Consider the following 56,918-nt stretch of genomic DNA (forward strand, 5'->3'; position numbering starts at 1 on the left):
TGGTGGAGCTCCGACGCCGGCACGCCCGAGAGCTTGTCGAGCTCGGCGATCGCCTCGGCCGCGCTGCCCCCGGCGACCATGGCGTCGACCTTCTGGAGCCGGTCGTCCGGCGAGAGCGGCCCCGGCATCTCGGCGAGGAGCGCCGCGGCCTCGCGCCCGTCGGGCGACGACGGCGCGCTCTTCACGATCCACCGGAGGTCGGCGAGCGCGAGCGCCGCCGCCGCGGCCTTCGCGCCGCCCTTGTCCCCCGATCGCTCGGCGGCGTCGCGCACGCCGAGCTGGACCCGCGCCCGCGCGAGCCGCGCCGCCGCCTCGTCGCGCGACCGCCGCGCGCGCTGCGCCGCGACCACCGCCCGATCGGCGAGCGCGCGGGCCTTCTGGAGATCGCCGCCCTTCATCGAGGCGATCGCCGCGCGCGCGAGGCCGGGCGCGCTGCCGGTGGCCTCGAAGTACGCCGCCGCCGCGAGGAACGGCCCCACCTCGAACGCCGCCTCCGCGCGGTAGCGCGAGACCTCGCGGGCGAGCAGCGGCAGCTCCTGCTCCAGGCCGTGGAGCAGCTCCACGGCCTTGCCGTGATCGCCGAGCTCGAGCGCGACGCGCGCCCGCGCGTACTTCATCGCCGGCAGCGCCCGCTGCTCCATCGGCAGGGCGTCGAGCCGCTCCGCCGCCTCGGCCCAGCGCTCGAGCCGCACGGCCTCGACCCACGCGCCGAGGGCCAGGGGCGGCGCGAGCGGCGGGACGGCGGCGGCGGCCGCGGCCGCCGCGACCGCTGCGGCGATCGGCGCGTCCAAGGGCGCGGCGCGCGCGGTGCTCTGCGAGGGCGGCGGTCCGGACGCGTGGGGCTCGGCGCACGCGGCGAGCGAGGCGCCGAGGAGGCACGCGGCGGCCAGCGCGCGGCGCGCTCCTCGCGCAGACGGCTTCGGTGGCGACGGAGCCCGTTTCATAGCCGACCCGGCGCGGTGGACGACCCGAACGCAGCGCGCCGTGAGGACCGGGCCCCGCGGGCCGAGAGCCCCCGCGCGCAGGCCGCTCGAACCGCAGCGCTCGCGCTGCCGACCCCTTTAGCTAGCAAGCTTCCGCGCCAGGTCGCAAACAAAGTGTCGGGGCCGACGCGATCCACCGCTTTCCGATCTCGACGTCCTCCTCGAACAGGAAGGCCGCGACCTCGTCGAGCGAGCCGGCGCGGTTCGGCGGCGCACCGAGGCGGAGCGCCGCGGCCTTGCCGAACGCGGCGACCACCGGGTGCGGCGAGCTCGCGAGCCGCAGGAGCTCGGGCACGAGCTCCGTGGCCCCGAGCACGCCCGCGAGGATCGCCGCGAGCGGCCGCGGGTCGGCGGGGCAGTCGTAGCTCCACGACAGCGCCGAGCGCAGCACCGTGACCGTCTCGGGCGCGGCCGCGCGCGCCGCCGCGGTGCGGTAGCCGCCGCCCGGGAGCGCGAGCTGCGCGGCGCCCTGGCTGGTCGCGCACACGCCGTCCGCCGCCTGCAGCAGCGCCGCGGCGATCGGCTCGGTCACCCCGTCGCCGAGCACCGTCTGCCCCTCGATGTCGCCGGCGACGGGCCGCGCCGCCTCCTGCGCGTAGCCCTCGAGGTTGGCGAGGAGCCGCTCGAGGTCCACCGCGCCCGCGGCGCGGCCGGCGAGCACGTCGCGCGCGGTGTGCACCGTCACGAGGCTCGACACGACGGCCGGGGTCCCGCCGCGCATCGTGTGCGAGACGTCGACGCTCACCCGCTTCACGGCGGGCCACCGCAGCACGCGCGGCTCGGTGTCCGGGTCGACGAGGACGCCCCAGGGCACGACGGCCATCGCCACCTCGCGCGCGCCGCGCTGGGCGCGGAGGCGGTGCTCGGCGCGGGCCAGCGCGAGCACGCCGAGCGCGCTCCCCACCGCCATGAGCCCCAGCGAGAGCGCGTGGCTCCCGGCGCTCCACATCGCCGCGGAGGCCCCCGCGAGCCCCGCGGTCCCCGCCGCGGCGAGCGCGCCGGTCGAGCCGGGCTCCGGGTGGAGCCACACGTAGCGGAAATCCGGCGGAGGCAGCTTGCGCAGCACGATACGACCCCGGACAACGACTCTAGGCCGCCGCGCCACCGCGCGCCACCGGATGCGCGGGCGCCGCCGCGCGCATCCGGCGGCGCGGAGGCGCCGGCGCGCGCGGGCTCGCTGGAGGAGTGAAGGAATCCACGCGCGGCGCATGCCACGGCGCGTCGAAGGCGCGCGTCGTGCCGATCGCAGCCGTGCGCCGAACTCCGCGCCCCCGCCTCCGCGCGCCGACCTCCGCGCCGCCCGCGCCGCCGTGCGTCCGGCGGACGGCGGACGGCCGGCGCGTGCGGCGCAGGTGGGCGCTGCGGCGTTCCGCGCGCGCGGCGCGGTGGTAGCTTCGCGGGCGGTGCTGCTCTCCCGCGTCCGCCTCGCCCACGTCGGTCCGTTCGATGATCTCTCGCTCTCCTTCGAGGACGCCGACGGCGCGCCGCGCCGGCTCGTGGTCCTCTTCGGCGGCGACGGCGTGGGCAAGACCTCGATCCTGTCGGCGATCGCGTCGACGCGGCCCGGGTACGCGGTCGCACAGCTGAAATCGCGCGGCGACGACGGCTCGCCCCCGCTCGTGGTCACCGACTGGATGCTCGGCACGGACGATCCGGCGCGCGCGCACCCGCTGCGCGTCGCGAGCCCGAACGCGCGCCTCGACGAGCCCGAGGACGCGGCGCTCCTGCGGCGGCGGGAGCAGGCGCTCTTCGAGCGGCGCGCGGCCGAGGGGGGCTTCGTCCTCGTGGCGCTCTCGGGCGCGCGCTGGTTCTCCCGCACCGCGATCGTGCTGACGACGCCCGAGCGCAGCATCCTCCGCTACGACGTGCGCGCCGCCGCGAGCTTCGACGACGCGACGCGCACCGACCTCGCCCGCGAGACGAAGCAGGTGCTCTCGTTCGTGCCGGTCGCGGCCGCGATCGCGCGCGACCGCGCGAAGAACAAGCCCGAGGCGCGGCCGGACGCGCGCGCGGACGCGCAGGCAGCGCGGCTCGGCGCGCTCGAGCGCGCGCTCAGGGAGGTGCTCGAGGCGCTGCTCGAGGGCCACGACGCGACGTACGTGGGCGTCGATCCGCTGCGGCTCGAGCCGATCTTCGAGCGCGCGGACGGCCAGCGCGTCGACTTCGACGATCTCGGGCGGAGCGCGCGGCACACCATCGCGTTCGGCGCGCTGGCGCTCCGCGCGCTCGCGTCCGCCCACCCGACCGGCGATCCGCGGCTCGCCGAGGGCGTGGTCCTGATCGACGACATCGAGGCGCAGCAGCCGGCGCACCGGCAGCGCTCGCTCGCCGCCCGCCTGCGGGCGGCGCTCCCCAACGTGCAGTGGATCGTCACGACGTCGTCGCCCGCGTTCGCGCTCGGCTGCGACCTCTCCGACGTGATCGCCCTCCGCCGCGAGCCCTCGTCGGGGCGCGTCGAGCCGCACGAGGGCCCGGACGCCGTGCTGCACTGAGCGGCCGCGGCGCGCCGCGCGGCCCCCGGCGCGCGCGCCGCGCGTCAGGCGAGCGGCACGGCGAGGAGCACGACCTCCTTGCCGCGCACCTCGATCTTGTAGCGCATCGGCTTGCCGTGCTTCCGCCCGAGCTCCTGCTCGCTCGCCTTGAGGCGGGCGACGAACGCGTCGCGGGTGATGTGATCCACCGGGTCGCCGAGCGACCTCTTCGCCGCGATGTACTCGGCGAAGATGCGCGCGTAGTAGGCGTCCTCCGGCTCCTCGAGCAGCGCCTTGGCGTCGGCCGGGATCTCGCCGGGGGACAGCGCGGCCATCCGCTCGTCGACCTCGAGGGCGTCCCGGAACGACGCCGACGTGGGCGCGCGCGACGGGCGCCCCTCGGCGTCGGTCTCGTCCTCCTGCACGCCGAGCAGCTGGTTCAGGAGCGAGTTCAGCCGGAACACGAGCCCGCCGAGCTCGGCGTGCTCGATCCCGAACCGGAGGTCGGTCCGGCCGTTCATGATCGCGAGCAGGCCGTCCTCGATCTCGGACACCGGCTGCGAGATGTACGCGTCCAGGAAGTAGGCGGCGATCACGACGAGCACGAGCCCGAGCGCGGTGACGCCGAGCAGCGGCCAGACCAGCGAGCTCGCGAGCCCCGGCGTCCGGATCTGCGCGATGCTGAGCAGCACCGCCCGCCGCCCGTCGCCGTAGCCTTCGAGCGCGTGCCCGACGGCGCCGTACTCGCCGGACAGCCCGCCGATGTCGACCGCCCGCCCGGAGCTCAGCGCCTGGAGGGCGCTGTCCTTCGCCGGCGACGCGGTGAGCGCCGCGACCAGCTGCGGGGGGGTGTCGCGCGACTTCGCGACGACGTCGAGCCCGTCGCCCGACTGCATCGCGACCACGAGGAGCCGCCCGCTCGTGCGCTCGCTCGCGTTGGTCAGCCGCTCGTCGTTCAGCGCGGTGCCCACCGCGACGGCGCCGATGATCTGCCCGGCGTCGCTGCGGATCGGCGCGTAGGACGCGAGCAGCTGCTCGTTGCGCGCCCGGCTCACCCACACGTCCGAGCCGGTCACCCCCTGCTCGACGGCGCGCTTCAGCGACGGGTAGACGGCGCCGAGGTTGTCCCCGCGCATGAGCGCGGAGCCGTTCCGTCCGAGCACCACGCCCTTCGTGTCCACCAGGACGACGAGGGAGGGCGGGGTCCTGCCGAGCTCTGGCGAGGCGGCGACCGCCTCCCGGATGGCGTTGGCGGCGCTCGTGGCCGCCTCGGCGCGGGCCGGGGCGGTGCCGGCGTTGAACGGCTCGCGCAGCTTCGGGTCGCTCGCGTGGGAGGCGAGCCACCGCTCCAGCACGAGGCCGTCCACCTGGAGCTGCGCCATGGCGGCCGCGAGCGCGCGCGACGCCTCGCCCGGCCGCCCCATCTCCGCGAGGGAGGCGCGCGTGAGGGCGTACGAGAGCCCTCCGACCATGAGGACAATCACGGCGAAGACTGCGATGATCTTTCCGCGCATCCTGCGTCTCCACTCCTTCTTTCGGGGGCTCAGGGCAAGCTACCATCCGCTGCGGCGCTGCTACAACTCTCCACCCAGCTCATGGTGCACTTGAATCACCCGCACTCCGAAGCCCCGCGCCTCTACGTCGTCGACGACGCGCTGTTCGAGCAACACCGCGCGCGCGGCGCGCACCCCGAGCGCCCGGAGCGGCTCGAGGCCGCCCGCCGCGCGATCGAGCGCTGCGCCGCGGCGGGCCTCTCGATCGAGCGCGTCGCGACGCGCGACGCCACCGAGGACGAGCTCGCCCGGGTCCACGCGCCCAGCTACCTCGAGTCGCTCGGTCGGGTCAGCGGGCACTACGCCGCGCTCGATCCCGACACGTACGTCGTCCCGCGCTCGGTCGACGCGGCGAGGCGGGGCGCCGGCGCCGCGGTGGCGCTCGTCGAGGCGGTGCTCGCCGGCCCCGGTCGGCTCGGCGTCGCGCTGCTGCGCCCGCCCGGCCACCACGCGACGCGCGAGGCGGGCATGGGCTTCTGCCTCCTGAACAACGTCGCCGTGGCGGCGAGGGCCGCGCTGAGCAGCGGGTTGTCGCGGGTGGCGGTGATCGATTTCGACGTGCACCACGGCAACGGCACGCAGGACATCTTCTGGGACGACCCGCGGGTGCTGTTCTGCTCGCTGCACCAGTGGCCGTTCTACCCGGGCACCGGCTCCGCCGAGGAGGTGGGCGGCGGCGAGGGCGCCGGCTACACGGTGAACGTGCCGCTGTCCGACGGGGCGACGGACGCGGTCTACGAGGCGGCGTTCGACGAGCTCGTCCTGCCGGTGCTCGACGAGTACGCGCCCGAGCTCATCCTGGTCTCGGCGGGGTTCGACGCGCACGAGCGCGATCCGCTCGCGGCGATGAAGCTGTCGCGCTCGGCCTACGCGGCGATGGGCCGCCGGCTCGCAGCGATGGCGGCCGCGAAGGCGGGGGGGCGGCTCGCCGTCTTCCTGGAGGGCGGCTACGACCTGGCCGCGATCGAGGGCTCGCTCGCCGCCGCGCTGATCGCCGCCTCCGGCCGCGAGGCGGACGAGCCGGTGGGCGCATCCGGGCCGCCGCCCGCGCAGCGCGCGCCGATCTCGACGCGCCACCGCGCGGACCTCGACCGCGCCCGCCGGGTCGCGCTGCGCCGGTGGGCGACGCTCTGAGGGAGGCGGGGGAGCCGGGAGGGGGGGCAGGGGGGTGGGGGGAGCAGCGCGGTGGGGGCCAGCGCGGGGAGCAACGCGGGGCCCGGGGGGAGCCGGAAGTGAGCCCGGACCAAAAAGAGCGACGCGCCGTGCGTTTACCCGATTGCACTCTGCGCGGAGCTGAGTATTCTGCCAGGCCTTCGCAGCCCCCGGGCCGCGAAGAACGGTGGGTATAGCTCAGTTGGTAGAGCACTGGATTGTGGCTCCAGTTGTCGCGGGTTCGAATCCCGTTACTCACCCCAGGTAGGACACAAGCCCGAGGCCGCCCAGCAAGCGACGGGTGCCCCGGAGGCTGATCGCATCACGACGGATCAGCAGACCGCCGAGGCGGGCCTGCCGCGTTCCTCGCCCGAGCGCCGCGGTACAGGCTGCGGCGCCTCCCGAACGGGCGCGCCGTGCCCTGCGCATCGCAAGAGGCGGCGGCGCCCGGCGACGCAAGAGGCGGCGGCGCCCGGCGAGCGACCGCCTGACGAGCGCGGCGCCTCCAGCAAGGCCCGCGCAGCGGCTCGCCCGGCGACCCGCCGCCCTCCCGACGCGGCATGCCCGCGGGAGCGACGCGCGCGATCTCCGCGCTCTGCCTTCTTCCTTCCACCCGCGAGCCGCAGCCCCCCTCTCTCGGCCGCCCCCGCGCGAGCGCGATGCGCGCCCCGGTCCGAGCGCGCGACGCGCTCCACGCCGTCGCCCTCGATGAGCGCGTTCGCGCGTCGCCTCAGGAGCGCGCTCGCACGTCGTCTCATGGGCGCGTCGAGCGTCACCTCATGAGCGCGCTCGCACGTCACGTCCTGAGCGCGTCGCGCGGCATCTCACGAGCGCGTCGCGCGGCATCTCACGAGCGCGTCGCGCGGCATCTCACGAGCGCGTCGCGCGGCATCTCACGAGCGCGTCGCGCGGGGCTCCGTACATCGCTCGATTCAATAAGTGCTCTTCGCGAGCCCCGGAGACAGCGATTCATGGATATCCATCCATCGCGGTGAGCCTTTATCCCATCTCCCGGAGACAGCAAGTCTCGCCGCTGTAACCGGTTCGCCACAGTGCCCGCATAGGGTCCGCGCCCATGAAAACCACGCTCCCTCGGAGCCGCGCGCTGGCCGCGCGGCTCATCTCCGCCGTCTTCCTCGCGATCGGCGCTCCCGGGCTCGCGGCGTGCGCCGCCACGGCGGACGACGTCGCGGATCCTGCCGAGATGCCGGCCCCCGGCGCCGTCGATGTCGTCCAGCCGCTCAAGCTGTCCGAGCGCGCCCGCGTGCCCGAGAAGGAGCCGGGGTTCGTCGCCGCGGAGCTCGGGGAGCGCGAGCTCGTCATCACCCACGACGGCAGCCTGCCGCCGTTCGCCGCGGGCGACGTGCTCGGCGGCACGCAGGGAGGCGGCTACCTCGCCCGCGTCGTGCGCGTCCGCGCGCTCGACGCGGCGCGGGTCGCGCTCGAGACGACCCCCGCCGACCTCACGGAGTTCATCACCGAAGGGCACGTCCACGTCCACTACGACGCGCGCGAGTACGCGCAGGCCATCGACGAGCACCTCGCGCGCGCCCGCGAGCTCGGCCTGGAGGGCGACGAGCCGATCGCGAGCCAGGCGGAGGCCCTGAAGATCGCGTCCGGCGCCTCCTTGAAGCTCTTCGAGCTCTCCTCGGCCTCGCTCCCGGCCTCGTGCGGGGTCACCGCGCACGGGACGGCGGCGCTCGACGTCACGGCCGAGCTCTCTCCGGTGCTCGATTTCGAGGTCCACGTCGGCCCGCGCGGCGGGATCAACCCCGTCCCGGAGCTGAAGCAGCTCCGCTTCGTCGCCTCGGGCAGGCTCGACGTGAGCGCCACGCTCCAGGGCTCCGGCACGGTCACGGGGAGCTGCACGGTCGATCTCCTCGAGCTCGCCGGGGGCGTCCCGAGCGTGCCGCTGCCGACGCTGACGTTCTGGGTGGGGCCCGTGCCCATCGTCGTCACGACCAACGTCGTGCCGAGGGCGACGGCCGATGTGGGGCTGTCGTTCACGGCCGCCGAGGTGGCGGCCGAGGCGCAGACGACCGCCGAGATCGAGGCCGGGGTCGACTACAAGAACGGGACGTGGCGCACGATCTGGGATCCCTCGTGCTCGGCCTCGGGGACGGCCTCGATCGGGGCGCCCGGCGCGATCACGGCGTCCGGCAAGGTGAGCGCCGGCGCGGAGCTCCGGTCGCGCCTGTACGGCATCGTCGGTCCGAACGTCGGAGTCCAGGCGTACGCGCGCGTCAGCGCGGAGACCGCGCCGCCCTACTGCTCGTACGACGCGCGGGTCGACGGCGGCGTGCGCGCCTACGCCGAGGCGGAAGCCGGCGTGTCGGTCGGCCCGCTGAACCTGACGTTCAAGCGCCTCGATCTCGTCGATCTCGAGCTCCTGCGCTTCGACGCGCCGCTCGCCTCGGGCAAGCTCCGCGACGCGCCCGAGTGCGACGCGGAGCCGTGATCGCGCCGGCCGTCATCGCGCCGGCCTCCCCGCCGGGAGGCCCGGCGCGCCCCGCCGCCCGCGGCGCGCGCGCTCGCCGGGCTCAGGGGTCCGCGCACGCCACGTAATCGCACGACGCCTCGTTCACGCACTCCTCGGTTCGCTCCACGAGGCCTTCTCCCTCGAGGCCGAGGCACGCGGTCTCACAGCTGGTCTTGCTCGGCGGCGGGTCCCCTTGCTCTTCCGCGCAGAGGATGCGGTGCTTGCAGAGCTCACTGCACGCATGCAAGTTGTCCTCGTCCTTGCACCCCGCGGCAAAGAGGCCGAGAGCGGCGATGACGAGGGGGATCGATCGGAGTCCTGCGTTCTTCATGGGCAGCTCATCTCGGTTGTGGGGCTCTCCCCGGCGAGCGACCCGCTGCCGACCGGCAGACCGGGTCAGCGCACGAGAAGGCGAGCGCGCGATCCGGCAGGATCGCGGCGCGTTGCAAACGGCCTGCAGGCCTCACCATGAGGCCACGCCTCGGCGCCCAGCATAGACGAATCCCAGGCCGCCGCCCACGGCGCGGCCGCCCACGGCGCGGCCGCGCGCGGCGCGCCCCCGCGCGCCGGAGCCACGCCCGCGCCGCGCCGTCTCTTGCGCGCCGCGCGCCGAGCTCGCCGCGCATCGAGCCAGCGCGCCGGCCGAGCGCGCCGCCGCGCTGGCTCGATGCGCAGGGCGTGGTACATTGTGTCATGGGCGCTCCGACGCGCGCTCCACGATCCACGCCGAATGCCCTCCAAGGAACCCGATACCCTGCTCGGGGCCGATCCAGCCCAGCGGCCGGATCGCGAGAAGCCCGAGTCCACGCGGCTTCCTCTCGTGCTCGTGGTCGACGAGGACAGGGGCCTCTGGCAGCCGCTCGGCGCCCTCCTCTCGGAGCGATATCGCCTCGTCGTGTGCGCCTCGGCCCTGGACGGGGTCGCCGCGTTCACCGAGGACACCTGCGCCGTGATCATCGATGTGCGGATGTCGGGGCAGGACGGCTTCTGGGTCTGCGACCAGATCCGCAAGGTGCAGCCCGAAGTGCCCGTGATCTTCTATTCGGCGTATCAGGACGAGCAGGACTCGTTCGAGGTCATCAACGCGCACCGGCCGTTCGCGTCCGTCGACAAGCACGGCGACGCGCAGAGGCTCCTCGACGCCCTCGAGAAGGCGACGCGGATCTTCCAGAGCACGCTCCGCAGCAGGCGGATCATCGAGCGGCTCCAGCGCCGCCGGCAGGAGGCGGTCTGAGCCAGCAAACGAGCGAGGCGCGCCCGCGCGACGACCGGCGAGATCTGTGGCGCACGCTGGTGCAGCTGGTGCTCAGCCTGGCCGCGCTCTTCGGCCTCATCGCGCTGGCGGCGCACCTCGCGCGCGACCAGCTCGACGCGCTCGGCCGCGGGTTCGTGGAGCGCTTCGGCCTCGCCGGGATGTTTGTCGGGACCTACCTCGCCGACGCGTTCTCGTTCCCGATCCCGCCGCAGTTCTACATGCTGACGGCGATCACCTCGGGAGGCTCGCAGGTCGGGCCCATGATCGCGATCTCGGTGGCCTCGCTCCTCGCCGGCTGCACGGGATACCGGCTCGCCGCCCACCTCGCGCGCTTCCGCATCTTCGCGGCGCGCCTCGAGCGGACGCGGCCCAAGATCGATCGACTGTTCGACCGTTACGGGTACTGGGCCATCGCCGTCGGGAGCGTCTCGCCGGTCCCCTTCTCGATGCTCTGCTACCTGTCGGGGCTGTACCGGATCCCGCCGCGCTACTTCTTCACCATGGTGCTGTTCCGGGTGCCTCGCCTCCTCATCTTCTACGCGCTCATCCGGATGGGATGGAGCCAGTGAAGCCGGAGGCGTGAGCCCTTACCTGGGGCTGTCCGCCTCCTCGGACGGGTTCACCCGGACGCGCTCCAGGATCTGATCGACCATGCCGAGATCGATCCCGGAGCGCTCCACGACGTTCCTGGAGAACAGCCGAGTCGCCTCCTTCGCGAGCTCCTCGTCCGGGAGGAACGGCCGCGCGGGCGACCGCGGCGCCGGCAGGCCGATCTCCTTCTCGAGCTCGGAGATCGCCCGGATCATCTCCTGGTAGCAGGCGGAGGCGATCTGCACGGAGAACGGGAACACCTGGACATTGCCGCGGCCGGCGCGCACGGCGTGCAGCGTCGCGGCGGCCTGCTCGGCGAACTGCCGGCTCCCGAACGCGTTGGCCATCTGCGCGTACATCGCGATGGACTCCTGGTCCGCCGCGAGGTCCTCCTCCCGCGTGCGCGGCGCCCCGGACGCGGGCGCCGACGACCACCGGACGATCATCCGCGCGTAGTCGTCGAGCGCGCGCCGCTGGAGGGCCAGCCGCTCCAGGAGCGCCTCCCGCCGCTGTCGCTGGAGCTCCGCCCTCTCCTCGTGCTCGGCCCGGCGGTCCGCGCTGAGATCTGCCGATCTGCGCGCCACGTAAGCGCCGATAAAGAGGGCGACGCCGTTGCTAACAGCGATGAAGAGCATCTCCAAAATCTTGGGATCCATGCCGTTCTCAAGACTTCTATCACGTTCGCGATGAACGCAGAGATATGCCGCATGACGCGAAGAAAAGTTGGCCACCGCCCTCCCCCCGTGCAGGTGCGTGGCCATCCCACAGGCCGCCGCGCGCGCGGCGGCGGCGACGCCCGCCGGTGAGCTCGCCGCGCGGGCCGCGCCCCGCTCTGCCGCGGCGCGCTCCGTCGCGCGTCGCCGGCGCGGGTCCCACCGCGGCGCGCGTCCCGCGGCACGGCGATGCGCGCGGCCGGCGTGATACGATGTTCGCATGACCGGCTCACTCGACGCAGGCGCGGGCCCGCACCTCGCCGGGCTGGAGGGCCCGCTGCGCGAGGCGCTGGAGAGGAGCCTCGCCGACCGGCTCGCTCGCTGCCCCGGGGCGGAGCTCAACCTGGACAACGCGTTCTGGGGCGCCCCCGAGCCCCGCGACCTCGGCGAGGCGCTCACCCGGTTCGGGCCGTCGTGCGTCAACGTGGTGGTGCGCATCTTCGAGCGCATCCGCGATATCGACCCTACGCTCGGGCTATGGGCGCAGATCAGGTATCTGCGCAACGTGTGGGTCGGCGGGAGCGCGGGATTCAAAGCGGTCTACGCCGAGCCGGCGGCGATGCGCGAGCGCCTCGACGGCCAGCTCGCCGGGACGGGCGGTCGCCGCATGGCGCGCGACACGATCCTCGGCGGGATCGAGCACCAGCGAGGCCCGCTGCTCGGCGCCCTCACGGGGAGCATGGGCTCGCTGCTCCGGGGCGGCGAGCCGCTCGACGCGGACAGCTGGCGCGAGGTGCACCGGCCCGATGAGGAGGCGATGCACATCTGCGTGGGCAAGCGCGATCCGCGCCTGCCAGAGCTCGACGACATCCACCTCGACTGGAGGTCGCCGGTCGTGGGCGTCGACGAGGCGACCGGCCGCTGCCGGTACGGCCTCTTCATCAGCGTGGTCCACTGGGCGCAGGCGCGGTTCGGGCTCGGCAACCCGGTGTTCCCCTTCCAGCGCATCGACGATCGGGTCGCCGCCCTCTCCGGCCTGGGCGACGCGCCGGCGCGCTGGGCCGATTTCGTGGCGCGCTGGCGCGAGGCGCGGTGGGCGCTCGCGGTGCGCGGCAAGGGCGGCGCGGAGGAGGCGCTGCGGTGGCTCCGCGAATGCGGCGAGGCGGCCCCGGCGCCGGGAGGGGGCGGCTGAGGGCCCATGCCCTACCCCGCTCCCGACGGCACCGAGCTGGTCGAGCACCTCGGCGCGGGCGCCACCTTCGACGTGGCGCTGGTCCGGCTCGGAGGCCCGCCGCCCGGCCCCACGCTGGTTTGCAAGCGCCTCGCCCCCGGCGCCCTCCACGCGCACGCCGGGCGCGCCGCCATCGTCCGCGAGGCGAAGGCGCTCTCCCTCGCCCGGCACCCTGCCCTGCCCGCGCTCGCGCGCGTCGGCGTCGATCGCCACGGCCCCTTCCTCCTCGAGAGCCGGCGCGAGGGCGCCTCGCTCCGCGACGTGCTCGACGGATGGCGCGGCCGCGGCCGTCCGCCGCCCGCGTCGCTCGTCGCCCACGTCGTCCGGACCGCCATCGAGACCCTCGCCGAGCTCCAGGAGCTCGAGGACGCCGCGGGCCCGATCGGCTTCGTCCACGGCGATCTCGGCCCCGATCACGTGCTGCTCGGTCCGCTCGGCGACGTCGGCCTCGTCGACCTCGGCGCCGCGCGGTTCCGCGGCATGGATCCCGATCTCGAGACCGCCGACCGGGGCACCCTCCCGTTCGTCGCCCCCGAGATCGCCCGCGGCGAATCGCCGCCGACCGCGCGCGGCGACGTCTACGCCATGGCGGCGACCCTCGTCGCCTTCGCCACCGGCGCGCCGCTCACGCGCGCGCGCGAGCAGGCCGCGATGCTGGTCGAGATCGGCGAGTCGGGCCTCCGCCTCGACGCGCTCGCCGCCGCGGGCGCGCTCTCGCCGGGGCAGCGCCGCGCGCTCGCCCGCGCCCTCGACCGCGATCCGGAGCGGCGCGTCGAGAGCGCGCGGGCGCTGCTCGACGCCTTCGACGCGGCCTCTCCGCGCGCCAGCGACGCGGCCTCTCCGCGCGGCTAGCGCAGGCCCAGGAGCGCTGGCGGCGCGCGCGCGCCCGGCCCTCGCGGGCGCCAAAACCGTGGACGCACGCGGCCCGTGGGATAAGTCTCGACCGCATGAAGCCCCACCTAGGTCACGACAGGCTCGCCCTCGACACGCTCGCCATCCACGCCGGCCAGCCGCCGGATCCGACGAGCGGCGCGGTGATGACGCCGATCGTCCTCGCGAGCACCTTCGCCCAGGAGCGGCCGGGCCAGCACAAGGGGTTCGAGTACTCGCGCAGCGGCAACCCCACCCGCAAGGCGCTCGAGGCGTGCCTCGCCGCGATCGAGGGCGGTCGCCACGGCTTCGCCTTCGGCAGCGGCTCCGCGGCCACCGCCACGCTGCTCCACACGCTCCGGCCCGGAGATCACGTGCTCTCGGGCGACGACGTCTACGGCGGCACCTTCCGGCTCTTCGACAAGGTCATGCGGCCGATGGGGATCGCCTCGACCTCGGTCGACATGAGCGACCTCGACGTCGTCCGCAAGTCCCTCACCCCGGCCACGCGGATGATCTGGATCGAGACCCCGACGAACCCGATGCTCAAGATCTTCGACATCGCCGGGATCGCGGAGATCGCGCGGGCGCACGGGGCGCTGCTCGTCGTCGACAACACGTTCGCCACGCCGGTGCTCCAGCGGCCGCTCGACCTCGGCGCCCACGTCGTGGCGCACTCGACAACGAAGTACCTGAACGGGCACTCGGACGTCGTGGGCGGCGCGCTCATCACCTCGGAGGACGCGCTCGCCGAGCGGGTCGCGTTCCTGCAAAACGCCATCGGCGCCGTGCCGAGCCCGTTCGATTGCTACCTCGTGCTCCGCGGGATCAAGACGCTCGGCGTGCGCATGCGCCAGCAGTGCGCGTCGGCCGCGCTCATCGCCGGCAGGCTCGCCGAGCACCCCGCCGTCCAGGCCGTGAACTACCCCGGCCTGCCCACGCACGCCGGCCACGCGCTCGCCGCGCGGCAGATGCGCGCGCCCGGCGCGATGATCTCGTTCGTCGTGCGCGGCGGCCTCCCCGTCGCCTCGCGCTTCCTCGAGCGGCTCGCGATCTTCTCCTGCGCCGAGAGCCTCGGCGGCGTCGAGTCGCTCGCCGAGCACCCCGCCATCATGACCCACGCCTCCGTGCCCGCGGCGGCGCGGGAGGCGCTCGGCATCGCCGACGGCCTCCTCCGGCTCTCGGTCGGCCTGGAGGGCGGCGAGGACCTCTGGAACGACGTCGCGCAGGCGCTGGAGGACGCGCAGGCGCAGGCGCCCCGCGGGTGATCGCGCGCGCGGGGCGCGGGGGCGCGGCCGCTCGCGCTCGTCGCGCGGTCGCGCGGGGCGCGGCCGCCGTTTGATCGGGGGCCCTCGAGTACGATAGAAGCGAGGTGCGGCCTCGGGGCCGCCACCCACCACCGGAGCTTGCCATGAGTCTCGCCCGCCTCGGCTTCGTGCCCGTGCTCGGCCTTCTACCCCTGCTCGGCTTCGGCTGCAGCGACCCGGCGCCGCCCACCCCGCGCGCCGCCTACTCCCTGAACTTCGTCAAACCGGGCGCCAGCTGCAACGTGGGGAACCACCTGGAGGTCCTCGGCGAGGTGAGCGCGGCCCGGCGGCTCCGGATGGTCGCCGACGGCGAGGAGGGCGCCACGGTCGACTGCACCGTGACCGGCTCGGGCACCTTCGACGTCTCGGCGACGATGGCGCTCAGGAACAGCACCGCCGCCACGGACGTCCGCATCAAGATCGTGGACATCAGCCCCGCGGCGACGAAGGAGATGCCCGCCAGCGGCAGCATCATCTTCTCGTCGGCGAAGACGAGCGGCACCGCCTTCGTCTCCACGTCCGACGAACAGTGTCAGTTCTGGTTCGACGCGGACAGCGAGCAGGGGGTCGACGCGGGCAAGATCTGGGTCGTCTTCGAGTGCCCGTCCGTGACCGACGGCCAGTACACCTGCGAGATCACGCGGGGCGCCCTCGCCCTCGACAGCTGCGGGAGCTGAGCCGACGGGGGCGCGCGGCACTTAACCCGCGCCCCCGCGCGTCGGCGCTTCGCAGAGCGCGCGTCGGCGCTTCTCGGAGCGCGAGGCCGTGACGCGCGGGCGCAGGCCACGCCCCTCGCGCGTCAGCTCTTCTCGGAGCGCGAGGCCGACGCCGCCGGGACCGTCGACCGCTCGCCCATGTTGACCTGCTGCGAGTCGGCGGGCGGGCCGATCGTCGCGCTGTTCGGGAGCTCGGCCTCGTCCTGCTCGTCGATGCGGATCACGAGCGCCGTGATGTTGTCCTCGCCGCCGTTCTCGTTGGCCTTGGCGATGAGGCGGCGGCACATCTCCGGCACCTCCTCGGTCGAGCTCACGATCTGGAGGATCTGATCGTCCGAGAGCATCCCGCTCAGGCCGTCCGAGCAGAGCAGGTAGACGTCGCCGGGCTGCGGCTCGTCGCTGATCAGGTCCACGGCGACGCTGTCGTTCATCCCGAGCGCGCGGGTGATGACGTTGCGCGGGAGCTCGGCCCGCTGCTCCTCGGTGAGCTCGGGCATCGCCATGATGTAGTCGTTGAAGAGCGAGTGATCGCGCGTGAGCTGGCTGATCGAGCCCTTGCGGACGCGGTAGGCGCGGCTGTCGCCGACGTGGCCGACGTAGATGCGGTTCTTCTTCTTCGAGAAGAGCGCCCCCACGACCGTCGTGCCCATCCCGGCGCAGTCGCGCGACCGGATGCTGCGCTCGAAGATCTGGCGGTTGGCGACCCGGATGCCCGCCTGGAGCCGGTTCTCCTCCTCCGACAGGCTGGTGTCGAAGTGGAATGGCCAGGTGGCGTCCTCCCGCGACGTGGACCGGAAGAAGTCCGCGATGGACTCGGTCGCCAGCCTGCTCGCTACGTCCCCCGCGCGGTGGCCCCCCATGCCGTCCGCGACGATGAACAGGTCATACTCCGACAGGACGGCGTAGCTGTCCTCGTTGTGGTCGCGTTGGAGACCAACGTCCGTCATTCCTGAAGCGATCGCTCGCATAACCTCGGGAATCCTTGAGACGGCTCCGGGCCTTTGGCTTCGAGCACCAACCGTTTCATGCTACCGAAAACCTGTCAAGCAGGGCCTCTCGCACCGTAATGGGCGTCTTCAGACGTCCACTCGCCGACCTTCCTGATCCTACCGACTCGGACCGGGGGGACCGCAAGCCTCTTTTTCGTTGAACGCTTCATTGTCGGCCCGGGCGTCGGTCCGGCGCCGGCGCGGGCTCTGCCCCGGGCCCCGCGCCGGCAGGGCTGCGGGGCACCTCCAGGGCCGTCCTCGACGAGGCTCGCGCGGCGCCACCGCTCACGCCGGGCGGCGCCAGGCGGCCGCGGACCACGCGCCCCCTCGCGCCCCCTCGCCCCGAGGACCCGGACCCATCCCGCGATGACCAGGGACGCCGCATCGTGCGGCCCGGCCTTCGCGCTCGGCCGCCAGCGCCGCGGCGGCCCCGCTCACACGTCCAGGATGTCTTTTTCCTTGGTCGCGATCACCGTGTCGACCTGCCTCGTGCCCTCGGCCACCACGTCCTCGACCTTCTTCTTCGACCGGTCGGCCTCGTCGCCGCTGACCTCGCCGTCCTTCTCGAGGGTGTCGATCATCTCGTTGGCGTCTCGACGATGCTTCCGGATGGCAACTTTACAGTCCTCTCCGTTCTTCTTGGTGAGCTTCACCATCTCGCGGCGCCGCTCCTCGGTCAGCGGCGGGATCGGAAGCCGGATGAGATCCGCGTCCACCTGGGGGTTCAAGCCGAGATCGCTCTCCCGGATCGCCTTCTCGACCGCCTTCACCTGGTTCTTCTCCCAGGGCTTGATCGTGATGAGCCGGGGCTCCGGCACGGACACCGTGGCCATCTGCACGATCGGCGTCGGCACGCCGTAGTAATCGACGCGGATGCCGTCGAGCATGGCCGCGTTGGCGCGCCCGGTGCGCACCTTCGCCAGGTCTCGCCGGAGAGCTTCGATGGCCTTGTCGATCCCTTCGCGCAGCTCCTTGATGATGTCCTCGAGCATGATCCGGCTTCCTCCGTGTGGGGCTCGCCCAGCCCGCCCTCTTCGCGGGCGGGCGCGGAGCTTACCGCGTATTTCTGGGGCGGCGGAGAAATCGATCCGCCCCGGCGCCGCCGGCGTCGCGGCCGGACGAACGCTCGCCTCCGTCTGGGCGCGGGCGCCGCGGCGCGGACCGCAGGACGCCCCCTCTCGGGACGGCGGACGGCAGGACGCCGCCGGCGGACCGCGGAACGCCGCCGGCGGACCGCGGCAGTCCGCGAAAGTCCGCGCGGCAAGCGCCGCGCCGGCGGCCGGGCGGCGCCACCTCCGCTGTCACGGTCGCGCCGAGCTGTAGTAACTCTGGGAGGCAGGGCCACCCGATGCGCGATCTGGACTGGAACAGCTTCGACGTCCTCGTCGTCGACGACGAGCAGGACAACCTCGATGCGTTCCGGTTCGCCTTCAGGAAGTCGTTCAAGCTCCATTACGCGCTGGGCGGCGCCGAGGCCCTCTCGCTCCTCGAGCGGCTCGATCCCGCGGTGATCGTCGCGGACCAGCGGATGCCGGAGATGAGCGGTATCGAGTTCCTCAAGCAGGCGAAGGAGCGGCGGCCGGACGCCGCGGGCGTGCTGCTCACCGCCTACGCGGACATGACCGTGCTCATCGACGCGGTCAACTCGGGGGCGGTCGACCGCTACGTCCAGAAGCCCTGGAACTCGAAGGAGCTCGCCGTCGTCCTCCGGCAGGCGATCGCCGGCGTCGCGACCGTCCGGGAGAACCGGCGGCTGCGGGAGCAGCTCGCCCACTACGCCGGCTACCTCGAGCGCGAGCAGCGCGACCCGATCGATTTCGGGGAGATCGCCGGCGAGAGCGAGGCCATGCGCGAGGTCGCCGCCCGGATCGGCGAGGTGGCGAAGGCGGCGACGCACGTGCTGATCGAGGGCGAGGAGGGGGCGGAGAAGGAGGTCGTCGCCCGGGCGATCCACGTGGGCTCCCCGCGGGAGGAGCAGCCGTTCGTCAAGGTGACGTGCGCCGCGTTCCGGGGCGAGGCGCTCGAGCGCGAGCTGTTCGGCTGGCGGCGCGGCGCCTTCGACGGCGCGTTCACCGAGCGGGCCGGGCGGCTCGAGCTCGCCCACCGGGGGACGATCTACCTCGACGAGCCGGCGCCGCTCACGCCCTCGCTCCAGGCGCGGCTGCTCCGCGTGCTCGCCGAGGGCGAGGTCGAGCGGCTCGGGTCGACCGAGACCACCCGCGTCGACGTGCGCGTCGTCCTGTCGCTCACGCCCGGCATCGAGGAGGCGTGGGCGCGCGCGGGCGTCTTGCCCGAGCTCGTCTCCCGGCTCTCGGTGTTCCCGCTGCGGCTGCCGCCGCTCCGGGAGCGGCGCGAGGACATCCGCGCCCTCGCCGAGCACTTCCTGCGCAAGTACGCGCGCCGCAACGCGCGCGCGGCCACGTCGCTCTCGGACGAGGCGATCGCGAAGCTCACGGCCTACGCGTGGCCGGGGAACACGCGCGAGCTGGAGAACGTGGTCGAGCGCGCCGCCATCCTCTCCCGCGGCGACGTGATCCTGCCCGAGCACCTCGCGTTCACCGCGCGCCCCCAGCCGGCCGAGCCGCCCGCCCGGCCGCCGAAGGCCGCGGACCCGGAGGCGGACGCGGCCGGAAAGGCGCTCGCCGCGCCGGCCTCGTCGCGGCCGAAGCTCGACCTGAGCTCGCAGCTCGACGACATCGAGCGGCGGGAGCTCCTCGCCGCCCTCGAGCGCTGCGGCGGGAACAAGGCCGAGGTCGCGCGCCAGTTCGGCATGCAGCGCACGACCCTCTATTACAGGCTGAAGCGGCTCGGCATCGACACGTGACGTCCTCCGGACGATCGCGCGGATCGCGGCCGGCGGCGCCGGCGCGCGGCGCCCCCTCGCCTGTCGACGCGGGCGGCGACTTGCGGCAGATTGCGGCGGCATGCTGAAGGTCGGTGAGCTCGCGCCGGAGATCGACAAGCTGGCCACGGACGGCCAGCGCTTCGTGCTGTCCCGGCAGGGCGGGCTCTGCACGGTCGTGTTCTTCTTCCCGAAGGCGTTCACGCCCGGATGCACCGCGGAGACCCGGCAGTTCCGCGACAACCACGCCGAGCTCGCGCTCGCCGGGGCGAGCCTCGTCGGCATCAGCACCGATGATCACCGGACCCAGTGCCGGTTCGCCGAGTCGCACAAGGTCCCTTTCCCGATGATCGCCGACGACGACCGCAGCGTGAGCCGCGCCTACGGCGTCCTCTGGCCGCTCATCGGCGTCGCCCGGCGGGTCACCTACGTCATCGCGCCCGACCTGCGCGTCGCGGCGGTGTTCCATCACGAGCTCCAGGCCACGAAGCACCGCGACGACGTGCTCGCGTTCGTCGACGAGCGCTTCCGGGCGACGCGCCCGGGCCCCCCTTCCTGACGGCGCGCTCGTCCGCGCGCCGGATGTCCGCCGGAGAGCCGAGTGCCCACCACACGCCCCACGCCCGCCCCCCGCGACCGAGCCGCCGCGCTCCTCGAAGGAGCGTCGCCGCTGCCCCGCGACTTCTACGCGCGCCCCCCGCTCGTCGTCGCGCGGGCGTGCATCGGCAAGGTGCTCGTCCACAGGACGCCCGAGGGCGTCGCCGCCGGCCGGATCGTCGAGACCGAGGCCTACCGCGGCCCGCAAGATCTCGCCGCGCACAGCGCCGGAGGGCGGCGGACAGTGCGGACGGAGGTCATGTTCGGCCCGGCGGGCTACGCGTACCTGTTCATGCTCTACGGCATGCACTGGGCGTTCAACATCGTCGTGGCCTCGGAGGGGGAGCCGCACGTGGTGCTCGTCCGCGCCATCGAGCCCGTGCTCGGGCTCCCGCTCATGAGCCGCCGGCGGGGCGTCGCGCCCGGGCGGGTCGAGCTGACCAACGGCCCTGGGAAGCTCTGCAAGGCGCTGGGGCTCGATCGCGCCGCCTACGGGATGGATGTGTGCGGCGCCCAGCTCTCGCTGCTCCCCGGCGCGGCGGGGCCCATTGGTAGGTCACCTCGCATCAACGTGGACTACGCAGGTGCGTGGGCCAAGAAACCGTGGCGCTTCTACGAGCGCGGCAATCGCTATGTATCGGTTCCTCCTCGCCATTGAGCGGGCGTGAGGGCGCGAGCCGCTCGAAGCGCTCGCGCCCGGGCCCAGGATCGCGCGACAATGGCGGCATGGGATTCTGGCCTTTCGGGAGCCGCGAGCCTGCCAACGTCGAGAGCGCCTCGCAGGTCGTCACGGCGGCCACGCGCCGCGAGACCCTCCGGGGAAAGTTAACGCTCTATTTCAAGGACCCGCAGACGCAGAGCGCCGCGAGCAAGGCCGCGGAGCGGTGCGCGCAGATCGCCGGAGATCTGCTGCGGGAGACCGGCGAGCAGGAGCCGCTCCTCGGCAGGGAGGCCGAGCTCGCCGCGGCGATCGCCGCCCGCGCGCCGCGCGGCGTCCCGGCGCTGCGCGCGATCGAGCTCGCGTCGCTGCACGTCGTGACCGACCGCACCACGCAGTCGCGGCGCAACCGGCTGACCCCGGTGCCGCCGCTCGTCGCGGACCCGCTGCGGAGCGCCGGGACGCGCGCGCCGTCGAGCCGGCCGCCGCCGGGCGGCATGCCCACCAGCGCGCCGCCGCCGCCGAGCAGCCGCAACGTCGGGCAGCTGCCGAGCCCGCCGCCGGCGCTCGGCCACGGCTCGCCGTCGAGCATCCCCCCGTCCAGCGTGCGCTCGCCGCCGAGCTCGGGCGCTTACCGCCTCCGCGGCGCGGGGGCCGGCAACGGGCGCGGGTCGAGCCCGGGGCTCGTCGGCTCGCCCCCCACGGTCATCGCCGCCGCGCTCGCGCCGCTCCTGCGCGACGCGGCGACGCGGCTGCTCCTCGGGTGCCTGCGCGCGCACGACCTGATCATCGTGCGCCGCGTCGCGATCGACCCGGGCGCGGCGGAGCAGATGGCGGCGCTCGTGCCGGTCTCGGAGGCGCCGCCGGGCGAGCTCGAGGCGAGCCGGGCCGCCGAGCTCTCCCGGTGGCACGCGGTGCTCGGCTCGCCCGTGATCAGCCAGCTGCGCGCCGAGTCGTGCACGATCAGCGCGCAGAAGGCCCGGATGGCGCTGAGCACCGCGGCGATCCCGCCGGGCCTCGTGGGCGAGCTCGTCGACGCGCTCTGCCGCACCGCCTTCCCGGGCTTCGCGCTGTCGAGCGCCCACATCGATCGCTACGTGGAGCACGATCTGAATGAGCTGGCGGCCGAGAGCGTGGCGCGCATCCTCCGGCACCCGAACTCGAAGCAGCTGCGGCTCGCGCTCGGCCCGCTCCTCGACGCGGTGCAGGGCGACATGGACGCCATCTCCAGCCTCGCGAAGGCGTCGCTCGGCAGCGCGCCGTGAGGCCGGCGCTCCTCCCCCCGGCGCGCGCGCGTTCCCTTCGCCGCCAGCTTTCGCTAGTTTCTTCGCGGGCTTTCGCTAAAAACGCCGAGGTGCGACACCATGATCCGTCCGACGCTCCCTCCACCGCCCGGCGGCCGCTCCGCGGCGGCCTCTTGCTGCTCGTCGCGCTGCTCTGCGCGTGCGGGTCGGCCGAGCCAGCGGTCCCGCCGCCCGCGCAGCCCGGGGCGAAGGAGCCCGTCGTGAGCGCGGCCGACGCGCGGCCCGGCGACGCGGCGGCCGGCGCCGAGCAGGCGCTCGCGGCGCTGTCGGCGCGCGTGCTCGAGGAGTACCTGCGCGACGAGCCGGTCCGCGCCACCGAGGCGGGGGACCACCGGTACGACGGCGCGTGGCCCGACATCACCGAGCAGGGCGAGGCCGCGCGCCGGCGCACGATCGAGCGCGCGCTGTCGGAGCTCACCGCGCTGCCGCTCGATCGGCTCGGCCTCCAGAGCCGCGTCGACGCGGCGATGATCGACAACCAGCTGCGCTCCTGGCTGTTCGCGATCGACGAGCTGCGCGAGGCGACGTGGAACCCGATGATCGCCACCGGCCTCATCGGCGACGGGCTCGACCCGCTGATCACGCGGAGCTTCGCGCCGCTCGAGGAGCGCATGCGCAGCCTGAAGGGCCGCCTCTCGGGCATCCCCGCGCTCGTCCGGAGCGCGCAGCAGCGCCTCGCGGGGGCGCCGCCGCGCATCCACACCGAGACGGCGATCGCGCAGAACCAGGGGCTCATCGCGCTTTGCAAGGCCGAGCTCCCGGCGCTGTTCGCGTCCGTGCCCGCCCAGAAGGCCGAGCTCGAGGCGGCGGCGAAGGCCGCGGCGGCGGCGCTCGAGGGCTTCCAGGCGTTCCTCGAGAAGGACCTGCTCCCGCGGAGCAACGGCGACTTCCGGCTGGGCCGCGCGCGCTTCGAGAAGAAGCTCCGCTTCGCGCTGGACGACGCGTCCGTCGACATCGACGGCGTGGTGACGAGCGCCCGCGCGCTGCTCGCGGCGACGCACGCCGAGATGCTCGAGACCTCGCGGGAGCTCTGGCCGGAGCTCTTCGGGAAGCAGCCGTTCCCGAGGGTCGAGGCGCAGGACGAGAAGATGGCGGCGATCCGGAAGGTCCTCGACGCGATCGCGGCCGATCGCCCCACGAACGCCACCATCGTGAAGGCGTCGGAGCGGCTGCTCGCCGAGGCGACCGACTTCGTCCGCAAGCGCGACCTCGTGCGCGTCCCGGAGGAGCCCTGCCGGGTGATCGAGATGCCGGAGTACCGCCGCGGGGTCGCGATCGCCTACTGCGACGCGTCCGGGCCGCTCGAGGCGAAGCAGGAGACGGTCTTCGCGATCGCGCCGACGCCGAAGGACTGGCCGAAGGCGCGCGTCGACTCGTTCTACCGCGAGTACAACACGAGCATGCTCGCCGACCTCACCATCCACGAGGCGATGCCGGGCCACTTCCTGCAGCTCATGCACAACAACGCGTTCCCCTCGAAGTTCCGCGCGGTCTTCTCGAGCGGCCCGTTCGTCGAGGGGTGGGCGGTCTACACCGAGTGGCTGATGGCCCACCACGGCTTCGGCGGCCCGAAGGTGCGGATGCAGCGCCAGAAGATGGTGCTGCGCATGGCGGCGAACGCCATCATCGACCACGGCGTGCACGCGGGCGCGATGGACGAGAAGGAGGCGATCGCGCTCATGACGCGGGACGCGTTCCAGGAGGAGGGCGAGGCCGTCGGCAAGTGGCGGCGCGCCCGGCTCACGAGCGCGCAGCTCACGACGTACTTCCACGGCTTCACCGAGATGATGCGCCTGCGCGCCGAGCACCAGGGCAAGCCGGGCTTCACCGAGCGCGCCTACCACGACCGGCTGCTCAGCCACGGCTCGCCCTCGGTGCGGCACCTCCGGGCGCTGCTCTCGGAGTAACGGCGCCGCGGCGCAGAGCGGCGCGCGCCGCTCTGCGCCAAGGGGTTGATTACACGGGGTTGATCGAGCCGCCGAGCTCGACGAAGCGCGTCTTGGGGAACGCCTTCGCGCAGGCCTCGAGCTGCCAGTCGCCCTTGAAGAGCACGACCGCGTTGCCGTGCACGTCGAGGGCGCCGTAGCCGTAGAGGTTCGACTCGAGCTCGGCGAGGGGCACCGGCTCGCCCTCGACCCAGCGCGCCAGGCTGAACGAGAGCCGCTCGATCCGGGCGTCGACGCCGTACTCGGCCGAGAGCCGGTGCTTCACGACGTCGAACTGGAGCTCGCCCACGACCCCGAGGATCGCCTCGCCCTCGCGCCCCTCCGGCGGCCGGAAGAGCTGCACCGAGCCCTCCTGCGCGAGCTGCTCGAGCCCCTTCTTGAGCTGCTTGCGCTTCATCGGATCGATCATGACGACGCGGGCGAACTGCTCCGGCGGGAACTGCGGCAGCGCGGCGTACTTCACGGGCGAGCCGCTGCAGAGGGTGTCGCCGATGAGGAACAACCCCGGGTCGAAGACGCCGATGATGTCGCCCGCGAAGCCGTCCTCCACGAGCGTGCGCTCCTGGGCCATGAACTGCACCGGGTTGGTGAGCCGGATGTCGCGGTCGAGGCGCACGTGGTGCACCTTCATCCCGCGCTCGTAGCGGCCGGAGCAGACGCGGAGGAACGCGATCCGGTCGCGGTGGGCCCGGTCCATGTTCGCCTGGATCTTGAAGACGAAGGCGGTGAAGCGCTCGTCGTCCGGGGCGATGGGGCCCTTGTCGCTGCCGCGCGGCGCGGGCGGGGGCATGAGCTCGATGAAGGCGTCGAGGAACTGCGGCAGGCCGAAGTTGGTGATGGCGCTGCCGAAGAACATCGGCGTGACCTCGCCGCGGGCGAGCTTGTCGCGGTCGAGCGCGTCGCCGGCGGCGTCGATGAGCTCGATGTCCTCGCGCAGCTGGCGCGCGCCCTCCTCGTCGAGCGCCTCGATGAGCTCGGGCGCGTCGAGCGAGACGACCTCCATCGGGGCGATCTCGGCGCCGTGCGCGACGAGCTCGAAGAGGAACACCTGCTTGCGCTCGCGGTGGTAGACGCCGCGGAATTTGCCGCCGGCCGAGATCGGCCAGGTGACCGGGTAGACGCCGATGCCGAGGACCTCCTCGACCTCGCCGATGAGCTCGAACGGGTCGCGGCCGGGGCGGTCGAGCTTGTTGACGAAGGTGAAGATCGGCATCTGCCGGAGCTTGCAGACGCGGAAGAGCTTCTTCGTCTGCGCCTCGACGCCCTTGGCGCAGTCGAGGATCATGATGGCCGCGTCGGTCGCCATGAGGGCGCGGTAGGTGTCCTCGCTGAAGTCGGCGTGGCCGGGGGTGTCGACGAGGCTCAGGAGGCGGCCCTTGTACGGGAACTGGAGGACGCTGGTCGAGATGGAGATGCCGCGCTCGCGCTCCATCTCCATCCAGTCGCTGACCGCGTGGGCCCGCGCCTTCTTCGCCTTCACGGCGCCGGCGAGCTGGATCGCGCCTCCGTACAGCAGGAGCTTCTCGGTGAGCGTGGTCTTGCCAGCGTCGGGGTGGGAGATGATCGCGAACGTCTTTCGACGGGCGATCTCGCGGGTGAGCATTGGGTCGGGCACGGCGGCGCGGCAGGATAGGAGCGGCGGGGGCGGCGTCAACCCACGGCGCCACGGAGCCGGTACAGGCAGGGGTGGCTCGCGAGCGGGCGGGCGGGGGTCCCCCCACGAACTCGGGCCTTTTGGGAGGCTATGGCCGGATGGACGGGGGACGCGGTCCGGGAGGTGGACGCTGCGATGCAGGCCGGCCCTCGGATTCGTGGGGCCCACCCCCGCCCGCCCGCTCGCGAGCCACCCCTGCCCGCACCGGCTCTTCCAAGGGGGTGGGGGTCGTTATTTTTTTATTTCGGGGCGCGGAGGGAGAGGGTGACGGTGACGCCCACCGGGTCGGCGCTGGGAGTGCCGATGGCGCGGTTCTTGAGGAACTGACGGATGCAGCGCTGAGCATCGGGGGTCACGCCGCGAGCGTCGAGGATCTCCACACCCTCGGCACGGCCACGCACGCGGACCAGGAACTGGAGCTTGATGGTGCCCGTCGCGCCAGAGAGACCGCCGTTGTCGGCAACACACTTCGCGAGGTCGGAGGAGACCTTCTCGAGACGCTTGGCCACGTTCGGGACGTCGCCGTTCATGAACTCGGGCTCCTTGACCTCCACGAGCGGAGGAGGGGCCGAGACGATAGAGGCGTCGGGCGCGCCGCCGTCGACGGGGCCGCCGTCGGGCGGCGGGGCGCCGGCGTCGTCCGGAGGAGGCTCGGGCTGCGGGGGCGGCGGGAGCCAGCCGGCATCCGCCTCGCCAGGCTCGAGACACCGCACGAAACCATGGTGCGGATCCTCCAGCGCGCCATGCGGACACCGCGGACCGGCATCCGCCTCAGACGCCGCGGTGACCCACCCCTGCGACGGAGCCTGCGGCGACGCAGGCTGCGCGCCGCCCTCGGTAGCCGCGCCGACACACGCGCCGATGGCGCTGATCGAGAGCGCCACCGAGACCGTCCACTGACCCAAACGCCCACCTGCCGCTCGCCACCGCATCGGCCGCTGTGATACTGCGGAACGGGCGCTTGTACATCGGAAACGGCGCTTTTTTGTCCCCGGATCAGAGGGCGACGTGCGCGAGCGAGCCCGCCGAGGCGTCCCAGAGCGACCGCGCCCGGGAGAGGACCGCCGCGTGCACCTCGGTCCCCTCCGCAGGGCCGGTCACCGAGACCTCGCCGCCCGAACCGAGATCCACCCGCTCGACCCCGGCGTCCGGAAACTCGGCGCGCAATTCCTTCGTCATCCGCTCGCCGATGCGATCGAGCAAACGCGCGAGCCGGTCGGGCGTGATGTCCCGGAACGTGAGCACCTGCGGGAGCTTGAGCTCCGAGACGAGGCGCGCACGATCGGACAGGCCCCGCTCGGCGAGCCGCCTCTCCACGAGCGCCGCAAAGACGCTCCCGTAAGCCCGATCGACCTGCTCGCGCCGGAACCGCTCGTCGATCGACGGCCCGAGCCGCGTCTCCAGCTGCACGACGCCGTTCAGCCCGTTGGCGAAGCGCCCCTCGTTCTGCGCGAAGTACTCGCCGCGCGCGCGCAGGTCGGAGGCCAGCGACGCGAAATGATCGCCCATCGTCGAGAGGGCCCGCAGCACGAGATCGGTGAACCGGAGCTCCTCCCGGATCCAGCCGACGTCCGTCACACGGTCGGCCATGAACGGCCAGACGACCAGGTTGTAGTAGTTGTTGAAATCGAGCAGGTACTTCAGCCGGTAGAGCTCGAAGCTGCCGAACACCGGGTACATCCGCTCATAGAGCCGCAGCGTGCTGTCGTACTTGAACCGGTAGTACGCGTCGTACGCCGCGACCCGCTCCTCGAACCCGGCACGGTCGCCGCCCACGTCGGCGAGGATCATCTGCGTGATGAACTCGTTCGCGGTCGCGATGAAATCAGAGCCGGGGCTGTAGAACGGATCGGTGAACGCGCCCGCCTCGCCGGTGACGGCGTAACGGTCGGTCGAGAAGTACCGGTCCGCGTGGTACGGCAGGTGGGCGTAGGCCTGGAAATCCTCGAGCTCCGCCCCCTCGAGCAGCTCGCGCACGGCGCGGTGCGCGCCGAGGAAGCGCTCGAAGTCCGCGCGCGTGCGCGGCCCCGGCAGCGCGCCGGCCGGCGCGCTCCCCTCCCCGATGCGGTCCTTGTCGAAGACCACGCCCACGCTCATGAGCGCGGGTCGGGGATCCGCGTTCGCGGTCCCCTCCAGATCGCCGGCGAGCGGGATGAACCAGATCCAGTACCCGTCGTACATGAAGTGGTTCGTCGACAGGTGGCGCGACGTGTACCGCGCGCGCGACCGCCACGCCGCGTCCGCGACCGCGTCGAGCCCGGCGACGCCGCGGTAACGCCCCCACGCGGCCGCGGTGTTGAGCCGCGTCTCCTTGTGCACCTTCACGCCGAGCTTGCGGAGGAGCACGTGCCGCCGGCCCGAGGCGTCGCACACCCAGCGGCAGGCGACCTCGCGCCGCTCGCCGCCCTGCTCGTAGACCACCTTGTGCCGCCCGCCCCCGTCGATCGCGAGGTCGACCACCTTGGCGCCGAGCTCGACCTCCGCGCCCGCAGCGCGGTTCATCGCGACGAGATCACGCTCCAGCCGCGCGCGCTCGAGCTGGAAGCTCGGGTGGAACGGCATGTGGTCCGAGCCGATCTCGCTCATCCGCGGGAGCGGGAGATCCTTGCCCGGCCCGTCGAAGAAGAAGCGGAGCCCGTTCTTCGGCAGCTGGTGCTGGTAAAGGTACGTGCCGAGGTTCAGCCGGCGAACCATGTAGTTCGCCGCGACCTCCACCGTGCTCTCCCCGACCTTGTAGTCCTCCATCGCGCCCGCGGCCTCGAGCACGAGCACCCCGAGATCCGGGCGCGCGAGGCGGAGCTGCCGCGCGAGGAAGCCACCGGCGATGCCGCTGCCGATGATGACGATGTCGAAGGTGCGCATGACGCCGGCCCTTATACCCCGCCGCCTGCCGGCGGCGCGGGCTCTCCGAGCAGCTCGGCGCGGAGCGCGCCCGGCATCGCCGCCGCCTCGTCCGGGCGGAGCAGCCCGTCGCCGTAGACGATCGACGCCGAGAGGCGCCCGTCGAAGCGGCTGAAGATGACCTGGAAGCCCGGCGGCGTGACCACCGCAGGCAGCGGGTACGCCGAGCGCACCGGCAGCCCCGCGAACCGGTCCACCGTCACGGCGCCGGGGTTCGAGACGATCAGCGAGGCGAGCTCGCCCTCGAACGGCTGGTCGCCGAGCCAGCGATAGACCGGCCCCGGGAGCCAGCGGGCCAGATCGAGCGCGGCGATCATCGCGAGATCGAGCCGGTCGCGCACCATCGCGCGCTGCTGCTCGGCAACGCGGGCCACCGCGCGGGCGTCGTCGTAGAGCTCGTCGCGGCCGAGCGAGAGCAGGACCATCGTGAGGTGGTTGCCGAAGAGCCGCCGCGCGCCCCCCTTGGGATCGAGCGAGAGGGGCAGCGGGACCACGTGGTGCGGCGGGGCGAAGCCGCGGGCCACGAGCGCGCGGTCGGCGAGCCGCGCCGCCGCGATCAGCATCAGGCTCGTCTCGGCGAGCCGCGCGCGCTGCCGCACCCGGAGATCGAAGGCGCGGGTCTCCTCCGCCGACAGCGCGAGCCGCGCGACGCGGGAGGTCGCGGCCCGCACCCCCGGACAGGCCCGCGCGAGCGACAGGATGGGCGCGCGGCCGAGCGCCAGCACGTGGGCCTTGTACGCGCGCGCCAGGGCGAGCCGCTCGTCGCGGCCCATCGCCGCGACGAGGCGCTCGGGCGCGTCGTGCCGCTCCTGCCGCAGCGGCGGGTCGTCCGGCGCGTCGCCGCTGCCGGAGCCGAGCCACGCGACGAGCCGGTCCGCGCCCCTGCCGTCCGTCAGCGCGTGGTGGTGGCGGAGCACGACCGTGTCGCCCTCCCCCGCCCCGCGCACGACGTCGAGCGCCCACGGCCGCTCCGCGGAGATCCGCTCCGCGAGCAGCGCCTCGATGCGCGCCGCGCGCTCGCGCTCGCCGGCGACCTCGTGGAGGCGCGGCTCGGGGGCGCGCCGGTGGTGATCGACCACCCAGCGGGGCCGCCCCACCCGCCCGAGCACGCTGTTGTCGAGCCCGAAGCGGAGCTCCGGCAGCGCCCGCGTCGCGCGCTCGAGGCGCGCCGCGAGCCGGCCGAGGTCGAGGCGGCCGTCGAGCTCGAGCACGAACAGACAGTGATTGCCCGCCTGGCCGCGCGCGCGCATGGCGCGATCGTTCATGAGGTGGAAGTGGTCGATCCCCCCGAGCAGAACGGTCGATGTCATGGTCTCCGCAGGGCGCCGCCGGTCGGGCGGAGCCGCGGGCGACCCTAGCAGCCGCGCTGGCCGCACGACAGCGCCGCAGGCACCCCGCCGCCCACGCTCCTGTGCGCTCGCTCGCCCCCGCGCACGCCCGCGCGCAAGAAAACGTAAGTATCCATCGCATGGATGCGCGCTTCGCTTATCATTCCGCAGGTGAATCTCTCGGCGATCGACGTCAACCTCGTCATCGCGCTCGACGCCCTGCTCCAGGAGCGCAGCGTGACCCACGCGGCCCGCCGGGTGGGGCTCAGCCAGCCCGCGATGAGCCACGCGCTGACGCGGCTGCGCGAGCTGTTCTCCGACCCGCTGCTCGTCCGGGTCGGGCGGCAGATGGCGCTCACCTCGCGCGCCGAGGCGATGACCCCGCAGGTCGCGGCGATCATGCACGACCTCGCGAGCCTCTTCGGCGGGACGAGGCCGCCCTTCGAGCCGAGGGAGAGCGAGCGCACGTTCCGGATCGCCACGACGGCGTACGTGGAGCTCCTCCTGCTGCCGCAGCTCAACGAGGTGCTCGCGGAGAGCGGGCCGAGGCTCGCGCTCCACCTGCTCCCCCTCGACGCCCGCGCCGCCGACGCGCTCCGCAACGGCGAGATCGATCTCGCGATCGGCGCCTTCCCGGAGGGCGCGCTCCCGCCCGACGTGCGCCGCGCGGCGCTCTTCGACGATCGCTTCGCCGGGCTCGCGCGCGCGAGCCACCCGAGGGCGCGCGGCCGCGTCGACCTCCAGACCTACGCCGCCCTCGGGCACGCCGTCGTCCCCCGGCAAGGCGCCGACGACGGGGGCGCGGACGACCTCATCGCCGCGCGCGGCGTCGCGCGCCGCGAGGTCATCGCGGTGCCGCACGTGTTCCTCCTGCCGCACGTCGTCACGTCGTCGGACCTCGTGGCCACCGTGGCCACGCGCCTCGGCCGCGCGTTCTCGAGCCTGATGCCGCTCCGCACCTTCGACCTGCCGTTCGAGCTGCCGCCCATCGAGATCGCGATGGCCTGGAACGGCCGGACCGAGGACGATCCCGCGCGGGCGTGGCTGCGCGGCGTCGTGACGGCCGCCGTCCCGCAGATGCGGGAGGCGACCCGACGGAAGCGCGTCTGAGGGAGGTCCGAGGGAGTCGGATGGAAACGGGGCGCGCGGCGGGCGCGCCCCGGCGCGGCTAGCGGCCGAGCGCCTCGGCGCGGTTCACGATGCGCGGCGTGAGGAAGATGACGAGCTCGCTCCGGGTGTCGCTCGCGCGGCGCCGCTGGAAGAGCAGGCCGAGGACGGGGATGTCCCCGAAGAACGGCACCTGATCGAGGTTCCGGCCGGTGTTGCGGGTGAAGATCCCGCCGATCACCGCCGTGTGCCCGTCCATGATCAGGAGGTCGGTCTCCGCCTCGCGCTTCAGGATGGTGGGGTCGCCGCGGGCCGAGGTCTGGTTGAAGTCGGGCTCGTCGCGGTTGATCTTCACGTGCATCGCGACGCTGCCGTCCGACGTGACGTGCGGCTTGACGAGCAGCTGGAGCTTCGCCTCCTGGAAGGTCGTCTGCACGCCCTGGGCGCTGATCTGCGAGAACGGGATCAGCGTGCCCTGGCTGATCCGCGCCTCCCGGTTGTCCAGCGTGAGGATGCGCGGGCTCGAGATGATCCGCAGCATGCCGCTCGCCTCGGCCGCGGAGAGCCGGACGCCGAGGTTGACGGTGTTGTTGATCGAGCCGAGCGTGAAGCCGAGCGCGCCGCCCTGCCCGGCGCCGACGATGGCCGGCAGGTTCACCGCGAAGTTCGGGTTCGAGACCGAGTTCGAGAACGGCGACAGGCCGCCGGTCGGGGTGTTCGAGTCGGTCGCGCCGCCGGCGACGCCGATCGCCGAGGGGAACACGAGCCCCGTCGGGTTGCCGGTCGCCGCGCTGAACGTCCCGTCGCCGCCCCACTGGATGCCGATGTCGCGCACGTAGCGGCTCGTCGCCTCCACCACCCGCGCCTCGATCAGCACCTGCGGCGTCTGCGTGTCGAGCGAGCGGACGAGCTCCTCGATCTGGTTCAGGTTGCCCGCGACGTCGCGCGCGATGAGCACGTTGGTCCGCTCGTCGACCGCGAGCGAGCCGCGCGGCGAGAGCATGTCCTTCGCGCGATCCTGGAGGTCCTTCGCCTCCGCGTAGTTGATCGGGATGAGCCGCGTCTCGATCGGCGCGAGCTGGAGCTCGCTCTTGCGCCGCGCGATCGCGAGCTCCCGCTCCTTGTTGAGATCGGCGATCGGCGCGACGCGGATCATGTTGCCCTGCCGGACCACGCCGAGGCCCTTGGCCTGGAGCACCGTCTCGAGCGCCTGGTCCCACGGGACGTTGCGCATCCGGATGGTGACCGTCCCGCTCACGTTGTCGGCGGTCACGATGTTCACCCGCCCCACGTCCGAGATCAGCCGGAGGACGTTGTGGATGTCCGCGTCCTTCAGGTCGAGGTCGATCCGCCGCCCCGTGAACCGCCGCTGCTGGCCCGCGAGCGCGGGCGTGAAGGCGCCGGCCTGGTCGGGCTCGACGAGCGACTCCTGGCTGCTCGCCGCCCCGTCGAACGAGGTCTCGACCTTCGGCGCCGCGTCCCCGAGGAGATCCTCGCGCGCCACCGTGCGGGTCCGCCGCGCCGCGCCCCCGTCGACGCCGATCCCCGAGAGCGTCGAGGGCAGCGCCCCCTTCGCGACGCTGAGCACGAGCGCGTTGCCCTCGCGCGCGAGCGCGCCCGCGGCGCCCTCGGCCTGCTCGACCTCGACGACGACCTTGGAGCCGTCGCTGTTGCGCCGGAACGCCGAGATCGCCCGCACCGGGCCGCCGAAGGCGCCGACGTCGAGCTTGCGCTGGAGGGCGTCGGGGAGCCGCGCGCCGCTGAGCTCGATCACCCGGCGGCCGGCCCTCCCGGTCGACTCGCGGTAGCTCGGGATCGACGACAGCTCGATGATGACCCGGTCGACCGTCGCCTGGTGCTCGAAGCGCACGTCGGTGATCGTCGCCGGCTCGCGGGCCGGCGCCGCCGCCTCGCGCGAGGCCGGGGCCCGCGCCGCCATCGGCGCGGTCGCGTCGGCGGCGGCGAGCTCCATCACGAGCGCGCCCTGCTCGGCGCGGATCCGGTAGGCCGCCGGGCGCGCCAGCTGCACGAGCACCCGCGTCGTGCGCTGCGCCGCCGCGCCGAACCCCTGGGTCATCACCCCCGCCACGATCGCGTTGCCGTCCGTGATCGCGCCGGGCGCCCCGGCCGCCTCGGCGCCCTCGAGGTCGACGAGGATCCGCTTGCCGCCGTCCGCCACGCGCGCCGAGAAGCGCGGCGCGCCGCTGGTCGCGACCACGATCTCGGCCCTGTCTTCCGAGGGCGCCGTGAGCCTGACGTCGCTCACCCGGATCGGGGCGGCGGCGTCCGCGTCTCCCGCAGGAGCGAGGATCAACATCATCCCGAGTGCCGCAGCACGGCGAAGCGCGCCCCGCCTCGGGCGATAGTCTCGATTGCTCTTCATTGCACTCCCGCTTCGCGGTGACGCGAGATCTGCGTCACGCTGCCGGGAGGCTACTTCGGGTGCCCGGATCGGGCCCAATTCGTGGCGGTCAGGGCGAACCGAAGGACGACTCTTCCGCGTCGCCGAGCGGCCTCAGCGCGATCACCCGCGTGGTCGGCGGGATCTCCGGGTGCGACGGGTCCTCGCGGATGAAGACGACGTCCGAGTCGCGGATCCGGTCGACGCGCCAGTTCACGGCCACGTCGACGCCCGTCGGGCCGCCGGCGTGCACGATCTCGGCCTTGCCGACGAAGTCGCCCACCTTCACCACCCACCCGAGCCCCGTCGGATCGGTGAGCAGCGCGCGGGCGGGGGCGCGCGAGACGACGCCGACCAGCTTGAGCTCGTCGAGCGCGAAGCGATCCACGAGCACCTGGCGCTGGATCGTCACCCGCCCCCGGGCCTGCGTGGCGAAGAGCGACTCGAAGCTCCGGAACGGGTCGCGGCTCCGGTCGCTCTCGGAGAAGTCGGCCTCCTGGAACTCCCGGAGCGGCAGCGGCGGCAGCTCGGGCGCGCCGGCGTCCGCGGACGCGGCCGCGGAGCCGGCGGCGCGCGCCGGCGAGGCGCTGGACGCCGGCTTGGCCTTCGGCGCGCTGGGCGCGATGACGTCCGCCTCGTCCTCGCACCCCGCGAGCGAGACGGCCGCGAGGGCGGTCGCCCCGAGCGCGAGCAGCATCATCCGACCGGCGTTCACCGCACACCTCCGCCGCTCCGCCGCTTCACGCCGCTCGTCGGCGTCTCCCCCGCGCGCACCGCGCGGAACGCGGTCGCGAGGCACTCCACCTGGACCTCCACGTCGGTCCCCACGGCCTTCGGCTCCTTGATCTGGACCTCCTCGAGGTTGATGATGCGATCGAGCTGCCCCACGCCGTGGAAGAACTTCGCCACCTGGTGGAACTTCCCCGAGAGCGTCAGCTTCATCGGCACCTTGGAGAAGAACTCCTGCGGGATCTCCTCGGTGGGGCTCCAGGACGTCAGGTTGACGCCGGAGACGGTCGCGACGCCCTGGATCGCGGAGAGGAAGGCCGGCGTCTCGGACTCGTCGGGGAGGATCTTCTTCTGCTCGCGGCTCAGCTGCTCGCGGCGGGTCTTCTCGTCGAGGTCCTTCTGGTAGGCGGCCTTGGACGCCTGCGCCTTCGTGAGCTCCGACTGGAGCGACTGCTGCCGCTGGACGGCGCCCTCGATCTGCGAGTCGACCTCGGCGTAGAAGCCGACGAAGTACAGGATGCCGACGAGCGCCGCGAAGAGCGCGCCGACGCCGACCTTGGCGAGCGGCGGCAGCCGGTCGAGCGCCGAGCCGGCCTGCACGGGCTGGGGCTTCGTGGCCATCAGTACCTCACCTTCAGCTGCAGCGCGAACGAGACGAGCTCGAGCCGCGACGCCTTCTCGTTCTCCTTCTTCCCCGGGAGCAGCTGCACGTCGTAGAAGTACGAGGACAGCTTGAGCCGCTGGGCGAGCTCGTAGACGTCGGTGCCGTCGCGCGCGAGCCCCTCGATGCGCACGGTCCGCTGGGACTCGACGTAGCTCGTGAGCCACAGCCGCCGGCTGTCCCAGGACGGGTTGTAGACGGCGAGCGGGTTCTCCTTGCGGAGCTGCGCGAGCTTGTCCGGGTCGGCGGTCGGCCCCTTGCCGTTCGTGAGCAGCTGCGCGAGCTCGAGCAGCACCGCCGTCGGCCCGCTGCGCGCCGCCTGGAGCTTCGCGATCGCGTCCTCGCGCGCGCGGAGGACCTCGAGCGCCTTCTTGATCTCCTCGTGGTTCGCGACGAGCGTGCGGATCTCCTGGATCTGGCTCTGGAGCACCGTGTTCTTCCGCGTCTGCTCGTCGAGCTCCTCGACCTTCGTCTGGTGGAAGAGGAAGAGGGCGACGATCTCGAGGATCACGACGCCGAGCGTGACGAGCAGCCACCGCTGGCTCGTCTGGGGCGCGGCCCCGCGCGTGCCGCGGCGCTGCGGGAGCAGGTTGACGCGGATCACGAGCGCTTCTCCCGGTCCTTGCGCATCGCGAGCCCGAGCGAGACGCAGAACTGCGCCGCCCGGAGCCGGAGCAGCTCCTGGTTGACTTCCTTCGCTTCCACGGTGATGCGCTCCATCGGCTGGATCAGCTCGACGGCCACCCGGGCGCGCCGCCCGATCGCCGCGGGCAGCGCCGGCAGGTTGGACGAGCCGCCGGTCAGGTAAATGCGGTGCATGTCGCCCTCACCGCTCGTGGCCAGGAAGAAGTCGAGCGAGCGCTGGATCTCCCCGGCGATGGAGTCGCACACCTGCTCGATGGTCTCGATGACCTGGGCGGGCACGCCGCCCGGGCCCGAGGTCACGCTGGCGCACTTGAACTCCTCGGCCTGCTCGAAGCTGATGCCGAGCTTCCGCTGGATCTGCTCGGTGATGTAGTTGCCGCCGTTGCCGATGTCGCGGGTGAACGCGCTCGCGCCGCGCGACACGATGTTGATCGACGCGAGGCTCGCGCCGACGTTGATGATCGCGAACGTCTGGTCCGGCGGGATGCCGCGGTTCACCTCGAACAGGTTCTGGACGGTGAACGCGTCGATATCGACCACCATGGGCTTGAGCTTCGCGTTCCTGGCGATCTGGGTGTAGTCGTTGATCTCGTCGCGCTTGGCCGCGACGAGCAGGAGGTCCATCTGCCCGGCCTCGGGGCGGCGGCGCAGCACCTCGTAGTCGACGTGCACGTCCTTGATGTCGAAGGGGATGTGCTGCTCGGCCTCCCACTGGATCTGCTCGTCGAGCTCCGCGGCGGTCATGAGCGGCACCGTGATCTTGCGGATGATGACCGCCTGGCCGCTGATGCTGAGCGCGATCTCGCGCTGGCGGATCTTGGCCTCGGAGAAGGCGCGGCCGAGCGCCTCGACGATGGCCTGCGCGTTCATGACGTGGCCGTCGACGATGGCCTGCGGCGCGAGCGGCGCGTAACCGAGCCGCACGAGGCCGTAGCCCTTACGGCCCTCCTTGATCTGAGCGATCTTGATCGCGCTCGATCCGATGTCGACCCCGACCAAGTTCTTGCCTTCCGACATCCCGTCCGTCCCGATCCGCGCCCGCCTTGATGAAGAAAGAGAGGGCCGGGCCGCGTTGCCCGGCTCCCGGGCGCCCGATCCTCTCTGATCCCTTGTGGCCGCTTCTGGCGAAGCTTCGCACCACCGCCGATCGCGGGGCAAAAAACCGCTTTACGCTTGCCTCTCGCCCGCCTATCGAAGCTCGATACGCGGCACGGCGCCGCCGGTCGGCCCGGCAGGCGCGCGCCAGCCCAGGGTAGCACTGTCCGGGGCTCGGTCGTCGGGCACGGATGACGTCAGGTCAGAGTCCCCTCATGCATCCGGAGATCTCCCGTTTCTGCGGCACGCTCGGCCTCCGCGCCGGGGCCGCGATGGAGCCCCGCCCGCGGTCGTCGCGGCTGCGCTCCGTGGTCGCCGCCCTCGCGGCGGCCCTTCTCCTGAGCGCCGCGCCCGGCGAGGCGCTCGCCGAGGACGGCCAGCACACCGTCTACGCCGGCCAGACGCTCGGCAAGATCGCGAAGCGGTACCGGATCACGGTCGACGCGCTCCGCGAGGCGAACGGGCTCAAGCCTGGCCAGCGGATCCACCCGGGCCTCGTCCTCGTGATCCCCGAGCGGGGCAAGCCCGGCGCGCGCCCGCCGCGGGGTGCGCCCGGCCGGGCGGCCGCCCTGCGCGACGAGCCGGAGCGGAGCCGCGGCGCGAGCGCGAAGGAGCGGGCCGCCGAGGCCGGCCCCCGGGGCAAGGGGTCGGCGAAGCGCGACGCGAAGGCCGACCCCCGGTCGCTGCCGCCGAGCAAGCGCTACGTGCAGCGGCCCAAGCGCCCCGGCTGGGTCCGCCTGGTGCGCGGCACCGAGCGGCTCGAGCTCCGGCTGCTCACGCCGAAGGGGCGCCTCGTCCCCAAGTCCCTCCCCAAGCTCAGCCGGCTGATGCGCGCGTCCCCCACCGCCTCGATCCCGATCGATCCGCGCCTGGCCACGCTGATCGGTATGGTGAGCGACCACTTCGGCGGCAGGACCATCCGCGTCGTCAGCGGCTATCGGCCCTACTCTCCGACCCAGTACACCCCGCACTCCAACCACAATTTCGGTCGCGCGATCGATTTCATGGTCGAGGGCGTGCCCAACACCGTGGTCCGCGATTTCTGCCGCGGTTTTCGCAACGCGGGTGTGGGATACTACCCCAACTCGACGTTCGTTCACCTGGATGTTCGATCAGATAAGGTCTACTGGGTGGATTACTCAGGTCCTGGAGAGGCGCCGCGCTACGAGGGCGCGAGGGGCGCTGTCGCGGCCGACGAGGCGGCGCGCGATGTCCCCGTATCGGCCGAAGAAGAAGTGTATGGGTCAGGGGAACCCCGCCCCACCCAGCCGCAAGGGTCGAATATTACAGGGACAAATTCGGACGCGGGGCGCGGCGGCAGCGAACCGCAGAAGGGTGTGGGTGCAGGAGCACCCACCTCGGCTCCGGCCGCTTCAGCGGCGGGGAAGTGAACCGTCGAGGCCGCTGGCTACTCTCCACACACTGAACATCCGCACCAGACACAATTGCACGGCTCTACCTTGCACGCTGCGAGAGTTGTGGCACCAATCCACCTCACGTGCAGCAATCGACCCGACTGCAGCGGGAGGAGTTCGCTCCTCCGAGGCCACTCCTTCCGTGTTGTGACGCGGAGGAGTTTGTCCAGCCGGTCATCCTGGGCGAGACCTGCCCGGTCGTCACGTGTGACCGCGCGCTGATCGAAGCGCCAGGCGCGCTCGGGCTCGATGCGCACGATGATGCGCCGGACGCCCCCAAGCAGGAGCCCGGCGCGGCGCTGGCGCACGACGCCTGGGAGCCCGCCGAGCTCACGTCGAGCTGCGCGCACGACGCCTGGGACTCCGGGGAGGCCCCGTCCCCCTGCAGGTACGAGGAGGGGTGGCAGGCCGCGGAGCCGGACCCCCACGCGAGCTGTCCGCCGTGCTGTACCGACGCGGCCTGCGCGAGCGGGCCGCAGCGCCGCGAGCAGACGTGCGCGCCGCTCCGCGCGGAGGTGCTGAAGGGGTACTTCCCGCTCGTCCGGAAGCTGGTGCGCCAGGTGTCGCGCCACCTGCCGCCCAACGTGCAGCGCGACGATCTGCTCAGCGCGGGGATGCTCGGGCTCGTCGACTCGCTCCGCAAGAACGGCGGGAGCGACGGCGAGACGTTCGCCGGCTACGCGAAGCTCCGGATCCGCGGGGCGATCGTCGACGAGCTCCGCGCGCAGGACTGGCTCTCGCGGCGGGCGCGCGAGGCGGTCGAGGCCGGGGCCGCCGGCAAGGTCGGCGGCACGACCGTCTTCGTGAGCCTGAGCGAGGTGACCCCCGCGGAGGAGTCGGTGCACATGGCCGGCGGGGACGACCCGATCGAGGCGATCTCGGCGCAGGCGACCCGGCGCGCCCTGTCCTTCGCCATCGCGCAGCTCCCCGAGCGGGAGCGGCGCGTGATCGGCATGTACTACTTCGAGGGGGCGAAGCTGAAGGACATCGGCGCGGAGCTCGGGGTCGGCGAGCCGCGCGTATCGCAGCTGCACACGCGCGCGCTCGGGATGCTGCGCGGCATGCTGTCCCACGCCTGACCGCGGCCCCGGCCGCGGCGTGACCGCGGCCCCGGCCGCGGCGTGACCGCGGCCCCGCCGGAGCCGCGGCCGCTCAGGGGCGCGCCGGATCGGTGAGCCGCCGCGCCCGGCCGGGCATCGCGAGGCCGACCGCGAAGAGCGCGGTCTCCTCGTAGGCCGGCTGCAGCGCCGGGTCGCCGGCGGCGCGGTGCACGAAGGCGTTGCGGTGCGCGCCGCGATCGAGCGCGACCACGCGCGCGCAGCCGAGGTCGAGCAGCGCCTCGGTCGTCGCCTCGTCGCTGTCGAACGTCGTCGTGGCCACGAGGAGCGTCCCGTCGTCGAGCGCGCACGCGGCGCTGCGCCGGCGCATCGTGCCGATCTCGCGCGCCTCGGGCCGCAGCCTGCCGTCGTCGGCGGTGAGCGGCAGCTCGGTCGCGTCCGTGCCCGGCCCGATCTCGACGCCGCCGGCCGGGCGGATCTCGACGCGGCCGCCGCGGACCAGCAAGAGGCCCCCCTCGCCCCGGAAGCGGAGCCCGACGGTGCCGCCCACGGCGAGCCCGCGCGGGCCGCGCCGCCGGCCGGTGCCGACGCCGATCGCCGCCATGACGCGCGCCCGCTCGTCGGCCGGGACCTCGGCGTCGAGCTTCGGCGCGGTCCGCGGCGAGATCTCGCGCGAGCCGACGCGGAGGCGGAAGAGGAACCGATCCGGCGCGAAGGCGTGGAGGCGGACCTGCGCGCCGAGGTGCACGGAGCTCGCCGCGTACACGGCCGGGCTCCACGCCGGCGGCGGCTGCGCGCCGCCGTCCGCGGCCCAGCCGACGCGCTCGCCCGGGAGCGACAGATCGGGCGCCGGCGGACCGTCCGTCGAGCGCGACTCGAAGTAGAGGAACGGGCCCGGGGACGCCGCCGCGACGTGCGCCGGCGGCGCGAGCGACATCTCCGGCGCGAGGCGCTCCGCGACCAGGCCGCCGTCCTCCCGGCGGCTCAGGAAGGCGACGCCGAGCGGATCCGGCGCCCGGCCCAGCGAGACGCCGGCGAGGCACCGGGCGCGCTCGAGCGCCGCCCGCATCGCGGCGGCGTCGGCGGCGCCGCTCCACGCGTGGATCACGAAGCCGCGATCGGTCATGCAGAGCGCCGAGCGCTCGACGACGAGGTCGTCGCCGTCGCCGGGCGAGAGCGCCTCGCCGGCCGGGGCGCGCTCGGCGGGGGGGCCGGCCAGCGCCGGGAGCGCCGGCGCGGGGCTCGCGGGGCTCGCCGCCTCGAAGAGCGACGGCCCCTGCCAGAGCGCCCAGGGGAAGCGCCGGCCGCCGCCGTCGCGGAGATCGCGGGGGCTCGCCGCCGGCGGGCCCTGCCAGAGCGCCCAGGGCACGCGCGCGACGTCGCCGCCGGAGGGCCACGCGCCGAAGTACGGCCGGCCCGAGAGATCGACCCCGATCGTGGCCGCACCGTCGCGCGGCGGCACGAGCGCGCGCCCGCCGACGACCATGCCGAGCGCCCCGGCGCCCGCGGGGGGCGCGGCCGCGGGGGGCGCGGCCGCGGGGGGCGCGGCCGCGGGGGGCGCGCCCGGGCCGCGCGCGCCGACGCCGAGGCCGATGGCCCCGCGGAGCGTCGCCGCGTCGGGGAGCCGCCCCGTGCCGTGCGGGCCGACGGTCGGCCTTGGCGCCTCGAAGCCGGCCTGCAAGGTGAACTTGACGTGCCGCGTGTCGATCGCGAGCAGGTGGACGCGCACGTGCTCCCGCTGCGGATCGGGGCGGAGGGTCGTCGCGGCGAAGGGGCTCCACGGGCGCTGCGGGTCGCCCTCGGCGCCGGGGAGCACGCGCGGGAGCGAGGGCGAGACGAGCACCCAGCCCCCCTCCCCCGGGAGCGGGGGCTGGATCGCGGGCTCGACCTGGGGCGGAGGCCAGAGCGACGGCCACCCCTCCGGCGCGGGCTCCGGCGCGGCGGCGCCGTGGGTCAGGTACGCGGCGGCCGGCGCGGGGCGGACGCCCGCCGCGGCGCGGCCCGCGGCAAGCGCGAGCCGCTCGACCGCGGCGGCCGCCCCCGGGCCGAGCAGGCGCCCGGCGGACGGCCCGGCGAGCTCCAGGAACGACGGCGCGCGGCGCGGGAGGTGGTGCGCGCGGGCGCCGAACGGATCGCGGCCGCCCGTGTCGACCTCGCCGGTGCCGGCGTTGAGCGCCGCCGGCACCGCCTCCGGCCCGAGGGCCATCACCAGGCCCTCGTCGACGAGGTCGAGCCGCGCCGACGCGGGCGGGGTGTCGAAGACGATCTCGGTGCGCGACGCGCCGTCGGCGCTCCCGGTCTCGAGCCAGCCGTCGAGCGCCGCGCGGAGCCGCTCGCCGAGGGGCCGAGGCCCCGGCGCGCCGCCGCCGAGATCGAGCAGCGTGATCCCCTGGACGACGCCGAAGGCGGAGGTGGTCACCGCGACGCGGCGGCCGCGGGCGACCAGGTTGCGGTCGTCGCCGAGGGGCGTGTCGGTCAGGTTGCGGACGCCGCCCAGGCTCACCGGCCGGCCGGAGCGGGTGAGGCGCACGCGCGCGCGGTACAGGTCGGCGGCGCCGCGCCCATCCGGCGCGCGCTCGGCGCCGCGCTCGTCGGGCGCAGGCCCGGCGCCCGCGGCAGGCCCGGCGCTCGCGGCAGGCCCCGCGCTCGCGGCAGGCCCGGCGCCCGCGGCAGGCCCGGCGCCCGCGGCAGGCCCGGCGCCCGCGGCAGGCCCGGCGCCGCGCTCGTCGGGCGCGGGCTCGCCGTCCGGCGGCCGCGGGACGCCCAGGAACAGCACCCGGCGGCCGAGCAGCGCGTCGGAGAGGAACCCGCCGCGCTCCTCCCAGACGAAATCGTCCGGGCTGACGGCGCCGCCGATCGCGTCGCCGAGCATCCCGGCGATGGCGTCGGCGGTCCGCGCCGGCGGGGGCGGCGTCGAGAGCCGCGCGACGGCCCCGAGCAGGGCGACGCCGAGCGCGACCGGGAGCCGGCCCCGGAGGTGATCGATCCAGGTGGAGAGCGGCCGTTCGGTCATCCCTGCGCGAGCGCGCTCCCTCCTCCAGCAGCGCCGGCCTGGGCCGCCGCGGCGCGCGGGCGGATCCCGAGGAGCTGGCGCGCGCGGTCCGGATCGACCACCTCTCGGCCGACGCTCCGCGCGAAGGCCGCGGCGCGCGCGACGAGCGGCGCGCTCCCCTCCGCCAGCACCCCCTTCTCCAGGTAGATGTTGTCCTCCAGCCCGACCCGCGCGTGCCCGCCGAGCTGCATGGCGAGCTCGGTCATCGGGCGCTGGTGCCGGCCGACGGCGGCGACCCCCCAGCTCGAGCCTCGCGGGATCTGGCTGATCATGAACCGGAGCACGTCCTCGCGCGCCGCGATGCCGCCGGGCACGCCGAGCACGAACTGGAAGTGGAGCGGCTCGGCGAGGAGCCCCTCGGCGAGCAAGCTGAGCGCCTCATGGATATGGCCGACCTCATAGCACTCGAGCTCGGGAATGCTCCCCGCCTCGCGGATCCGGGCCGCCATGTCCCGGATGAGCGGCCGGGCGTTGTCGAAGATCCCGTCGCCGAAGTTGAGCGTGCCGCAGTTCAGGGTGGCCATCTCGGGGCGGCAGAGCAGCGGCTGGGCGCGCTCGTCGACGCCCATCCCGACGGCGCCGCCGGTCGACGTCTGGACGATGACGTCGGTCTTCTCCTGGATGGCGGCGATCGCCTCGGCGAAGAGGGCGCGCGACTGGCTCGGCGTCCCGTCCGGGTTCCGGACGTGCAGGTGGACCACCGCGGCGCCCGCGTCCCGGCAGCGCGCCGCCTCGTCGGCGAGCTCGCGCGCCGTGACCGGCAGGTGCGGCGTCTGCGCCCGCGTCGTCTCGGCGCCGACGATCGCCGCGGTCAGGATCAGGGCGCTCTCGGGCGGCGTGACGATGATCCGCGGGGGCGGCGTGATGATCGGCCGCGGCTCCGGGAGCTGCGCGTGGTCCGGGGGCGGCGCCGACAGCGCCGGCAGGACGAGGCGCGGCCGTCGCTGGAGCTCCTTCGGGACGACACAGGTGCCGAGGGCACGGCAGACGATGACCGGCTCGGCCAGCGCGTCCGCCGCCGAGGGCGCCACCCCGGGTTCGCGGACGCTGGCGACGACCTTGCGCGCCTCGAAGGCCATGGCGCGCGACGTGGCGCCGACCTTCGTGACCACCCCGGTCGCCTCGATGAAGTCGCCTGCTCGGACCGGGGCGAGGAACTCGACCGCCTCGTACGCACGGAACAGCCCCTCGTCGCCGTCCAGACGGATGAGGAGCTCGGTGGCGACGTCGCCGAAGAGCGCGAGAATACGCGCGCCATCGCACAGCTCCCCCGCGTAATGTGCGTCGTGCGCGCCCATCCTGACGCGCAGCGTGACCGTGAGACCAACCCCAGTGCTCATGGGCGTGAAGACTCAACAGTCGACAGTCGTTAGTCAACAAGGGAAACTCCCCCAGCCGATGAACCTCGTAGAAGCCAGAAATCTCCCGCGCCACGTCGGAATCATCATGGATGGCAACGGCCGCTGGGCGGAGCTGCGCGGCGAGCCGCGCGAGGCCGGGCACAAGGCCGGCAGCGCCGCCGTGCGGCGCATCGTGCGCGTCTGCCGGAGGCTCGGCGTGGAGGCGCTGACGCTGTACGCGTTCAGCGAGCAGAACTGGGCGCGGCCCCGGAACGAGGTCGACGCGCTCATGGGCCTCCTGCGCGAGTTCCTGATGAGCGAGCGCTGCGAGATCCTCGAGAACGACATCCGCCTGGTCGCGATCGGCGACATCAGCCGGCTCCCCGAGCCCGTGCGCGACGTGCTCGATCCGCTCCGGAAGGCGTCCGCCACGAACCGGCAGATGACGCTCGCGCTGGCGCTGTCCTACGGGGCGCGCGAGGAGATCGCCGCCGCGGCGCGCGAGCTCGCGATGGAGGCGGTCGCCGGCAGGCTCGATCCGGAGGCGATCGACGGGGCGCTGCTCGCCGCGCGGCTGCCGAGCCTGAGCGTGGGCGAGCCGGACCTCATCATCCGCACCGGCGGCGAGCAGCGGCTCTCCAACTTCCTGCTCTACGGGGCCGCGTACGCCGAGCTGTCGTTCACGGAGCGGCTGTGGCCGGACTTCACCGAGGACGACCTCTTCGACGCGATCGCGGCCTACCAGGAGCGCGTCCGCGCCGCCGGGCCCGCGGACGAGGCCGAGGGCGGCGGCACGGACGAGGCCGAGGGCGGCGGCGCGGACGAGGCCGAGGGCGGCGGCGCGGACGAGGCCGAGGGCGGCGGCGCGGACGAGCCGGCCCGCGCGAGCGGCGCGCTCGGCGCGGGGAGGCCGTGGCGCGCGCGCGAGGTCGCCTCTCACAACGGCTCACGGACGGGGGTCTGACGCTTGGCTGCTTCCAACCTCACGATGCGGGTCCTCACCGCGATCGTGGCCGCTCCGCTCCTCCTCTCGCTGCTCTACCTCGGCCCGAGCTGGGGGTGGGCCGCGCTCGTCGCGGTCGCCTCCGCCATCGGCGCGCTCGAGTTCTTCGCGATGACCCACGCGGACGACCGCGCGGCGCGCGTCGCCGGCGTGGCGCTCACCCTCGGCGTGCTCGGCGTGCTCTGGCGCTTCGGCGGCTCGCCGGCCGCGCTGCTCGCGCTGATCTTCCTGCTGCCGTTCGTCGCGATGCTCGTCACGCTGGTGCGCCTCGGCGACATGCGCACCGCGGCGCTGCGCGTGCTGGCGATGACCTTCGGCCCGCTCTACGTGGGCGGCGGGCTCGGCGCGCTGGCGCTGCTCCGGCGCGACGCCGGCGCCGACGGCCCCTCGTTCGTGGTGCTGGCGCTGCTGCTCTCCTGGTTCTCCGACACCGGCGCCTACTTCGCCGGCCGCTTCCTCGGCCGGCGCAAGCTCTACGAGGCGGTGAGCCCGAAGAAGACCGTCGAGGGCGCCCTCGGCGGCCTGCTCTTCGCGGTGCTCGGCGCGCTGCTCGCCCACTTCTGGTTCCTCCGGTCGCTGCCGCTCGTCGACGGGCTCGCGCTCGCGATCGTCGCGGGCGGCCTCGGTCAGGCGGGGGACCTCGGGGAGTCCCTGTTCAAGCGCTCCTTCGGGATCAAGGACTCGGGCGGGATCGTGCCCGGCCACGGCGGCATCCTCGACCGGGTCGACGCCCTGCTCGTCACCGGGACCATCACGTATCTCTACGTCCTCTGGTCGCGATCGTGAGCGGCGTCGCGCCGGCGCAGCGCCCGCGCGGCGCCGCGCCGCGTACTGCCGAGCTGACGCAATGCCCCGGCCGTCTGCAACCGCGTGACGCGCCGCATGATTGCGCTCGACACATTGAACTGGGCCGCGCCGCGCACTAGAAAGTTACAGAGCCATGGAAGATCAAGTCAGTACCAAGAACACGACTCCGCCGGTGAGCGGCGCTGCTGCTCCGGGCCATAAGCACAAATACGAGTTCTTCAAAGTCGTCCAGGGTTATCTCGACGAGGCCGCCCGCCTGATCGAGCTGCCGGGGTACATCACCACGATCCTGAGCCAGCCCAAGAACGAGATCATCGTCAATTTCCCCGTACGGATGGATGACGGCAGCATCCGGCTCTTCAAGGGTTACCGGATCCAGCACAACAACCTCCTCGGGCCGTTCAAGGGGGGCATTCGCTACCACGAGACGGTGTCGCTCGACGACCTCAAGGCGCTCGCCGCGATGATGACGTGGAAGTGCGCGCTCATGAACCTGCCGCTCGGCGGCGGCAAGGGGGGCATCAAGTTCAACCCGAACGAGGTGTCGCGCGCCGAGCTCCAGCGCATCACGCGCCGCTTCTTCCATGCGCTCGGCTCGAACATCGGCCCGGAGACGGACATCCCTGCGCCCGACGTCGGCACCGACGCGAAGACCATGGCGTGGGCCATGGACACGTACATGAACACCGTCGGGCAGCTCTTCAAGCAGGCGGTGAAGGGCGTCGTGACCGGCAAGCCGGTGGCGTCGGGCGGCACGTACGGGCGCGAGAAGGCCACCGGGCAGGGCGTCGTCCACTGCATCACCGAGTGGGCCGAGGACAACGACGTGAACCTCGGCGGCGCGACGCTGCTCGTGCAGGGGTTCGGCAACGTCGGCTCGAACACGGCCGTGCTCCTGTCGAAGCTCGGCGCCTCGACCGTCGCGGTCGGCGACCACACCGGGTACCTCTACAATCCGGAGGGGTTCAATCCGCACAAGCTTCAGGACTACGTGAAGAAGCACCGCTCGATCGCGGGCTACCCGGCGGGCAAGCCGATCAGCCGCGAGGAGTTCTTCCGGCTCAAGGCGGACATCTTCATCCCGGCGGCCCTGGAGAACCAGGTCGGGGTGGAGGAGGCGAGCTGGCTGCAGGTCCGGCTCGTGGCCGAGGGCGCGAACGGGCCGTGCACGCCCGAGGGGGAGAAGGTCCTCTTGGAGCGCGGGATCGACATCCTGCCGGACGTCCTCGCCAACTCGGGTGGCGTCACGGTGAGCTACTACGAGTGGGTGCAGAACAAGCGGTCCGAGACGTGGACGCTCGAGGAGGTCGACGCCCGGCTCGAGAAGGCGATGAAGCGCGCCTACCGCGAGGTGACCGAGATGGCGCGGCAGAAGAAGTGCACGCTGCGCCTCGCCGCCTACGCCGTGGCGCTGCAGCGGCTCGCGGCCGTGTACGGCGAGCGCGAGATCTTCCCGTGAGGCGGGGCGCGGCCCGCGCGGCGCGGGGGCGCCCCCGCGCCGCGCGCGGCTGAGCCACCGGCGACGCGGGGCGAATCAGAGACCGAGCGTGCGCCGGCCGATATCCATCCTCATCTTCTGCTTGGCGAGGTAGAGCGTCTCCTCGGCCACCGCGTTGGCGCGCGCCGCGTGCTCCCGCAGGATGTCCAGGACCAGATCGTCGCCGCCGGGTCTGTCGTACTCGGCGCGGCGGGCGCGCATCGGGCCGAGGAGCTCGTCGATCGCCGCCGTGATCTCGGCCTTGATGTGGCCGTCCCCGATGTTGTCCCCCCGGCTGTAGCGTTCCTCGAGCGCCTGGACCCGCGCCGGATCCTTGATGAACGCGCGCACGTACTGGAACAGGGAGCTCGTGATGTCGCCCGGGTCGGTCATGCTCTGCCGGCCGGTGTAGAGCGCACCCACCTTCTTCTTGATCTCTTTGGTGCTGTCCGAGAGGAAGATGGCGTTGTTGAGGCTCTTCGACATCTTGTGGACGCCGTCGGTGCCGACCAGCCTGCCGACGCGGCCCACGAGCGGCGCGGGGATCGGGAACAGGCCTCCCGCGGTGACGTGCGCCTCGTCGTCGAGCGCCGGATCGACGTCGCAGTAGACGTGGTTGAAGCGCCGCGCGACCTCGCGGCACATCTCGAGGTGGGCGACCTGATCCTCGCCGACCGGGACGAGCGCGGGGCGGAAAGCGAGGATGTCGGCGCACTGCCCGACCGCGTACAGCGGAAACCCGAAGCTATACTTGTCGCCGAGCCCCTTGGTCTCGATCTCGTGCTTGAGCGTCGGGTTCCGCATCACCCGGTTGAAGGGGAGCTGCATCGCGAGGAACCACGTGAGCTCGGCGATCGCGGGGACCTCGCTCTGGAGGACGAGCGTGGAGCGCTCGGGATCGATGCCCGCGGCCAACCAGTCTTTGACGATCTCCAGCATGTCGCGGCGGATGTCGTCCGGCCGGTCCGCGCGCGTCGTGAACGCATGGACGTTGGCGATGAGGAGGTAGCACTCGTAGCTGTCCTGGAGGCGGACGCGGTTCTCGATGGATCCGACCCAGTGGCCGACGTGGAGGCGCCCGGTGGGCGTGTCTCCGGTGAGGATGCGGGGGCGACCGGGCTGGGCGGAAGGGCTGGAGGAGCTCATGGCCAAGATCGCCGCTCTCATAGCACCGCTCGCGCATGGCGTCGCTCGCGGACACGCGCCCGCGGATCGCCGAGGCATGACCTTGACCGCCGCGGAGGTCGTGACGATCCTGCTCGGCGCCATCCGCCGCCGCTCCGAAGAGGAGGAGCCTTGCTGAGGCAGCTATTGCGCCGTTTCTTGCGCCCGCAGGCGCCCTTGCTCGCGATCGTCGTCGCGCTCCAGCTCGTGGCGACGCTCGCTTCGCTGTACCTGCCGAGCCTGAACGCCGACATCATCGATCACGGCATCGCCGCCGGTGACACGCCGCGGATCCTGGAGCTCGGCGCGATCATGCTCGCGATCACCGGCGTCCAGATCGTGTGCTCGGTCGCCGCGAACTACGCCGGCGCGCGCGCCGCGATGAGCTTCGGCCGCGACCTGCGCGCGGCGGTGTTCCACCGCGTCGGCGAGTTCTCCGCGCGCGAGCTGTCGCGGTTCGGCGCGCCGTCGCTCATCACGCGCACGACCAACGACGTCCAGCAGGTGCAGATGGTGGTGATGATGGGCAGTACGATGCTCGTCCTCTCGCCGATCATGTGCGTCGGCGGCGTCGTGATGGCGCTGCGCGAGGACAGGTCGCTCGCCTGGCTGCTCGCGATCGCGGTGCCGCTCCTGGCGGGCGCCGTCGTCGCGATCATGTCGCGGATGGTGCCGCAGTTCCGGCGGATGCAGCCCCTCATCGACGCGGTGAACCGCGTGCTCCGCGAGCAGATCACCGGCGTGCGCGTGATCCGCGCCTTCGTCCGCGAGCGCGCCGAGGCGGCGCGCTTCGATCGCGCGAACGGCGACCTCACCGAGGCCGCGCTGCACATCGGGCGCCTGCAAGCGATGATGTTCCCGACCGTCATGTTCGTGTTCAACGCTTCGAGCGTCGCCGTCCTGTGGTTCGGCGCGCACCAGATCGCGGACGGCAGGCTCGCGATCGGCTCGATGACGGCCTTCCTCGCCTACCTGACGCAGATCCTCATGGCGGTGATGATGGTGACGTTCATGGCCGTCATGCTGCCGCGCGCGGCCGCGTGCTCGGAGCGCATCCTCGAGGTGCTGGACACCGAGCCGTCCGTGCGCGCCCCCGACCAGCCCGTGACGCTCGTCGAGCCGGCCGGCGTCGTCGAGCTGCGAGACGTCGAGTACCGATATCCGGGCGCCGAGCTGCCCGTCCTGCGCGGCATCTCGTTCGTCGCGCGCCCCGGGCAGGTCACCGCGATCGTCGGCAGCACCGGCTCGGGCAAGACCACGCTGCTCGACCTGATCGCGCGGCTCATCGATCCGACGAGCGGCGAGGTCCGGCTCGACGGCGTCGACGCGCGCATGCTCGCCCTCGAGGCGGTGTGGTCGTGCATCGGGCTCGTGCCGCAGCGACCCTTCCTGTTCTCCGGCACGGTGGCCTCGAACCTGCGCTACGGCGACCCCGCGGCGACCGACGAGCAGCTCTGGGCGGCGCTCGCCGCCGCGCAGGCGCGCGACTTCGTCGAGGCCATGCCGCACAAGCTCGACACGCCGATCGGGCAGGGCGGCACGAACGTCTCCGGCGGCCAGCGCCAGCGGCTCTCGATCGCCCGCGCCCTGCTGCGCCGGCCGCGCGTGTTCCTGTTCGACGACGCCTTCTCCGCGCTCGACGTCGCGACCGAGGCCCGGCTGCGGGCGGCGCTCGCCGAGCGCACGCGCGCCGCCACGGTGATCGTCGTCGCGCAGCGCGTGTCGAGCATCGTCGACGCGGACCAGATCCTCGTGCTCGACGGCGGCGAGCTCGTCGGCCAGGGCAAGCACGGCGAGCTGCTCGCGTCGTGCCCGACGTACGCGGAGATCGTGGCCTCGCAGCGCGAGGCGGCGGTGGCCGCGTGAGCGCGCGTCGCGCCGGTCCCCCGCCCGCCGCCCCCGGGGGGGCGCGCTCCCCGATGCTGCAGCGCGGCCCCTTCGGCATGGGGGCTGCGCCGCCGCAGAAGGCGAAGCGGTTCGCGCCCTCCGCGCGGCGCCTCCTCGGCCGCCTCGCCCCCGAGCGCGCGCGCCTCGCGGTCGTGATCGCGTGCTCGCTGCTCAGCGTGGGCCTCGGCCTGGCCGGACCGAAGCTGCTCGGCCGCGCGACCGACATCATCTTCTCCGGCGTGATCGGCGCCCGCCTCCCGGCGGCCGCCACGAAGGCCGAGGCCGTCGCGGAGCTCCAGCGCTCCGGCCAGGCGCGGCTCGCCGAGCTCGTGGGCCACATGGACCTCGTCCCCGGCCGCGGCATCCAGCTCCGCGAGCTCGCCGAGCTGCTCCTGCTCGTGATGGCGCTGTACACCGGCGCGTCGCTGTTCGCCTGGCTGCAGGGCTACCTGCTCAACGAGGTCGTGCAGCGCACCGTGCGGCAGCTCCGCACCGACGCGCAGGACAAGCTCGCCCGCTTGCCGCTCGCCTACTTCGACGGCCGCCCGCACGGCGAGCTCCTGAGCCGCGTCACCAACGACATCGACAACATCGCGCAGGGCCTGCAGCAGACGCTGACGCAGATCATGAACGGCGCGCTGACGCTCGCCGGCATCGTCGTCATGCTCGTCGTGATCTCGCCGGCGCTCGCGGTGATCACGCTCTTCACCGTGCCGCTCTCGGTGCTCACGACCGCGGCGGTCGCGAAGCGCGCGCAGGCGAAGTTCGTCGCGCAGTGGGCGCAGGTCGGCGCGCTCAACGGCCAGATCGAGGAGGCGTTCACCGGCCACTCGCTCGTCAACGTGCTCGGGCGGCGCCGCGACGTCGAGGCGCGCTTCCAGTCCACGAATCAGGAGCTGTTCGAGACCAGCTTCCGCGCGCAGTTCATGTCCAGCACCATCATGCCGGCGGTCAATTTCGTCGGGAACCTGACCTACGTCGCCATCGCCGTCGTCGGCGGCCTGCGCGTCGCGTCGGGCGCGATGCTGCTCGGCAGCGTGCAAGCGTTCATCCACTACTCGCGCCAGTTCTCTCAGCAGCTCGGCCAGCTCGCGTCCGTCACGAACGTCCTCCAGTCGGGCGTTGCCTCCGCAGAGCGGGTGTTCGAGCTGCTCGACGAACAGGGCCAGTCGCCCGAGGCCGCCCCGCCCGCCGCCCTACCGAAGGTCGCCGGCGAGGTCCGGTTCGAGCACGTCACGTTTCGCTACAAGCCCGACGAGCCCCTGATCGAGGATCTCGATCTCACGATCATGCCAGGCCAGACGGTCGCGATCGTCGGTCCGACCGGCGCCGGCAAGACCACGCTCGTGAACCTCTTGATGCGGTTTTACGAGCTCGACGGCGGTCGGATCCTCATCGACGGTGTCGACATCGCGCGCTTGCCTCGCCACGAGCTGCGCGCGAAGCTCGGTATGGTGCTTCAGGATACATGGCTGTTCTCGGGCACGATCCGCGACAATATCGCGTTCGGCAACGCGGCCGCGGCCGAGGCCGACGTCCAGGAGGCGGCGCGCGCGGCGCACGTCGACCGCTTCGTGCGCGCCCTGCCCGCCGGTTACGACACGGTCATCGACGAGGAGTCGGGCAACCTGAGCGCCGGCGAGAAGCAGCTCATCACGATCGCGCGCGCGTTCCTCGCGAGCCCGGCGATCCTGATCCTCGACGAGGCGACCTCCTCGGTCGACACCCGGACCGAGGTGCTCGTCCAGCGCGCGATGGCCGCCCTGCGCGCCCAGCGCACGAGCTTCGTCATCGCCCATCGCCTCTCGACGATCCGCGACGCCGACGTGATCCTGGTGATGAACGCAGGCCGCATCGTCGAGCGCGGCGCGCACGCGGAGCTCCTCGCCGCAGGCGGCGCCTACCACGCGTTGTACAAGACCCAGCTCACCGGCAACGGCGGAAGCGGCGCGAAGCTCGAGGGCTAGTACAGCGTTCCCCAAGGACGAATTTGCGGTGCCGAACCGTCGCGATCCGTGGAATCCGCCGGCATTTCAGGGAGGCGTGACGACGGATCGCACCCCTTCAGAGGGCATGGACCCAACCCGGACCCAACAGTCGGGCCTTGGGCTTCGGGAGCTGCGCCGCGAGCTCCTCAATTTCGGCTCGAACGGCGTGCGCCGCGAATCTGCTCAAGCGTTGGTGGCGTTCGCCTTTTTCAGCGGAGATACGGACTCAACGCCTGGAACCAAACATCGGCCATGCGGTTATACCCTGCCTGGTTCGGGTGGAGATTGTCGGCGAGGAGGGACTGCTTGTAGTTCGTGTCGTTGGTGAACGCTGTGTACATGTCCACCAGCACGATGTGCTGCCCCTTGCTGACGCGCGTCGAAACCAGGTCGGGCATGGCCGCGTTGTAGGCCTTGACGGCGTTGTTCGTGCCGTCCGTTCTCGTCGGCACGATCTGCGCGAGCACCACGAGGATGTTCGGATCACTCATGAAAATCGAGTCGAGCAGCTTGCCCAGGCGATTCGGTGCGTCCGCAAGGTTGATGTTACCGTTGATGTCGTTCGTTCCGATCATCAACGTAATGATGTTGGGCTTGTAGTTCGGAATGCTGGTGCCCACGAGCTTCGCGATGCCGTTGTTGCCCTCGATCGTCCAGCCGCCGTGACCCTCGTGGTTCCTCGGGAACGTCACTCCGTCCACCATGGGCACGCTGTAATCACTGGCGGAACCGACGAAGGTGATGTCGTGGTTCGCTTCGAGCGCGAGGTGGAACAGCGGGGCGCGGTAGCCGCCGGCGACGTTGAAACCCTGCGTGATTGAATCGCCGAAGGGCATGATCTTACAGGAGCCGCTCGCCGGGCAGGGCTGGAATGCCGGGCCGCCGCCCTCGCCAGCGCTGCCCCCTGCACCTCCGTCGCCCGCGGTACCTCCGCCACCGTCGGATACGCCGCCCATGCCACCCGAGCCCGCTCCGCCGGCGCCCCCGCCGGCCTCGCCCCCGCCGGCCGCGCCCCCGCCGGCCGCGCCCCCGCTGGTTGCGGTCGAGCCGGAACTGCCGGGCGAGCCGCCACCCGACGCTGTCCCGCTGCCGCTCGTGGTCCCCGTCGTCGTGCCCGGCGAGTCGGCGCCGTCACTGCACGCTGCGACGAGCAGCACCACACACGTGAGGACGGCGGAAGAAGAGAATTTCAGGCGGTGTATGAGCATCTGCTACGCATAGCACGATCGCGTACTCCACCGCGATTGTGGAGCGCAGCTTATCGAAGCCGCCGTCATCGTTGAAAAATTTCATCGCGAGGGGAAGTGCGTCTGGACGGCGGCGCTCTTCGCGGCCACGCGGCGCTCGAGCGCGAACGGCGGTTACACCGGCGCACCTCTCGCGAAGGCCTCGGCGGGCTCACCTCGGATCCAGGGACGAGCTTGGGGAACGCTGTACTAGGCCATGAGCTCGATGAGGAGAGGGAGGTGGTCCGAGCCCACCTTCGGATCGGGACGCCGATGCGCTGGAGCGCAGAGGTCCGTCTCGCCCGCCCGCGGCAGGAGCGTCACCCGCGGCTTGCCGCAGCGCAAGAGCTCGGCCGACATGAGCACCTGATCCGGCCTGAACCACGGCCCCGCGCCGTCCTTGCCCTTGTCGCGGTAATAGCTCCCGTAGGGGGGATCGTCGCGCTGCGAGGCGGAGGGTGTCGGCGTCGCGTTGTACAGAGGCCGGTACAAGAGGTCTCGCCGGCTCGGCCTCGACAGCACCCATTCAGGGGAGCTCCGCGCGTAGAAGCCGTCGCGGCCCACCATCGCGACGTCGTGGGGCTCCAGGTTGAAGTCGCCGACCACGAGCTCCCCCCGGTTGGGATCGCGCGCCCTGAACCGACGGAGATCATCGCGCGGCTCGCACCGCGACAGCGTCCGCCGCTCCTCGGAGTCCTTGTGCAGGATCGGCTGGTGCAAGTTCCAGAGCCAGAGGTCGAGCCCCCCGGCGAGGGGATCGACCTTGACGACGAGCGCCCTCCAGCCCTCCATCGTGCTGTGATCGCGCACCCTCCACGCCGTCTGGAGGACCGCGGTCGTGATGCCACCCAAGCCCGAGATGACCCGATACCTGGGCCCGAGGTCCCCCCGCCCGAGATCATCGGGTGCCTCCTGGAGCGCCACGAAGCTCGGAGCGTACAGCGCGATGAGCGTCCTGAGGACGGCGAGCCGCGACAGCCGGACGCGATCGGGGAGCTCCGGATCATGGTAGATGCCCATGTTCCACAGAAGGGCGGTGTACGGCCGGCTCCTCACGGCTCCGGCGGCTCCCGCGCAGCGGCCCGGAGCCGCCGCACGAGCTCCCCCGTGTCCCTCCGATGCGCGAGCTCATCCAGGAAAGTCGCGAGCCGCTCCTCCTCGCCGAGCGTGTGCTCCTCGCCGTCCCAGTCCGTGATCCGGACCTCCCCTCTCCCGGTCTCGTGGATCACCAGGAGTCGGACCTCCGACTTGGGCTTGCCCGCCGGCGCGAGGACAAAATCGAACGCGGCAGGCTCCCCCGGGACGTGAGTGAGCGGCTTGACGCTCGCGATGACGAGGCCATCGGTCCTCTCCTCCAACTCCTCCGCGAACGAGGCGATCATCGCAACGGGCCCCTCGATGGGCACCTTCGACTCGCTGAAATGAGGCCAATGCGGGCGCGCACCGCGCGGGCCCGTGTGCCCGGGAGCATCCGCGGAGAAGCGCCCGACGAGATCGCCAGCGCTCTTCTTCACAGGCCACCACTCGCCGGCGGGTTCGCAGGAATCCTCGAACGGCGGCCTCTCCCACCCGCAGATCGGTCCCTCGTACCCCACGGCCTTCGCCACGAGCGCCACCAGCACGGACCCGAGGATCGCGGTGCTCCTCTCGTCTGGCCGCGCCACGGCGTCCTCTGCGAGGAGGCTGCTCGCGACGGCGGTGATCGCGTCCTCCATCTCTTGCAGCAGGCCGAGCCCCACGGCGGAGAAGGCGGCGTCGATCAAGGTGCTCGCCCGCGCTTGCTCTGCGCTCCGCAGCGCGGCGAGGAGCTTGTTCGAGAGCAGGGCCCCCGCCTGCGCCTTGATCATGTCGGCGTGCTGCACACAGCTCTTCCAACGCTCCCTGTCCGCTCGCTGGACGGCCTTGCCATCGAGCACGAGCTTCGCCGCCGCGAGCGCGCCGCGCAGCAGCTTCAGCCCGGCACCGTCCGCCGAGGTCTCGTGGAGCGCCTCGACGTAGCTCGCGATCGCCGTCGTGAGCGCGGCCTCGCGCGCGTCGGGACGCACGCTGTACCTCGAGATGGCCTCGAACAGGGCCACCGGCCATGAAGCCTCGGCGGCTCTCCGCGCTGGCGGGACGGGGGAGAGCGCGCGGCGGCGCCCTGCAAGGTGCTCCTCAGCGCCGATCTTGACGAAGCCTGCCCGCCCGCCGTCCTCGCTCAGGCCGTGAAGCACGCCGACGCGGAATGGACGTCCGAAGCAGAACGCGATGCTCCTCAGGTCACGGCGGAAGATGTCGCGGTCAAGCTCCGTCGCGCCACGAGGATCCACGGCGACGACCCAGCGGACGTCGCCACGTTCGCGCTGGTGGCGGATCAGGTAGTAGGTATACCGTTGCCCTCGGAGGCAGTAGTCGTCCTCCGAAACGTGGCCTTCTGCGGTGGTCAGGCGGAGGTTGCCGCGGCCGGAAGGCAGCTCGACGTCCGTGATCCCCCCCCAGAGCATCGGCCTGACCGCGGGCCTGCCGATCATCCAGTCGTCGCACGAGAGCACCGCGCGCGCGATGCGCGCCGTCCTCCACTCCAGGGACAGCATGGCGGCGACGCGCGCAGAGAACCGGGTGCCGTCCTCGCAGGCCCCCTCCAGGCGCAGGCGACTCAGGTCCTCCAGCGCGGTGCCGCGCAACGAGACGTCCGGGCTGTCGACCTCGCACGTGACGAGAAGCACGTCGCCTTCCACATGGAGCCTCCTCGGGATGAGGCTCCGCTCCGAGCCCATCGGCCGGAGCTCGATGAGCTCGCGTTGCAGCACCGAGCTCGGCAGAAAGCCGCGTGAGAAGCGGTGGAGCGCCGCGGACATCGGCCCGGGGATGTCGATGCCAGTGTCGGCGCTCATGGAGCTGAGCAGACGGAGGCACGGCAAGGCCGCGCGGTGATGGGTGGCACATGACCACCATACACGAGGCGGCGCGGCGATTTCAAACCGCCGCGGCGGAGCCGGCAGAGGTCAAGGGCCGCGCGAGCCCTGGGCGCGCTCCGTGTCCGAGATGTCCGAGATGACGAGCACGTCGCGTCCATCGCCGTGCGCGAACGAGAGGGACAGCCCTGCGCTCCTGCACAACTCTTGGATGAAGTCGAAGTCGCTCCGGTCGTGCTGGACCAGGCGCTCGCGCGGCTGGTGCTCGCGACTCAGATGCAGGACGAAGTCGTCGCCCTCGGCGAACCCGGCGGCCTGCAGCTTCTGTGCGATGATGTCGGGAACGGTGCGGTTGAGGAAGGTCCCTCTCGCAGGCGCCCGGGTCATGTCCCAGACACGCGGCACGAGGGCGAAATGAAGGCTGACACCGCTGCGGCCCAACTGCTGGGCCTGCGAGAGCTCCGCGACCATTCCATGCACCGCGGTCTCCTCGCCGTTCACCACGAACACCAGCGTCGCGCGGCTCTTCCAGATCTCACGGCCGCGCAGGCTCTCCGGATCGTCCAACGCGAGCTCGACGTCATAACGATATAGGCCATGGATGTCGATCGAGGGCCGCGTCCTGCACAAGGTAAAGGGAACCCCGGACAACGCGGTCGACTCCAGGCGAACGGAACGCTGAGCCATCGAGAGCCCTCCGCGCCTCTCCCCCTGTGCCAGGGAACGCCGAACGACACGACCCTATCAAGAGGGCAATCCCTGTCAAGGGAGCTCAGCACGCCTATCAGCGAAGCTCGCCACCATTACAATACACAGACACAAATTGTCACGAATCAGCGTGATTTATCGTGCTCAGAAGCTTTTTTTTTCTGAGCTTTTTTTGGAAGCTGGCGTGGCAATTTCATCGACCATCGAGGAATGATGGTCCCGATGCGCTCCCCTGCCTCTTGAGCGAACACCCGCGCTCGTCGCGTTGCCATGACCTCGGCCGCTCGGAGCGGTGCGCGTGCCGGGCGGACCGAGCCTCGCGCGCACGTGCGTGACGCCCTTCGAGCGCAGCCTGAGGAAGTGACCATGGGCTCACGCGCCGGAGGCAGCGGGTGCCGCAGAGAGCAGCGCCGCCGATCCTTCCGCTCATGCGGCGCATACGCGCCGGGTCACGCGCTTCTTACCGGGGCGGTCAGCGCTTCGGCGCCGCGCCGCCCGTCCCTGGTGAGGCCCCCGGCGCGCGCGTGATCTCGGCCGCCCGGCCGGCGACACGGAGCTCCGCGCCGACCGTGGCGTGCTTGTACTTGACAAAGCCGAGCGCCAGCACCCGCGGCCCGCCCGGATCCTTGACCTGGCTCGTCACGGCGCCGACGGCGGCGCCGTCGGGCAGCGCGATCTCCGCGCCCGCGGGCACGGCGTCCTCCCCCTCGACGGCGAGCTGCACGAGCCGCTTCTTGGCGTGGCCGCGCATCTGGAGCATGAACACCGTCTCCTGCCCCAG

47 protein-coding genes and 1 tRNA gene (2 of these 48 cut by a window edge) are annotated in these 56,918 nt (G+C 72.9%); 24 read left to right on the forward strand and 24 right to left on the reverse strand.

The genetic code is table 11. The features are described from left to right. Both WME98_RS08175 and WME98_RS08180 read right to left on the reverse strand, forming a co-directional pair. On the reverse strand, positions 1–791 hold the start of the coding sequence (locus WME98_RS08175) for a transglycosylase SLT domain-containing protein (protein ID WP_437950768.1). Its footprint begins 1,399 nt before the window's first position; 791 of the gene's 2,190 nt are visible here — the first part of the coding sequence; it begins with the start codon at positions 789–791; its stop codon lies off the left edge, out of view. A 274-nt stretch (positions 792–1,065) separates the two neighbouring features. Continuing rightward, positions 1,066–2,049 carry a hypothetical protein gene (locus WME98_RS08180; RefSeq protein WP_437950769.1) on the reverse strand — a complete coding sequence of 328 codons (984 nt, stop codon included), beginning with the start codon at positions 2,047–2,049 and terminating at the stop codon, positions 1,066–1,068. A gap of 337 nt (positions 2,050–2,386) precedes the next feature. Between WME98_RS08180 and WME98_RS08185 the strand changes: the two genes are divergently transcribed. After that, positions 2,387–3,475 carry a hypothetical protein gene (locus WME98_RS08185; RefSeq protein ID WP_063823796.1) on the forward strand — a complete coding sequence of 363 codons (1,089 nt, stop codon included), beginning with the start codon at positions 2,387–2,389 and terminating at the stop codon, positions 3,473–3,475. A 44-nt stretch (positions 3,476–3,519) separates the two neighbouring features. Here WME98_RS08185 and WME98_RS08190 read toward each other — a convergent pair whose 3' ends face one another. Next, positions 3,520–4,968 (reverse strand): MXAN_5187 C-terminal domain-containing protein, encoded by a 1,449-nt coding sequence (locus tag WME98_RS08190; protein ID WP_437332867.1) that lies wholly within the window; start codon positions 4,966–4,968, stop codon positions 3,520–3,522. An 81-nt stretch (positions 4,969–5,049) separates the two neighbouring features. On the opposite strand from WME98_RS08190, the gene WME98_RS08195 reads away from it, so the two are divergent. From WME98_RS08195 to WME98_RS08205, 3 genes are all read left to right on the forward strand, one after another. Continuing rightward, positions 5,050–6,141, forward strand: a complete 1,092-nt coding sequence (locus WME98_RS08195; RefSeq protein ID WP_437950770.1) for a histone deacetylase family protein — start codon at positions 5,050–5,052, stop codon at positions 6,139–6,141. Positions 6,142–6,346: 205 nt separating this feature from the next. Beyond that, positions 6,347–6,422: transfer RNA gene (locus WME98_RS08200), tRNA-His, on the forward strand. Positions 6,423–7,234: 812 nt separating this feature from the next. After that, the gene (locus WME98_RS08205) at positions 7,235–8,617 is read left to right on the forward strand and encodes a hypothetical protein (protein ID WP_437950771.1); all 1,383 of its coding nucleotides are present in this window, start codon (positions 7,235–7,237) and stop codon (positions 8,615–8,617) included. Between the two features lie 82 nt (positions 8,618–8,699). Here the strand turns inward: WME98_RS08205 and WME98_RS08210 are convergent, their stop codons facing one another. Further along, positions 8,700–8,969, reverse strand: a complete 270-nt coding sequence (locus tag WME98_RS08210) for a hypothetical protein (RefSeq protein WP_061625543.1) — start codon at positions 8,967–8,969, stop codon at positions 8,700–8,702. A gap of 399 nt (positions 8,970–9,368) precedes the next feature. Here WME98_RS08210 and WME98_RS08215 point away from each other — a divergent pair, with 399 nt between their 5' ends. Next, entirely contained in the window at positions 9,369–9,872 is a 504-nt protein-coding gene (locus WME98_RS08215) for a response regulator (RefSeq protein ID WP_437332869.1), read from the forward strand. Positions 9,873–9,931: 59 nt separating this feature from the next. Then, complete coding sequence (locus WME98_RS08220; protein ID WP_437950772.1) at positions 9,932–10,462, forward strand: YqaA family protein; 531 nt, start codon at positions 9,932–9,934, stop codon at positions 10,460–10,462. A gap of 18 nt (positions 10,463–10,480) precedes the next feature. Here WME98_RS08220 and WME98_RS08225 read toward each other — a convergent pair whose 3' ends face one another. Continuing rightward, entirely contained in the window at positions 10,481–11,140 is a 660-nt protein-coding gene (locus WME98_RS08225) for a hypothetical protein (protein ID WP_437950773.1), read from the reverse strand. A gap of 277 nt (positions 11,141–11,417) precedes the next feature. On the opposite strand from WME98_RS08225, the gene WME98_RS08230 reads away from it, so the two are divergent. From WME98_RS08230 to WME98_RS08245, 4 genes are all read left to right on the forward strand, one after another. After that, positions 11,418–12,329, forward strand: coding sequence for a hypothetical protein (locus WME98_RS08230; RefSeq protein WP_437950774.1), 912 nt, complete (start codon positions 11,418–11,420; stop codon positions 12,327–12,329). Between the two features lie 6 nt (positions 12,330–12,335). Next, positions 12,336–13,220, forward strand: a complete 885-nt coding sequence (locus tag WME98_RS08235; RefSeq protein ID WP_437332872.1) for a protein kinase domain-containing protein — start codon at positions 12,336–12,338, stop codon at positions 13,218–13,220. 95 nt (positions 13,221–13,315) lie between these two features. Continuing rightward, complete coding sequence (locus tag WME98_RS08240) at positions 13,316–14,506, forward strand: cystathionine gamma-synthase (RefSeq protein WP_061622294.1); 1,191 nt, start codon at positions 13,316–13,318, stop codon at positions 14,504–14,506. A gap of 143 nt (positions 14,507–14,649) precedes the next feature. Further along, complete coding sequence (locus WME98_RS08245; protein ID WP_437950775.1) at positions 14,650–15,222, forward strand: hypothetical protein; 573 nt, start codon at positions 14,650–14,652, stop codon at positions 15,220–15,222. A 122-nt stretch (positions 15,223–15,344) separates the two neighbouring features. Here WME98_RS08245 and WME98_RS08250 read toward each other — a convergent pair whose 3' ends face one another. After that, positions 15,345–16,208 carry a Stp1/IreP family PP2C-type Ser/Thr phosphatase gene (locus WME98_RS08250; protein ID WP_236644138.1) on the reverse strand — a complete coding sequence of 288 codons (864 nt, stop codon included), beginning with the start codon at positions 16,206–16,208 and terminating at the stop codon, positions 15,345–15,347. Between the two features lie 476 nt (positions 16,209–16,684). Continuing rightward, complete coding sequence (gene frr, locus WME98_RS08255; protein ID WP_061622296.1) at positions 16,685–17,242, reverse strand: ribosome recycling factor; 558 nt, start codon at positions 17,240–17,242, stop codon at positions 16,685–16,687. A gap of 356 nt (positions 17,243–17,598) precedes the next feature. On the opposite strand from frr, the gene WME98_RS08260 reads away from it, so the two are divergent. From WME98_RS08260 to WME98_RS08280, 5 genes are all read left to right on the forward strand, one after another. After that, a complete protein-coding gene (locus WME98_RS08260; RefSeq protein WP_437950776.1) occupies positions 17,599–19,074 on the forward strand; it encodes a sigma-54-dependent transcriptional regulator in 1,476 nt (491 codons plus the stop codon). 100 nt (positions 19,075–19,174) lie between these two features. Beyond that, positions 19,175–19,651 (forward strand): peroxiredoxin, encoded by a 477-nt coding sequence (locus WME98_RS08265; protein ID WP_437950777.1) that lies wholly within the window; start codon positions 19,175–19,177, stop codon positions 19,649–19,651. A gap of 42 nt (positions 19,652–19,693) precedes the next feature. After that, positions 19,694–20,347, forward strand: coding sequence for a DNA-3-methyladenine glycosylase (locus tag WME98_RS08270; RefSeq protein ID WP_437950778.1), 654 nt, complete (start codon positions 19,694–19,696; stop codon positions 20,345–20,347). Between the two features lie 68 nt (positions 20,348–20,415). Beyond that, positions 20,416–21,612 carry a hypothetical protein gene (locus tag WME98_RS08275; RefSeq protein WP_437950779.1) on the forward strand — a complete coding sequence of 399 codons (1,197 nt, stop codon included), beginning with the start codon at positions 20,416–20,418 and terminating at the stop codon, positions 21,610–21,612. A gap of 89 nt (positions 21,613–21,701) precedes the next feature. Continuing rightward, positions 21,702–23,558: a DUF885 domain-containing protein gene (locus WME98_RS08280; RefSeq protein WP_437950780.1), complete on the forward strand. Its 1,857-nt coding sequence runs from the start codon at positions 21,702–21,704 to the stop codon at positions 23,556–23,558. A 49-nt stretch (positions 23,559–23,607) separates the two neighbouring features. Here WME98_RS08280 and WME98_RS08285 read toward each other — a convergent pair whose 3' ends face one another. The 4 genes from WME98_RS08285 to WME98_RS08300 form a co-directional block, all read right to left on the reverse strand. Then, positions 23,608–25,200, reverse strand: a complete 1,593-nt coding sequence (locus WME98_RS08285; protein ID WP_437572906.1) for a peptide chain release factor 3 — start codon at positions 25,198–25,200, stop codon at positions 23,608–23,610. Between the two features lie 290 nt (positions 25,201–25,490). Further along, positions 25,491–26,135, reverse strand: a complete 645-nt coding sequence (locus WME98_RS08290; protein WP_437950781.1) for a hypothetical protein — start codon at positions 26,133–26,135, stop codon at positions 25,491–25,493. 112 nt (positions 26,136–26,247) lie between these two features. Beyond that, positions 26,248–28,113 (reverse strand): NAD(P)/FAD-dependent oxidoreductase, encoded by a 1,866-nt coding sequence (locus tag WME98_RS08295; RefSeq protein ID WP_437950782.1) that lies wholly within the window; start codon positions 28,111–28,113, stop codon positions 26,248–26,250. A gap of 11 nt (positions 28,114–28,124) precedes the next feature. Next, positions 28,125–29,462 carry a wax ester/triacylglycerol synthase domain-containing protein gene (locus WME98_RS08300; RefSeq protein ID WP_437950783.1) on the reverse strand — a complete coding sequence of 446 codons (1,338 nt, stop codon included), beginning with the start codon at positions 29,460–29,462 and terminating at the stop codon, positions 28,125–28,127. Positions 29,463–29,624: 162 nt separating this feature from the next. Between WME98_RS08300 and WME98_RS08305 the strand changes: the two genes are divergently transcribed. Beyond that, positions 29,625–30,590 (forward strand): LysR family transcriptional regulator, encoded by a 966-nt coding sequence (locus WME98_RS08305; RefSeq protein ID WP_437950784.1) that lies wholly within the window; start codon positions 29,625–29,627, stop codon positions 30,588–30,590. A gap of 58 nt (positions 30,591–30,648) precedes the next feature. Here WME98_RS08305 and WME98_RS08310 read toward each other — a convergent pair whose 3' ends face one another. From WME98_RS08310 to pilM, 5 genes are all read right to left on the reverse strand, one after another. Further along, the gene (locus tag WME98_RS08310) at positions 30,649–32,907 is read right to left on the reverse strand and encodes a type IV pilus secretin PilQ (protein WP_437950785.1); all 2,259 of its coding nucleotides are present in this window, start codon (positions 32,905–32,907) and stop codon (positions 30,649–30,651) included. 151 nt (positions 32,908–33,058) lie between these two features. Next, entirely contained in the window at positions 33,059–33,703 is a 645-nt protein-coding gene (locus WME98_RS08315; protein WP_437950786.1) for a pilus assembly protein PilP, read from the reverse strand. After that, a complete protein-coding gene (locus WME98_RS08320; protein ID WP_437950787.1) occupies positions 33,700–34,338 on the reverse strand; it encodes a type 4a pilus biogenesis protein PilO in 639 nt (212 codons plus the stop codon). Before WME98_RS08320 ends, WME98_RS08315 begins: the two co-directional genes overlap by 4 nt. Further along, positions 34,338–34,982, reverse strand: a complete 645-nt coding sequence (locus WME98_RS08325; protein ID WP_061628343.1) for a PilN domain-containing protein — start codon at positions 34,980–34,982, stop codon at positions 34,338–34,340. Before WME98_RS08325 ends, WME98_RS08320 begins: the two co-directional genes overlap by 1 nt. Further along, positions 34,979–36,040: a type IV pilus assembly protein PilM gene (gene pilM, locus WME98_RS08330; RefSeq protein WP_061628342.1), complete on the reverse strand. Its 1,062-nt coding sequence runs from the start codon at positions 36,038–36,040 to the stop codon at positions 34,979–34,981. The genes WME98_RS08325 and pilM overlap by 4 nt, the downstream gene beginning before the upstream one ends. A gap of 293 nt (positions 36,041–36,333) precedes the next feature. Between pilM and WME98_RS08335 the strand changes: the two genes are divergently transcribed. Both WME98_RS08335 and WME98_RS08340 read left to right on the forward strand, forming a co-directional pair. Then, on the forward strand, positions 36,334–37,509 hold the full coding sequence (locus WME98_RS08335; RefSeq protein WP_437950788.1) for a DUF882 domain-containing protein: 1,176 nt from the start codon (positions 36,334–36,336) through the stop codon (positions 37,507–37,509). 107 nt (positions 37,510–37,616) lie between these two features. Further along, on the forward strand, positions 37,617–38,612 hold the full coding sequence (locus WME98_RS08340) for a sigma-70 family RNA polymerase sigma factor (protein ID WP_437950789.1): 996 nt from the start codon (positions 37,617–37,619) through the stop codon (positions 38,610–38,612). Between the two features lie 73 nt (positions 38,613–38,685). Here the strand turns inward: WME98_RS08340 and WME98_RS08345 are convergent, their stop codons facing one another. Both WME98_RS08345 and WME98_RS08350 read right to left on the reverse strand, forming a co-directional pair. After that, complete coding sequence (locus tag WME98_RS08345) at positions 38,686–41,604, reverse strand: hypothetical protein (RefSeq protein ID WP_437950790.1); 2,919 nt, start codon at positions 41,602–41,604, stop codon at positions 38,686–38,688. Further along, complete coding sequence (locus WME98_RS08350) at positions 41,601–42,983, reverse strand: 3-keto-5-aminohexanoate cleavage protein (RefSeq protein ID WP_437950791.1); 1,383 nt, start codon at positions 42,981–42,983, stop codon at positions 41,601–41,603. The genes WME98_RS08345 and WME98_RS08350 overlap by 4 nt, the downstream gene beginning before the upstream one ends. Positions 42,984–43,089: 106 nt before the next feature. Between WME98_RS08350 and uppS the strand changes: the two genes are divergently transcribed. From uppS to WME98_RS08365, 3 genes are all read left to right on the forward strand, one after another. After that, the gene (gene uppS / locus WME98_RS08355; RefSeq protein WP_437950792.1) at positions 43,090–43,947 is read left to right on the forward strand and encodes a polyprenyl diphosphate synthase; all 858 of its coding nucleotides are present in this window, start codon (positions 43,090–43,092) and stop codon (positions 43,945–43,947) included. Between the two features lie 3 nt (positions 43,948–43,950). Next, on the forward strand, positions 43,951–44,772 hold the full coding sequence (locus WME98_RS08360) for a phosphatidate cytidylyltransferase (RefSeq protein WP_437950793.1): 822 nt from the start codon (positions 43,951–43,953) through the stop codon (positions 44,770–44,772). A 154-nt stretch (positions 44,773–44,926) separates the two neighbouring features. Further along, positions 44,927–46,252, forward strand: a complete 1,326-nt coding sequence (locus WME98_RS08365) for a Glu/Leu/Phe/Val family dehydrogenase (protein WP_437332891.1) — start codon at positions 44,927–44,929, stop codon at positions 46,250–46,252. 75 nt (positions 46,253–46,327) lie between these two features. On the opposite strand, the gene trpS is transcribed toward WME98_RS08365, so the two are convergent. Beyond that, entirely contained in the window at positions 46,328–47,416 is a 1,089-nt protein-coding gene (gene trpS / locus WME98_RS08370; RefSeq protein ID WP_061624810.1) for a tryptophan--tRNA ligase, read from the reverse strand. Here trpS and WME98_RS08375 point away from each other — a divergent pair. From WME98_RS08375 to WME98_RS08385, 3 genes are read left to right on the forward strand one after another with little or no spacing between them, the layout of a single operon-like run. Continuing rightward, a complete protein-coding gene (locus WME98_RS08375; RefSeq protein ID WP_437950794.1) occupies positions 47,415–47,573 on the forward strand; it encodes a hypothetical protein in 159 nt (52 codons plus the stop codon). The two genes, trpS and WME98_RS08375, sit on opposite strands and share 2 nt — an antisense overlap. Further along, positions 47,567–49,300, forward strand: a complete 1,734-nt coding sequence (locus WME98_RS08380; protein ID WP_437950795.1) for an ABC transporter ATP-binding protein — start codon at positions 47,567–47,569, stop codon at positions 49,298–49,300. Before WME98_RS08375 ends, WME98_RS08380 begins: the two co-directional genes overlap by 7 nt. Before the next feature lie 53 nt (positions 49,301–49,353). Next, a complete protein-coding gene (locus WME98_RS08385; protein ID WP_437953965.1) occupies positions 49,354–51,288 on the forward strand; it encodes an ABC transporter ATP-binding protein in 1,935 nt (644 codons plus the stop codon). 230 nt (positions 51,289–51,518) lie between these two features. On the opposite strand, the gene WME98_RS08390 is transcribed toward WME98_RS08385, so the two are convergent. From WME98_RS08390 to ygfZ, 5 genes are all read right to left on the reverse strand, one after another. Further along, positions 51,519–52,517, reverse strand: a complete 999-nt coding sequence (locus WME98_RS08390; RefSeq protein ID WP_437950796.1) for an SGNH/GDSL hydrolase family protein — start codon at positions 52,515–52,517, stop codon at positions 51,519–51,521. Between the two features lie 228 nt (positions 52,518–52,745). Next, positions 52,746–53,555, reverse strand: coding sequence for a hypothetical protein (locus WME98_RS08395; RefSeq protein ID WP_437950797.1), 810 nt, complete (start codon positions 53,553–53,555; stop codon positions 52,746–52,748). A 32-nt stretch (positions 53,556–53,587) separates the two neighbouring features. After that, on the reverse strand, positions 53,588–55,408 hold the full coding sequence (locus tag WME98_RS08400) for a hypothetical protein (RefSeq protein ID WP_437950798.1): 1,821 nt from the start codon (positions 55,406–55,408) through the stop codon (positions 53,588–53,590). A 111-nt stretch (positions 55,409–55,519) separates the two neighbouring features. After that, the gene (locus tag WME98_RS08405; protein ID WP_437950799.1) at positions 55,520–56,116 is read right to left on the reverse strand and encodes a contractile injection system protein, VgrG/Pvc8 family; all 597 of its coding nucleotides are present in this window, start codon (positions 56,114–56,116) and stop codon (positions 55,520–55,522) included. 493 nt (positions 56,117–56,609) lie between these two features. Further along, on the reverse strand, positions 56,610–56,918 hold the 3' end of the coding sequence (gene ygfZ, locus WME98_RS08410; protein WP_437950800.1) for a CAF17-like 4Fe-4S cluster assembly/insertion protein YgfZ. Its footprint extends 696 nt past the window's final position; 309 of the gene's 1,005 nt are visible here — the last part of the coding sequence; its start codon lies off the right edge, out of view — the gene reads right to left on this strand; its stop codon occupies positions 56,610–56,612.

Origin of the sequence: Sorangium sp. So ce296 (genome assembly GCF_051529605.1) — a bacterium.
GTDB classification, from domain to species: Bacteria; Myxococcota_A; Polyangia; order Polyangiales; family Polyangiaceae; genus Sorangium; species Sorangium cellulosum_D.

What these genes read in the sequence shown, in the direction of transcription:
- WME98_RS08190 (WP_437332867.1), bottom strand. Translation starts at nt 4,968, where the DNA reads ATGCGCGGAAAGATCATCGCAGTCTTCGCCGTGATTGTCCTCATGGTC.
- WME98_RS08195 (WP_437950770.1), top strand. Translation starts at nt 5,050, where the DNA reads ATGGTGCACTTGAATCACCCGCACTCCGAAGCCCCGCGCCTCTACGTC.
- WME98_RS08205 (WP_437950771.1), top strand. Translation starts at nt 7,235, where the DNA reads ATGAAAACCACGCTCCCTCGGAGCCGCGCGCTGGCCGCGCGGCTCATC.
- WME98_RS08210 (WP_061625543.1), bottom strand. Translation starts at nt 8,969, where the DNA reads ATGAAGAACGCAGGACTCCGATCGATCCCCCTCGTCATCGCCGCTCTC.
- WME98_RS08215 (WP_437332869.1), top strand. Translation starts at nt 9,369, where the DNA reads ATGCCCTCCAAGGAACCCGATACCCTGCTCGGGGCCGATCCAGCCCAG.
- WME98_RS08225 (WP_437950773.1), bottom strand. Translation starts at nt 11,140, where the DNA reads ATGGATCCCAAGATTTTGGAGATGCTCTTCATCGCTGTTAGCAACGGC.
- WME98_RS08230 (WP_437950774.1), top strand. Translation starts at nt 11,418, where the DNA reads ATGACCGGCTCACTCGACGCAGGCGCGGGCCCGCACCTCGCCGGGCTG.
- WME98_RS08235 (WP_437332872.1), top strand. Translation starts at nt 12,336, where the DNA reads ATGCCCTACCCCGCTCCCGACGGCACCGAGCTGGTCGAGCACCTCGGC.
- WME98_RS08240 (WP_061622294.1), top strand. Translation starts at nt 13,316, where the DNA reads ATGAAGCCCCACCTAGGTCACGACAGGCTCGCCCTCGACACGCTCGCC.
- WME98_RS08245 (WP_437950775.1), top strand. Translation starts at nt 14,650, where the DNA reads ATGAGTCTCGCCCGCCTCGGCTTCGTGCCCGTGCTCGGCCTTCTACCC.
- WME98_RS08250 (WP_236644138.1), bottom strand. Translation starts at nt 16,208, where the DNA reads ATGACGGACGTTGGTCTCCAACGCGACCACAACGAGGACAGCTACGCC.
- frr (WP_061622296.1), bottom strand. Translation starts at nt 17,242, where the DNA reads ATGCTCGAGGACATCATCAAGGAGCTGCGCGAAGGGATCGACAAGGCC.
- WME98_RS08260 (WP_437950776.1), top strand. Translation starts at nt 17,599, where the DNA reads ATGCGCGATCTGGACTGGAACAGCTTCGACGTCCTCGTCGTCGACGAC.
- WME98_RS08265 (WP_437950777.1), top strand. Translation starts at nt 19,175, where the DNA reads ATGCTGAAGGTCGGTGAGCTCGCGCCGGAGATCGACAAGCTGGCCACG.
- WME98_RS08275 (WP_437950779.1), top strand. Translation starts at nt 20,416, where the DNA reads ATGGGATTCTGGCCTTTCGGGAGCCGCGAGCCTGCCAACGTCGAGAGC.
- WME98_RS08285 (WP_437572906.1), bottom strand. Translation starts at nt 25,200, where the DNA reads ATGCTCACCCGCGAGATCGCCCGTCGAAAGACGTTCGCGATCATCTCC.
- WME98_RS08295 (WP_437950782.1), bottom strand. Translation starts at nt 28,113, where the DNA reads ATGCGCACCTTCGACATCGTCATCATCGGCAGCGGCATCGCCGGTGGC.
- WME98_RS08300 (WP_437950783.1), bottom strand. Translation starts at nt 29,462, where the DNA reads ATGACATCGACCGTTCTGCTCGGGGGGATCGACCACTTCCACCTCATG.
- WME98_RS08305 (WP_437950784.1), top strand. Translation starts at nt 29,625, where the DNA reads ATGCGCGCTTCGCTTATCATTCCGCAGGTGAATCTCTCGGCGATCGAC.
- WME98_RS08310 (WP_437950785.1), bottom strand. Translation starts at nt 32,907, where the DNA reads ATGATGTTGATCCTCGCTCCTGCGGGAGACGCGGACGCCGCCGCCCCG.
- WME98_RS08320 (WP_437950787.1), bottom strand. Translation starts at nt 34,338, where the DNA reads ATGGCCACGAAGCCCCAGCCCGTGCAGGCCGGCTCGGCGCTCGACCGG.
- pilM (WP_061628342.1), bottom strand. Translation starts at nt 36,040, where the DNA reads ATGTCGGAAGGCAAGAACTTGGTCGGGGTCGACATCGGATCGAGCGCG.
- WME98_RS08335 (WP_437950788.1), top strand. Translation starts at nt 36,334, where the DNA reads ATGCATCCGGAGATCTCCCGTTTCTGCGGCACGCTCGGCCTCCGCGCC.
- WME98_RS08345 (WP_437950790.1), bottom strand. Translation starts at nt 41,604, where the DNA reads ATGACCGAACGGCCGCTCTCCACCTGGATCGATCACCTCCGGGGCCGG.
- WME98_RS08350 (WP_437950791.1), bottom strand. Translation starts at nt 42,983, where the DNA reads ATGAGCACTGGGGTTGGTCTCACGGTCACGCTGCGCGTCAGGATGGGC.
- uppS (WP_437950792.1), top strand. Translation starts at nt 43,090, where the DNA reads ATGGATGGCAACGGCCGCTGGGCGGAGCTGCGCGGCGAGCCGCGCGAG.
- WME98_RS08365 (WP_437332891.1), top strand. Translation starts at nt 44,927, where the DNA reads ATGGAAGATCAAGTCAGTACCAAGAACACGACTCCGCCGGTGAGCGGC.
- WME98_RS08375 (WP_437950794.1), top strand. Translation starts at nt 47,415, where the DNA reads ATGGCCAAGATCGCCGCTCTCATAGCACCGCTCGCGCATGGCGTCGCT.
- trpS (WP_061624810.1), bottom strand. Translation starts at nt 47,416, where the DNA reads ATGAGCTCCTCCAGCCCTTCCGCCCAGCCCGGTCGCCCCCGCATCCTC.
- WME98_RS08385 (WP_437953965.1), top strand. Translation starts at nt 49,354, where the DNA reads ATGCTGCAGCGCGGCCCCTTCGGCATGGGGGCTGCGCCGCCGCAGAAG.
- WME98_RS08390 (WP_437950796.1), bottom strand. Translation starts at nt 52,517, where the DNA reads ATGCTCATACACCGCCTGAAATTCTCTTCTTCCGCCGTCCTCACGTGT.
- WME98_RS08395 (WP_437950797.1), bottom strand. Translation starts at nt 53,555, where the DNA reads ATGGGCATCTACCATGATCCGGAGCTCCCCGATCGCGTCCGGCTGTCG.
- WME98_RS08400 (WP_437950798.1), bottom strand. Translation starts at nt 55,408, where the DNA reads ATGAGCGCCGACACTGGCATCGACATCCCCGGGCCGATGTCCGCGGCG.
- WME98_RS08405 (WP_437950799.1), bottom strand. Translation starts at nt 56,116, where the DNA reads ATGGCTCAGCGTTCCGTTCGCCTGGAGTCGACCGCGTTGTCCGGGGTT.